Here is a 55,271-nt window from a genome sequence, read left to right as displayed (position 1 = left end):
GGGTGGACACCAGCACGTGCCGGTCGTCGCCCGCCGGGTTGATCCGGTTGAAGCCGTCGAGCGGGATGTCCGCCGCGACCTCGAACGTCTCGCCGTCGATGACCTGGAGACCGCCGTCGTAGGTGACCACCAGCGGGTCGGCGACGGTCACGGTCGGCGTCTCCTCGGCCGCCGCGTCGGACGACGACGGCGTCTCGTCGGTCGAGCCGCCGCAGGCGGTCAGCGAGGCCGCCGCCACGGCGGCCGTGAACCCCACGCCGGCCTTCCTCAGCCGGTGCCAGGCATGTCTGGCCATGGTTCGAACTCCTTCTCAGTCGATGGGGGTTGGGAAACCTGGGGGGCTACGTCGCGCCGGACAGGCCGTCGGCGATGGCGTCCGCGTTGGCGCGCATCAGCGCGAGATACGTGCCGGCCGGTCCTTCCGGCTCGGTCAGGGACTCGGAGAACAGCTCGACCACCTCGACCCGCAGGCCGGCCTCCTCGGCCAGCACCCGGGCCAGCCGGTCCGGTTGCGAGGAGTCCGCGAAGACCGCCGGCACCCCCGCCTCCTCGACCGCCGTCGCCAACGACTCCAGGTCGGAGGCGCTGGGCGAGGCGAGCGTCGTGCCGCTGGGCACCACGGCCCCGATCACCGTGAAGTCGTAGCGGTCGGCGAGGTAGCCGAAGACGTGGTGGTTGGTGACCAGTTGGCGCCGCCCGTCCGGGATCGCCGCGAACCGATCCGTCATCCAGGCGTCGAGCTCGTCCAACTCGGCGGCGTACGCGGCGGCGTTGGCTCGCACCGCCGCCTCGTCCACGCCGGCGACCTCGGCGACGACCCGGTCCGCGATGGCGTCGGCCGCCGCCCGCACCCGCAGCGGGTCGGTCCAGAAGTGCGGATCGGGCTCGCCCTCCTCGGCACCCGCGTCCGCGCCGAACGACAGCGGGTCGACCTCCTCGGCCACCGCCAGCGTCGGCACGCCCGCCTCGTCGGCCGCCGCGACGTTGCGGGCCACCCCCTCCTCCAGGCCGAGCCCGTTGTGCACCAGCAGTTCGGCGTCCTCCAGCGTGGCCGCCTGCCGGGCCGAGACGCCGAACGAGTGCGGGTCGGCGCCCGGCGCCATCAGCACGGTGACCTCGGCCTCGTCCCCGACCACCCGGCGGGTGATGTCGCCCAGGATGTTGGTGGTGACCACCACGCCCGAGCCGCCGTCCCCGCCGCCCGGCGCGCACCCGGCCAGCGGCAGCAGTGCGAGCGCCGCGGCCACGGCCGGCCGGGCCCTCATCGGCCCGTCTCCACGAGGAGTTCGGGCGCCACGCCCGGGTCGAGGGTGCGGGAGACCCGGAGGTCGTCGGCGTAGTCGATCTCGTGGACGACGCCGGCCGTCGGGTCGTTGACGTAGGCGCGGCTGGTGTCCACCTCGATGACGGCGCCGGCGCCGGGATCGGTCAACGGCTCGGTCGCCGCCGTCTCCGCGCCGTCCCCGAGGGCGTACGCGCGCAGCGCGCCGTCCGGCGTCAGCGCGAGCAGCGTCGCCCCGTCGCCCGGCGCCGCCGCCGCGAGCACCGGACCGGTCTCCGTCAAGGTCCAGGCGCGGTCCGCGAGTTCGAGGGTCCACACGCCGCGCTCGCCGGCCGGCGCGACCAACGTGCCGCTGCCCGGCCGCTGTCCGAACGCCCGGGCCCGCTCGTCCGCCTCCGTGCCCTCCGGGTAGGGGATCGGCTCGCCGGTCAACTCCGCCTCGTCCGCGTCCCCTTCGGCGCGGACGAGCAGCGCGCCGTCCGCGCAGCCGAACACCACGCCGTAGCCGGTGGCGGCCGCGCCGGCCGGCTCGGGACAGGGCTCCGCGACCGCTCCGACCCGGGCGCCCGCCCGGTCGTACACCGCGACCTCCTCGGCACCCGGCACCAGCACCCGGCCCTCGAACGGGACGGCGGCGGCCGGTGCGTCCGCGTCGACCCTGGCCGCCTCGGCGATCTCGCCCGCGTCCAGCGCCTCCCGGTCGAGCAGCACCACCGTGCCGTCCGCGTAGGTCAGCGCGGTGACGGCGAGATCGGCGTGGGCGCCGAGGAGTTGGCCCGCGCCGCCCGGCACCGCGCCCACCACGGTGGGCGGGGTCCGGTAGTGGTGCGCGTGGTCGCCGTGGTCCACGGTCCACGCGCCGCCGTCCAGCACCGTCACGGTGCCGTCGTCCGCGGTCAGGTAGCCGTAACGCCCGTCGCCGGCGAGGCCGTTCAGGCCGTCGGCCGCGGCGTCGAGCGGCGTCACCTCCTCGGTGGTCAGGTCGAGCACCCGCGCCTCGCCGCCGCCGGCCTCGGCCAGCACCAGCCTGGGCTGCGGCTCCGCCAGCTCCTCGGCGCCCGCCACATAGCCGTGCGGCGTCGCCTCGTCGGTGGACGCCCCGGCTCCGGCCGGCGAACCGTCGCCCTCGCCGCCGCCGCACGCCGCGAGCAGCAGCGGAACCGCTGCCAGCGGCAGCCTCCGTCGTCTCCGTATCACGTGGTGAGCCCTGCCTGTTCCCTGCGTGTCGTCCGGATGGTCCGGGTGGTGGTCCTGGTGGTTCGGGTGGCGACGGCCGAGCCGAGCGCCGAGAGGAAGAAGCAGCCGACCGCGACCGCGGCGACGGTGGCGCCGGCTGCCGTGCCGGCGTGCCACGAGATCAGCAGCCCGAGGAAGGTGGCCGCGCTGCCCAGCAGCGCGGCGCCCAGCATGATCAGCGGGATCCGCCGCACCCACAGCGCGGCCGCGGCCGGCGGCGCGATCAGCAGCCCGAACACCAGCAGCGTGCCGACCACGTGGAAGGAGGCGGTGATCGCCAGCGTCACCAGGCCGAGCAGCGCCGCCCGCGCGACGCCGGGCCGCAGCCCGAGGGTCCGCGCCTTGCGCTCGTCGAAGGCGAGCGCGGTGAACGACCGGTGACCGGCCGCCGCGATCACCGAGGCGACCGCCAACGCGACCGCCAGGTAGCCGAGTTCGCGGTCCCTGACCGCCAGCACGTCGCCGAAGAGCAGCCCGGTCAGGTCCACCGCGAACGACTGGGAGCGCGAGACGATGATCACGCCGACGGCCAGCATCCCGGCGAACAGCAGCCCGATCGCCGTGTCCGTCGAGAGCCGGCGCGATCGGCCGAGCGCCGTCACGCCGAACGCCATCGCGCCCGCGCTGAGCGCGGCCCCCAGCAGCGGGCTGCCGCCGAGCAGCGAGGCCAACGCCACGCCGGGCAGCATCCCGTGCGACATCGCGTCGCCGAGGAACGCCATCCCGCGCAGCACCACCCAGGTGCCGGCGAGCGCGCAGATCAGCGAGACGAGGATCCCGCCCCAGAGCGCCCGTTGCACGAAGGACACCTGGAACGGATCGGACAACCACTCCATGGCGTATGACCATACAATGAAAATGAAAATGATTGTCAAACAGCGTGAAGTGAGGTCCGTCATGCCACCCACGAGCCGCGACGCGGTCACCCTGCGCGGCGTCACCGCCGGCTACCCGCGCCGCCCGCCCGCGCTGCGTGACGTCACCGCCCGCGTGCCGCGCGCCGGCCGCACCGCCGTCGTCGGCCCCAACGGCGCGGGCAAGTCCACGCTGCTCGGCGTCGTCGCCGGCGTGCCGCGCCCCACCACCGGGTCCGTCACCCGTCACGAGGACGCCGGCCGCCGGCCGGCCCTCGTGGTGCAACGCAGCGCCGCCGCCGACGCGTTGCCGCTCACCGTCCGCGACGCCGTCGCCATGGGGCGCTGGGCGCACCGCGGCCCCTGGCGGCCCCTCACCCGCCAGGACCGCGCCGTCGTCCGCGACTGCCTCGACCGGCTCGACCTGCTCGACCTGGCCGGGCGGCAGTTGGGCGAGCTCTCCGGCGGCCAGCGGCAACGGGCCCTGGTCGCCCAGGGCCTGGCCCAGGACTCCCGGCTGCTGCTCCTCGACGAGCCGGCCGCCGGCGTCGATCTGGCCGCCACCCGTCGGATATCGGCCGTCCTCGCCGACGCCGCCGAGCGGGGCGTCACGGTCGTCCAGGCCACCCACGACCTCGACGAGGCGCTGCGCGCCGACCACTGCCTGCTGCTCGCCGACGGCCGGCTGCTGGCCGAGGGCCCGCCCGCCGCCGTCCTCACCCCTGAGGCACTGGCCCACGCCGTTGGCCTGCGGCGCTGAGCAGGTCGGGCGAAGCCGGCTTCGGTTCGACGCTGCCCCGAAGGGGCGCGGGTCCTTGACGGCGCCGTGGACGAAAGACGGCCCGTCGTGGCGCTTCCAGCGGAGCGCTCACGCTTGTCAGCGACCCGAGTTGCCCCTAGAGTCCGGCGCGGCATCGCCTTGGGAGCGCTCCCCGAACCCGTACCCCCACTCGATCGAGGGAGCAGCACGACATGAGGAACCGTCTGCGCTGGACGCTGGCCACCATGGGCACGCTCGCCGCCCTGCTGACGACGGCGCCCGCCGCGCACGCCGACGTCCAGATCTGCGACCAGTACGGCTCCACCACCATCCAGGGGCGCTACACCGTCCAGAACAACCGCTGGGGCACCGGCGCCACCCAGTGCGTCAACGTCACCGGCTCCGGCTTCCAGATCACCCGGGCCGACGGCTCCGTGCCCACGGACGGGCCGCCGAAGTCCTACCCGTCGATCTACGTCGGCTGCCACTACGCCAACTGCTCGCCCGGCACCAACCTGCCGCGCCAGCTCTCCACCATCGGCAGCGCGCCGAGCAGCATCTCGTACGGCTACGTCGGCGGCGCCACCTACAACGCCTCCTACGACATCTGGCTCGACCCGACGCCCCGCACCAACGGCGTCAACCAGACCGAGATCATGATCTGGTTCAACCGGGTCGGCCCCATCCAGCCCATCGGCTCGCAGAGCGGCACCGCCACCGTGGGCGGCCGGAGCTGGGAGGTGTGGACCGGCAGCAACGGCTCCAACCGGGTGATCTCCTTCGTCGCCCCGTCCGCGATCAGCAGCTGGAGCTTCGACGTCATGGACTTCGTCGACGTGGCCGTCGCGCGCGGGATGGCCACCAACTCCTGGTACCTGACCAGCATCCAGGCCGGCTTCGAACCCTGGCAGGGCGGCGCGGGTCTCGCCGTGAACTCGTTCTCGGCCTCCGTCAACTAGCCCCTGACCGGGCGGGCGTCGCGGAGCCGCACCGCGCCGCGGCGAGGCGCTGTGGTCGGTGGCGCCAGCCCGCAGTAGGCCGCGGGGAAGGGCCCGGTCGTGCGTCCCCACGGGGCCGCCGGCCGGGCCGCCCGGGCGAGCCCCCGCACCGGGCGGGCGGGACCGCGACGCGCGCGGGACCGCGACGCGCGCGGGGAGCGCCGACCGCGTGGCGCGGAATTCGGATGCCGACGCCGCCTCCGCCGCCCCACAATGCGGTGGCATGCACAGCACCCTCACCGACTACTGGCCGCTCGCCGGCCTCCGGGTCACCACGCCCCGGCTCGAACTGCGACTGCCCACCACGGACGAGCTGGTCCAGCTGGCCGAGCTCGCCTGCGAGGGCGTCCACCCGCCCGAGGAGATGCCGTTCCTCTTCCCCTGGACCGACCTCCCGCCGCCCGAGCGCGGTCGCTCCGTCATCCAGTACCACTGGCGGATGGTGGGCCAGTGGGTCCCGGAGAACTGGGCGCTGGAACTCGCCGTCCTCCACGAGGGCCGGCCGGTCGGCGTCCAGGCCATCGCCGCGAAGAACTACGCCACGCTCCGCCAGGTCGAGAGCGGCTCCTGGCTGGGCCGGGCCCACCAGGGCAAGGGCATCGGCACCGAGATGCGGCAGGCCGTCGTCCACCTGGCTTTCGCCGGCCTCGACGCCACCGACGTCGTCTCCGGCGCGCTCAGCCACAACGCCACCTCGCAGGCCGTCTCCCGCAAGGTCGGCTACCGGCCGGACGGCATCGCCCGCCATGTGGTCCGGGACGTCGCCGTCACCGAGCACCGGTACCGCCTCACCCGTGACGAGTGGGCGGCCGGCGCCGCCGAGCGGCCGCCGGTCACCGTCACCGGGCTCGAACCGTGCCGACCGCTCTTCGGGCTCTGACCCCGGGCGCCGGGAGAGCCGTGCCAGCCTCCTCGGCTGCGCCGCGGCCGCACGCGCGGCGAGGTGTCCCGAGCCCCGTTCGGTGGCAGGGAGTTGAGAGGACGCACACGAAGGGGGAGGGCCTGTGGATCCGGAGATCGCCGCGTTGGCCGGCTCGGCGGGGACGACGATCGTGACGTTGGCGGCCACCGACGCGTGGGAGCGGGCCAGGGACGGCCTCGTCGCCCTCTGGCGCCGGGCGCGCCCCACGGGGGCCGACGCCGTGGGGAACGAACTGTCGACCACCCGCGACGAGTTGGCCACGGCGGGGCCCGAGGACACCGAGACCGAGCGCGAACTGGTGGCCCAGTGGCGCGGCCGGGTCCGACGGCTGCTGGCCGCGCACCCGGAGCTTGCGAACGAACTGCGGGCGCTGCTGGCGGAGTTGACCGAGGAGCAGGGGCGGCCGCCCGCCGCCCCGACCATCACCCAGCACGCCACCGCCTCCGGCAACGCCCGGGTCTACCAGGCCGGCGGCGACCTGCACATCGGCTGAGCGCCGCCGGCCGGCGGCGGCGGACAGCGGCGGCTACGCGCCGCCGGCCTCGGCGTCGGGGCGCTCCACGATGCCCCGCAGGTGGGCGATCGCGGTCATGCTGTTGGGCCAGCCCGCGTAGAACGCCAGGTGGGTGATGACCTCGGCCAACTCCTCCTTGGTCAGCCCGTTGTCCAGCGCCTTGCGCAGGTGGAAGTCGAGCTGGTCGGTGCGGTAGAGGGCGATCAGGGTGGTCACCGTGATCAGGCTCCGGTCGCGCGGCGACAGCTCGGGCCGCTCCCAGATGTCGCCGAACACGAGGTCGTCCGTCAGCTCCACCAACTTCGGCGCGAGATCGCCGATGATCCGCTGTGCCGCGGTCTGGTCCTCCGGCATGCGTCGCTCCCAACGGTGTGACGTCCGTTTCAGGCTAGCCATGGCGCGTGGGAGCCGCCCGCGGGGCGCCGGGACGCGGGGGTCAGCTCCCGTACTGCTTGGTGTCCGGGTGCTCGACCAGCAGGACGTGGGCGTACTCCTCCGCCACCGGCCGGTGCCGCACGCCGCGCCGCACGACGAACAGCTCGCCGGCCCGCAGTGGGACCGGGTCCTGGCCTTCCAGCTCGATGCGGAGGCTGCCGTCCCAGCACAGGAACATCTCGTCCTCGTCGTGGTGGTGCCAGGGGAACGCGCCCTCGACCCGGGCCAGCCGGACCACGGTGGTGTCGTTCACCCGGGCCAGCTCGTGCTGCTGGAAGGGGCCGGGGAGCGCGGCGATCGCCTCGGGCACGGATCGCGCGGCGGTGCCGGTCGTGATGTCTGTCGTCATGACCCGATCCTCACCCTCGTCTGGAGCGCCGCCCAGGGCCAATGCCACAGAATTGGTTCGCCAACCGAGCCAATTCGACCGTCGCGGAGGATCCGGACCATGCCCCTGACCCCGGCCGAGCTGGCCGACCGCCTGGGCCGCTGGTCCTCGGGGCGCGGTCCGCTCCACCTGCTGCTCGCCGCGCGGCTGCGGCGCCTCGTCGACGAGGGCGAGCTGCCGCCGGGCGCCGCCCTGCCGCCCGACCGCGCCCTGGCCGCCGCGCTCGTGGTCGGGCGCGGCACCGTCGTCGCCGCCTACGAGCACCTGCGCGTCGAGGGGCGCATCGTCCGCCGTCAGGGCAGCGGCACCCGGGTGGCGGGGCCGGCCGGGCCCGGGCCGCGCGAGACCACCGGCGCGCCCGTCTTCCTCCACCTGCTCGAACCCGACGACGACGTGATCCAGCTGGCCTGCGCCGCGCCCGTCGCGCCCCCGCCGGTGCTGCTGGCCGCCTACGAGCGGGCGCTGCCCCACCTGGCCACCGTCACCGACGACATCGGCTACCGCCCGACCGGCCACCCGCGGCTGCGGCGTGCCGTCGCCGAGTACTACGCGCGGCGCGGCCTGCCGACCGAGCCCGAGCAGATCGTGGTCACCAACGGCGGCCAGCAGGCGCTCTCGCTGCTGGCCCGCGCCTTCGTGGAGCCGGGCGGCCGGGTGCTGGTCGAGGCGCCCACCTACCCGGGCGCGCTGGAGGCGTTCGGTGAGCGGGCGGCGCACCTCCGAGCGCTGCCGATCGGCCTCGACGGCTTCGAGTCGGCGGTCGCCGCCCCGGCCCGCCGGCCCGACCTCGCCTACCTGGTGTCCACCCACCACAACCCGACCGGGGCCGTCCTGCCGCCGCTCGTCCGCCGTCGACTGGCCCGGGCCGCGGCCGCCGCCGACGTGCCGCTCGTCGACGACGAGGTCCTCGCCCACCTGACCTTCCCGGGACAGGAGACGCCACCCCCGCTGGCCGTGTACGCCGAGACCGGGATCGTCACCGTCGGCTCGCTGAGCAAGAGCGTGTGGGGCGGGCTGCGCATCGGCTGGATCCGCGCCGCCCGGCCGGTCGTCGACCGACTGGCCCGGCTCCGTGCTGTCCACGACCTGGGCGGCAACGTGCCCGCGCAGCTCGCCGCCGCCGAACTGCTGCCGGACCTCGAGGAGCACTGCGCCCGGCTGGCCGCCGAGCGCCGCGACCGGCACGACCACCTGCGGGCGGAGCTGGCGCGGCTGCTGCCCGGGTGGGAGGTTCCGCCCGCCACCGGCGGCCAGACGCTGTGGGTGCGGCTGCCGCACGGCGACGGCGACTCCTTCGCCCAGCTGGCGCTGCGGCACGGCGTGGCCGTGGTCCCCGGCGCCGGCCTCGACGCCTCCGGCGGCAGCCGGCGGCAGCTGCGCCTGCACTCCTTCGCCCCGCCGGAGACCCTGACCGAGGCGGTCCGCCGGCTGGCCACGGCCTGGCGGGTCTATGGCGGCGACCGGGACGACGCCCCCTCCCCGCGGGCGCTGGCCGTGTGACGCGGCCCGGTGGCCCCGTCAGTTTCCGGTGAGGCTCCCGGCGAGTGCCCGGCCGGCGTCGCGGGCGGCGGCGAGCGCCCGGGAGCGCTCCTCCTCGGCGAGGTCCCGCAGGTCCGCCATGGCGGGGGTGACGGCGGCGAGGGTGAGCTCCCGCTTGATGACGGTGAGCTCGGCCTCCCAGATGTCGGCGAGTACGCGCTCCAGGTACGGGGTGGAGTGGTCCCAGCCCGCGCGCGGCGTCCCGGGGCCGTAGCCGCCGCCGAGGGTGGTGACCAGCACGGTGGGGGTGCCCTTCAGCACCGGGGTGGTGGCGCCGGCACCCGCGATGACGAGGTCCACCCAGGTCTTGAAGTGCTGCGAGACGCCGTAGTTGTAGAGCGGCACGGCCAGGATCGCGGCGTCCGCGTCCTGGAGCTCCTGGGCCAGGGTCCCGCCCAGGGCGAGGGCGTCGCGCTGCTCCTGGGTGCGCTCCGCCTCGGCGGCGAAGGCCCCGACGGTGGCGGCCGCCCAGGCGTCGGCGGGCAGCGAGTCGACGCCGAGGTGGCGGCGGGTCACCGTGGCGTCCGGGTGCGCCGCGAGCCACTCGGCCTCGGCTACATCGGCGATCTCGGCGCTGGCGGAGGTGCCGGGCAGGATGCTGGCGTCGAGGCGGAACAGGTTCATGGTCGGGTGTCTCCTCGCAGGGTGAAAGGGGCCGTGGCGGCGCGGGACGGCCGCACGTTCGGCATAAGCGGACTTTACCCCGCTTTCATTCCCGGGGGTAGGTTGAGCCTCGTGGACCGGTCACTCGTGCCCCTGGGAAAGCCGCGCGGCGAACGCGCCGACGCCGCGCGCAACCGTGAGCACCTGCTGAGCACGGCCCGCGCGATGATCGCGGAGCACGGCGTGGAGAAGGTGACGATGGACGGCCTGGCCGAGCGCGCCGGCCTCGGCAAGGGCACCGTCTTCCGCCGCTTCGGCACCCGGGCCGGCATCTTCCGGGCGCTGCTCGACGACGACGAGCGGCGCTTCCAGGAACAGGTACTCTCCGGCCCCCCGCCACTCGGACCCGGCGCCGACCCGGCGCAGCGGCTGATCGCCTACGGCCGCGCCCGCGTGCCCTTCCTCCTGGACCACCTCGCCATCGCGCGGGCCGCCATGGAGCGGAACGGGGGCGCCCCGGAGGACGCGATCAGCATGACCCGACTGCACTTCCGCGTGCTGCTCGGCGAGGCCCGCGTCGAGTCGCCCAGCCTGGACGGCCTCGCGCTCCAGCTCACCGCCGCCCTGGAGGGCCCGCCGCTGCTGTACCTGAACCTGCCGGAGCTGAGCGCGCCCCCGGGACCGGGGGTCGGCCGCTCCCTCGTCGACAGCTGGCAGGCGCTGATCGAACGCGTCGTCTCGCCCTAGGGTCTGTCTGATAATTCCCGGTGGATCAGCGAGCGGCGGATGGCTCCCCCAGACTTCGTCCGGGAGGTGCCCCCACAAGCTGGCAAGGCGCCGGATCGCAGCTCGTACTTGGCCGTACTCGCGCGATTCGGCAACGCAGCCAGGCGGGATGCCAGCCGTCGCGAGCCCGCCGGGGATTGTCAGACAGGCCCTAGCGGCCGGGCACGCGATCGCCTGACGCCGAGGGAGCGTGGCGGCCTGACGTCTCCGGCGGGAACCAGGCCGTCAGGGTCCCCGGGGCGATCGGCAGCGAGACGTGCTCGTGCGCGATCAGCCACCTGTCGCCCGACCGCCGGCAGCCGAGCTCGACCGCGCTGGCGGTGTGACGCCGCGACCCGGCGCCGACGAAGTGGCGCGGGACGCCGGGCGGCCGGCTATCGAGGGGCGACGCCGTCCCGGAACTCGGTGAGCCAGGCCCTGAAGTCCGCCTCACCGTGGAGGAACGTCCCGGTTCCGGTCTTGAGATCGGCGCCGCCCAGGCGGTCCAGTGCGTTCCAGACCGTCTCGTCCTCCAACTCGGGGGCGTCGCCCTCCATGGTCGCCATCGCCCAGTCGGCCGTGTCGCCCGCCGACTCGGGGTCGGCGAGCAGTCGACGCAGTCGGTGTTCGATCTCGGCGCGCAGGTCCGTCACCCGTCGATGGTAGCGCCCGAGCCCGGGCCGTTCCCTCGCGCGGTGTTCAGAACCTGCCGGTGAAGTTCCCGTCGACGTCGAAGGTGTAGTGCACCTTCTCCCCGCCCGTGACATTGACATCCGGCCGGACGATCCGCACGTTGCCCTGTTGGTCCAGGGTCTCGTGCCAGATCCGTTTGGCTCCGGTGGCCGGGTCCCACTCCCTGACCATCCGGCGGCCCACCATCTCACCCGGGTTGCGGGCCTCGGCGATCCGCCCGTAGAAGCGGATGCGGCCGTTCTCCAGTTCCCGGTACCCGCCCTTCCCGTACTTCTTCGACTGCTTGTTGAACTCCCCCATCAGGGACGGGTCGAGTCCGTGCGGAGCAAGGCCCAGGGGGTCGCTCCACGTGTGGGGGTTGTGCGGGTAGGTGTAGTGGTTCGCCGCCGGACCGAGGCCGAGGGGGTCGGGGGAGGTGAACCGGGCGGTGCGCGGGTCGTAGTGCCGGAACAGGCTGTAGTGCCAACCGGTCTCGTCGTCCGCGTACTGGCCGGGGAAACGCAGCGGCGTGGCCGGCCGCTCGCCCCCGCCGCCCGGCACGTCGACACCCCAGACGGTGCGCCTGGCCCGCCACGCCGTGACACCGCCCTCTCCGACCAACTCCACCGGCCCGCCCACGAGGTCGGTGACGATGGCGTAGAAACGACGATCGACCTCGTGGTCGGTGAGGGACTCGGTCTGGGTGATCGGGTGGAGCCCCAGGTAGTCCCACGTCATCGTCGTCTCGGCGGTCGTCTGTTCGACGAGGCTCTCCTCGAGCCAGGAGAAGACGACCCGCTGAGGGACCGTCCCGTCCTCGCGGCGCCGCGCCTTCTCGATCCGGCGACCCAACGGATCGTAGGCGTACTCCCAGCGGGCACCGTCGGGTGTGGTGACCGCCACCAGGTGGTCCTCGGCGTCCCACTCGTAACGCCAGGTGTCGGGCCTGCGTGACAGCCTGGTGCGTTGGCGCAGCACCACGCGGCCGGCGGCGTCGTACTCGTAGCGGGTGTGTCCGGCCCGGGCGACGCGGGAGCCGTCGTAGGCGCGCTCGCCGAGGGAGTCGGAGGGGGCCTCCTCGGGCCAGGTCCCCGCGACCTGGTTGCCGGCCGCGTCGTAGGCGTACCGCTCGGACCAGGCCGGGCCGTCGACGCCGGTGACGCGGCCCAGCGGGTCCAGCGCGTAGGAGACCCCGGCGGCCTCGTCCCGTGTCTCCCGGCGGACGCCCACCAGGTAGGCGTCGGGCCGGTACCGGTAGGTCGTGCGGTGGGGGCCGGTGGCGTCCGGGCCGACGGTTCGCTGTTCGGTCAGCCGGCCGGCCAGGTCCCAGGAACGGCTCATCGTCACGCAGTCGGAGACGTGCCGCGTGATCTCACGCCCCACGGCGTCGTGTTGGAAGGTCAGCAACCGGTCACCGCTGCTCAGCGACTCGGGACGGCCGGCGGCGTCATAGCTCCACCGGCTCGACTGACCTGACGGGGTGGTGCGGGTCAGCACCCGCCCGAGGGGATCGAAGGTCTGGGTCACGGTGCGGTCGTCGACGGTCTCCGACACCAGACGGCCCAGGACGTCCCACTGCCGTTCGAGCCGGCTGCCGGGGCCGGCCGCGTGCGTCAGCCGACCCTCGGGGTCGTGGGTGTAGCTGGTGACGGCCCCGTCGAGTGTCTTGGTCACGATGCGCCCCATCGGGTCGCGCACGTAACCGACCTGCTGCCCCAGGCTGTTGGTGCGGCCGACCAACTGTCCGGCGGCGTCCAGCGTGTAGTGGACGACGCGCCCGTCGAAGTCGGACTCGCCGACCAGCCGACCGGCCGCGTCGTAGGTGTAGTCCCAGCTTCTGTCCAGCGCGTTGACCACCGTGACCAAGCGGAGTTCCGTGTCGCGGTGGAGCTCGAAACGCGAGCCGTCCGGATCCGTCTGGGCGCTCGGCAGGTCGAAGGGGCCGTACTCGAAGCGGGTGGTGTTCCCGTTCTCGTCGGTGTGGGCGAGGCAGTTGCCCTCACCGTCCCAGACCCAACTCCGGGTGTTCCCGAGCGCGTCGACGCTGCGTGCCGGGTGACCCTCCGGTGTCCACTCCATCCGTACCGTGCCGCCCAACGGGTCCGTGACGGCCGTCACGCGGCCCATCGGGTCGTACTCGTAGCTGGTGACCTGGCCCAGCGGATCGACCACGGCGGTCGGCAGGCCGGCCGCGTTGCGGCGGAACTCGGTGCGTCGGCCCAACGCGTCGGTCAGCGCGACGACCGCGCCGTGTTCGTCGTAGCCGTAGCGGGTGCGCTGACCGGCCGGGTCGAGCAGCACCGTCCGGTTGCCGGCCGCGTCATAGGCCTGGCGCCACACCGAGCCATCGGGCCCGACCACCTCGGTCGGCAGGTGCAGCTCGTTGTACTCGGCGCGGATCTCACCGCCGTCGGGACGCACGATCAGGCCGAGATCACCGGCTTCGTCCCACACGTGGCGGGTGGTGCGCCCGAGTGCGTCGGTGACGGTCAGGGAGCGGTCGTAGCGGTCCCACACCTGGCCGGTGGTGTGGCCCAGCGGGTCGGTCCTGGAAACGAGTTGGAAGCTGTCGTTGAACTGGTAGAGCGTCTCGTGACCAAGGGAGTCGGTGACGACCGTGCGATGGTTCTCGAGGTCGTAGGCGTACCCGTACTCCAGGGCGCGGTCGGTGCCGGTGGTGAAGACACAGCGACCCGCCGGGTCGTACTCGTAGGAGTACCAGTAGCCGTTTCGGTCCTCCCAGCGAGACATCCGGAACTGGTCGTCGTAGAAGAACCTGACGGGTTGACCGGAGGAGTTGGTGATCTCGGCGAGGAGGCCGGAGGCGTCGTAGCCGTACGACAGGAGGGTGGGCTGGTCGGGGTCGTTGAGCAGCCGCAGTGCCGTGATCCGGCCGTTCTCGGTGGTGATTCCGACGTGGTAGCCGCCGGAGTGGTGGAGGTCGGTGGGGGCGCCCTGGGCGTCGTAGGCGAGTTGGACGCGGTTGTCGTTGCGGTCGGTGATCGCGATGAGGGGCAGCTCGCCGCCGGGACGGCCCGGAGTGGGAGCGAAGTGGAGAACCTGCCCCGTCTCCCCCTGGCGGACGCTCAGGGGCGCCTGCGGGTGGCCGTCCCATTCCAGGGGCCATCGAGGACCCTCGACGGGGAGGACGGGCTGGCCCGGGATGGGCCTGGGGTAGAGCAGCGTCATGCCGTCGGCGGTCAGCAGCCGGGCGCCGTACTCGTCGAGGACGATGCGTTGATCGAGGGTGGAGGCCCACGACGTGCCGAACCAACCGCCGTCCCGGTAGGAGGAGATGTGGTGACGCTCGACGACCAGCGGCAGCACGCCGGGGAGTTCGATGTCGACGGCGGACATCAGCAGCTCGCCGGTGGCGACGTCCACGGGGTCGCCGCAGGCGGTGCGGCCGTTCATCGGGATGCCCTCGCCCCGGGTACGGCGGCCCAGACGGAGCGCGCCCTGGCGCAGACCGCGCAGTCCGGTGGAGGCGAGGGAGCGTGCGCCGCGGGCGAGGCCGCCGAGGGTGGTGAGGCCCTTCATGCCGGGGATGCAGTCAAGCGCCGCGAAGGCGACGTCCCACAGGGAGGCGCGGCCGTTGGCGTAGTCGTAGAGGGTGTCGGCGAGGACGACGAGCGCGGCGGCCAGCACCACCAAGGCGATCGGCCCGCCGATGATCATGGCGACGATGCCGAGGACGGCGACGACGACCTTGCAGATCTCGACGATGGTGTCCCAGTTCTCCGACACCCAGTGGATCGCGTCCTCCCACCAGGAACGGTTCTGGATGCCGGCGTCGGACGCCTCGTCGATCTCGTCGGCGCAGGCCCGGGCCGCCTCCTCGCGCATCTCCTTCGCATCCAGGGCGAGTTGACGTGCCGCCGACAGCGCCTCCTCGGCGCTGTCGACCCGCGACTGGGCGGAACTGGCCGCGCTCCGGGCGGCGTTCGCGTCCCGGGTCGCGGCCCGCACCTCCGCTTCCGACGGCGGCTCGACGCCCTCCCGCTCGCCCTCACGCTCGATCCGATCGGCCTCGTCCCCGGCCCTGGACACCCAGTCCTGCGCGTCGGACAACGCCGCCTGAGCGGTGGAGAGGTCGGCCTGGGCGCTGATCGCCCGATCCAGGGCCCGGTCGGCCATGCCCTGCGCGGTCTCCAGCTTCGGCCAGTACGTCTGGAGGGCCTGGGCCGCCATGTCGTACGACGTCTGGAGCTTCTGGAGATTGCCCGGCACGCCGTCGAACTCGCTGCGGAACGCCTCGGCCGACAGACCGGCCCAGTCCATCACCGCCCGGTCCTCCGCCATCCCCCTGATGCGGCCGAGCGCCTCGCCGACGTCGTCCGCGAAGGTTTGCAGCGAGTCGGCGAGGGTCCGCACCTCGTCCGGGTCGCCAGGCGTCGGATCCGACTCCATGTCCACCGGTGACCAGTCGGACGGTCGCGCCATGTTTCCCCCAAGTTCCCCGTTCCACAGTGCGCTTGAACGCTACAGAGGGGCCGGGTGGGCCGGCAACGCGCTGCGCGGATCGTCGGTCTCCGGGGTAGGTCCATGAGGCGAGTGCCCGGAGCGCCCTGTCACCGTTCGCCAGTTGATCTTTTGCCCTTCCATGCCTGTTCAGGGTTGCGAACGTCGAACCCGACGCACTTGCTGCGGAGGAGTCGAGCGCGGCGCGGGACATCGCGGAGCTGGCGGCGGAACTCACGGAGATGGCCACGGCCGATCACCGGCTGGCGGTCGCGGCGGGCTCGGCCAGCCCCCGTGACCTGGCGTTCCTCCGGGACCGCACGCTGGTCAACGAGGGCCGCGAGCAGATCTACGGCACAGGGATCGCCGGCGTGCGGGACGGGGCGCCGCGGCCGAGGCCCGCCGCCATCGCCTCGAAGTCCGGTCCCGGACCGCCCAGTTCGGCCGCCGTCCGCTCGACCACGGCCCGCGGCACGTGCACCTGGACGGTGCGCAGCGCCGACGCCGCGCGGTAGCTCCGCACGCTCGACCGGCCCGGCACCCTGAGCTCCAACCGCCCCGGCACCCAACGCCGTTTGGCCGCCCTGCCGCCGCCGTGCGTCGTCCGCATCACCGCCTCCCCGCCCGTGCAGAGCACGGGATGCAGATCGGCCACCCCGGGCAGCGGCAACGCCTCGGCCTCGGGCGCGTGCGCGAAACACTGCACGAGCACCGACCGCCAGCCCGCGTCGCTCCAACTGCAGTAGGTGCGCCGCACGACCCCCGCCATGTCGAAACCGGCGTACGGCCGCAGGTCGAAGTCGGACGAGTCGAACACGCCACAACCCTACGGTCGGCGAGGCCCGCCCGGACGAACACGCAGGCGATCCGGCTTCTCGCCTATGGGCTCGTCCGAGCCGGCCGTGTTCAATCGGACTTCTCGGAACGATTCCCCTCACCTGACGGAAGGACCTGATGAGCACCGACGCCGGTTCGCTGACCTCCCAGGACCTCGATTTCCTGCGCCGCCCCCTGCACGGGTTCCTCTCCGTGGCCGGGGGGCCGACCCCGCCACAGCCCCGGCCAGTGTGGTTCGAGGCCACTGCCGAGGGCACGATCCAGCTGTTCACGGCCCCGGACTCGCCCAAGATCCGGCGCCTGCGCCACGACCCCCGCGCCTCGCTCGTCGTCGCCGCCCCGGTCGGCGAACGCGAGCGCTGGATCTCGATCGCCGGCCGCACGACGGTGGAACCCGACGGGGCGCACGAGCTGTGCACCCGCCTGGCCGCCCGCTACTGGGACCTCGACGACCCGGCCCGCGCCGCCGAACTCACCGAGATGCTGGCCGGCGACTGGGTGCGTCTCGTCATCCACCCGGAGAGCGTGAGCCGCTACACCAACTGACCACCGCAGATTGCCGCTCCCGGGGTGCGGGGGCAACCACGCGGCCGCCCGTGCCGTCTCACCTGCCGACACGCGGGCGTGCGTACTGTCGTTCGTCCACCGGGCACCGTCGCTGGAGGCACTCATGGCCGTGGTCGGCCTGTTCTGGATCACCGAGGACTCCGTGTGCCTGGGCGCCGCGCCCGTCGGCACGGCATCCGGGGTACGGCTGACGGAGGACGGTGTCGAAGTCCTGGGCGACGACCGCGGCGCGGCGTGGAGTTGGGGCGAGGTGCGGCGGATCGAGGTCCGTGACGTGCCCGTGCGGTCCGCCGCCCGCCGCCTGGTGTCCATGGCCTTCGACACGCTGTACACGGCGGTGACCGGCGACGGTGAACTCCCGCCCGCCTACACGGTGGACGTGGAGACCGCCGACGGCACCGTCGAGGTGAGTGTCGTCTCTGCCGTCACCGGCGGGATCTACACCCCCGATGAGTACGAACTCTCCCGCACGCTCCTCGGCCGGCTCGTCGACGGCGGCGCGAAGGTGGGTGACCTGCTGGCGTGGCGCCGTGACCACGCGGCGGACGACACCCCGCCCCGCGAGGAGCGCGAAGCGCTGCTCCGTAAGTGGGCCGAAAGCGCCTAGGGATTCACCGCGTTGGGCATCCACGCCCGCAACGGCCGCTGGATCAGCTCCCGGTAGGAGTGGTGGGACGGGTGCCGCCCAGCGTGGTCACGCACCCAGTGCGCGACCTGTTCCTCGTCGGCGAGGACGTCGGAGGCGTTGAGGCAGACGGCGCACTGGGCGCCGAAGACGGTCGGCTCGGCGTCGGGCTCGTCGTCGAGGGCGACGATCCACTCCTCGAACCGGTAGACGGAGCGGGTCACTTGGGGTCCCCGCCGTTCCTGCTCAAACGGTTCGCCTCACTCCGGGCGTTGACCTCACGAAGCCGTTCACGCAGCCGATCGGCGGTGCTTTCATCCGGCTCAGGGGGTGTTGGCGTGTCGTTCATGGATGCGCTCCCCTCCACCTCGGCGCGATGGCAGACGGCAACCGTATTGCTGCGGAGAGGAGCGTCACAACTGTGTGTCGCGATGGAGTTGGGGAGATCCTGGGGCGGTTTGCACCGCAGGTCAGCTCAGGCGTGCGAACCGGTTGGTCTTGATGCTGTGAAGAAGCGCGTGGAGACGTGGCGGGTCGGTCGCTGCTATCACATCCGGCGCATCACTCTCTCGCACTTCCAGGAGGCCGCCGGAGCGGGCCAACTCCAGGCAGTTCCCGGCTTCTGACGAATACGACGACTTCTGCCAATGGGTGTCCGGCATTTCCGCCTTCCTAGAGGTTGCGCACGATATCCAGAATGAGATCGAGCGTCTTCTCGGGGCTGACGGCCAATTCTTGCACGCGCTCAATGATGGCTCGGTAGTTCTTCAGATGCGTCTCGGCGTCGAGCAGGACGGACGCGTGGCCGGAGTCCAGTTGGACCGTGTCCAGCGCGGGCACCGCTCCGTCGGCGTAGAGCATGGTGGTGCCCGAGCCCGGGAAGGCGCCTGCGGTGAACGGAACAACGCGCACGGTGGCGTTGTCTCGGTCTGCGGCCTCGAGCAGGTACTCCAGCTGACTCCGGATAACCTTGCGGCCGCCGTTCTGAATCCGCAGAGCTGCTTCGTGGATGATGAAAGTGCAGTGGGGTGCGTCTGCCCTGTCCAGAAGGTCTCGGCGTCTCATCCGATGTGAAAGTCTGCGGCGAAGTTCGACGGGGGTCAGGGTCGGAACGGCCGTCGCGAACACCGTCCTGGCGTATTCCTCGGTCTGTAGCAACCCGGGGATGTGGGTGACCTGCATGGAACGGAGCGCCCTCGCGTGATGCTCCAGCTCCGCGAGGTCCAGCCAACTGGGCGGGAGCGTCCCGCGGTACTCCTCCCACCAGCCCTTGACGCGCTCGTCGGCCATCATCGCCAGCGCGTCCACGTACGTCTTGTCGGGACAGGCGTAGGCGCGCGCGAAGGTGCGCACGCGCTCCGCGCTCACACCGAAGCGACCTGACTCCGTGTTGCTGATCCGGGCGCGGTCCATGTTCAGGAGGGCTGCCGCATCACCGCCGTTGAGGCCGGCTCGCTCCCGCATTTTGCGCAGCTCAGCGCCAAGGCGGCGCTGTCGGGCGGTAGGTGCTGACCTGGGCGGCATCCGTTCCCCTTCCTGTGTTCGGTCACGTGCTCTCCGTACTCTTCCACGAGTCGGAGGGGTCGGCAAAGCTATGACAGACAGCGTAGAAATTGTCTTCCCTGGTGCCGTATAGTCACGGCAGTCTCACGTTGGGTAAGTAGACGAACCCGCTCCGCACCCAACCGCGTTGGGAGGGAACCGCAACCATGTCGACCGCCGTCGCCCGCTCCTACCACCTCACCGCGCCGAACGTCGTGGACACCCCGCGGCTCGCGCGGAACCACGTCGCCGGACTGCTCACCCTCGCCGGGCACGGAGAGCTCGTGGAGACGGCGCGACTACTTGTCAGTGAGGCGGTAACGAACGTGTACCAACACACCGCCGTCGCGCGGCTCTCGATCCGTACCGACATCGGTTCCGCGCGGGTTCGGGTGGCCGTGAGGGACGCCGCGCCGCGCCGTTGGCCGGCTGTCAACGGTCTTGAGCCCGACGCCGAATGCGGCCGTGGCCTGGCCCTTCTCGACATGCTCGCCGCCGCGTGGGGCGTGACGTACCACGGCGCTCCGCGGCCGGAGGCGAAGTCCGTCTGGTTCGAACTCCGGTCCGGCGGCGGTTGCTAGCCTGCTGTCCTGTTCAGGACACACGGGGGAACGACATGAGTGGCATGCAGGGTTGGCCGGGCGCGGGTTACCCCCCGGCGCCCGGTCCTGGTGGTGGGCCGGGCAACACCGCCGACAACAGCGGTAAGCGGTTCGGGATATGGGCCGGCGTCATCGTGCTGACCGTGCTCGCCTCGTTCGGGCTGGCCGCGGCGACCGGCGCGGACGCCCGTGGCGGTGGGGCGAGCGCCGCGGGGCCTTCGGACCTGCCGACGTTCGACGGCGCGGGCGGCACGGACGGGCTTGAGGACCTGGAGGACTTCGAGATGCCGGACGACACCGGCCTCGGGGACGACACGAGCGGCGGCGGCCTCGACAGCGGCAGCGGCGGTCTGGACACCACGGAGCCCACGCCCGAGCAGCCGAGCGACCCCACGCTCGACGCCTTCCTGGCGGTGAGCCAGGGCGACTGCCTCGCCAACTGGATGACCGACGAGACCACGTGGACCTCCGACGTCCCCGAGGTGGTGAGCTGCGACGACGAGGCCGCCGCGCTCTGGGTCTCGCAGACCACCGAGTTCGCCAGCGACTGCCCGGCGGGGGCCGGTCAGTCCTACTTCAGCTACACGTCCTACAGCGCCGACGCGCAGAGCGTCTATCTGTGCGTCACCCGGCAGTTCGACGTCGGCCAGTGCTTCCTCGGCATGGCGGACGGCAGCGCCAACCTCCTGAGCTGGGTGGACTGCGAGGGAAGCATCGCGCCGCCCTACAGCCAGCTCTACAACGTCACCGCCGTCTACTCCGCGCCGGCCAACACCGATGGCGAGGAGTGCCGTTCGGCGTCCGGTGACGACTTCTGGTGGTGGACGCTCGACAACGACTCGGTGCTGTTGTGCGCCGTGATCTACCGCTGAGTTCGGGGGAGACGCAGTGAGCAATCCATACCAGCAACCGCAGCCGCAACCGCGGCCCAACCCGTACCAGCCGACCCAGCCGGCGATGCAGCCGATGCAACCGCCGCAGCCGCAGCCGGGTTACGGCTACCCGCAACCGCCCCAGCCCGGCTACGGGTACCCGCAGCCGGCCCCGGCGCCCGGCATGCCCGGCGGGTGGCCGGTGCCCGCGCCGCGCAACGGCAACCCGGGGCTCGCGGTCTTCCTGACGCTCGGCGCCACCCTGGCGCTGATCCTCGTCTACGGCTTCATCACCGGCGCCGTCGTCGACTTCGACGCGCTGATCGAGGAGGCGATGCGCGACGGCACCGACCCCGACGTCGCCCAACTCACCTGGCTCGCCGCGCTGCTCGGCGGCGTGATCGGGCTGCCGGCCGGCAGGTTCGCGCCGGGCCAACAGGGGTTCTACTGGCTCGCCGGGGTGGCCGCGCTGGGCGCCGTGTTGGTGGGGGAGACCTTCGCCACCGCCGTCCTCGCCTCCGAGAGCACGGACGGGGCCAAGAGCGCCTTCGAGTTCTTCTTCGAGGACTTCGGCGACTGCTGGGACGGCTGGACCACCGACGCGCACGGGCTGACCTGGCTCTTCGTGGCCCTGGCGCCCGCCGCCGCGGTGTTCACCGGTTATCTGCTGGGGCAGACCAGGCGCCCCGCGTAGCCTGACCGCCATGAGTGCGAACGTGGGTACGAGTGAGGCCACCCGGCAGGCCGTTCAGGAACTGTTGGGGCGGATGGGGGAGGGCGACCCGGCGCGGATCGCCGAGCTGTTCGCGGAGCCGGTCGACTGGCGGGTCGACTGGCCGGCGGACGAGCACGGCCGGGCCGCCACCCCGTGGATCCGCGACCGCTCCACCCAGGACGACGTCGCCGACCACTTCCGTCAGCTCGGCGAGCACCATGTGCCGGGCGAGGCCGGCACGGTGATCGAGCGGATCCTGGTGGACGGCGCGGACGCCGTCGTCACCGGCGAGATCCGGCTGACGGCCAAGCCCACGGGCCGCCCCTACCGCTCCCGGTTCGCCCTCCACCTCACCGTCGAGGACGGCCTGGTCACCCGCTACCACGTCTACGAGGACAGCCTGGCCGTCGCCCGGGCCTTCCAGGCGTAGCCGTCAGGCGAGGACCGCCGTGGCCTCGATCTCCACCAGGTGCTCGGGCACGTCCAGCGCCGCGATGCCGAAGAGGGAGGCGGGCGGCACCGGGTCCACGCCCAGCTTCGCGACCGCCCGGGCCCGGCCCTCCAGGAAGAGCGGCATCTTGTCGGGGGTCCAGTCGACGACGTACACGGTCAGCTTCGCCACGTCGTCGAAGGAGGCCCCGACCGCGGCCAGAACGGTGGCCACGTTGAGGTAGCACCGCTCGACCTGGGCGGCGAGGTCGCCCTCGCCGATCGTCGTCGCGTCGGCGTCCCAGGACACCTGCCCGGCGATGAAGACCAGCCTCGATCCGCTCGCGATCGACACCTGCCGGTAGACGTCGATCTCCGGCAGTCCCTTCGGGTTCACCAGCGTGATGGCCATGGTGCGCTCCTGTTTCCTTCGCTCTCTTGTGGTTACTGGGAAACCGTAGGAGAGTGGCGGCTGACATGGAAGAACGCACTTTTCGGTGACTGGGGAACCGCATGGTGACCAAGCAGTACACGGGCTCGGCCGACGACGCCGACCTGCGGCGCGCCGACTCGCTGGCGCGCGAGATCTTCTCGGACGTCGCCAACAAGTGGGCGCTGCTGATCATCGAGGCCCTCGGCCAGCGGACGCTGCGCTTCAGCGAGCTGCGGAACGAGGTCGAGGGCGTCAGCCACAAGATGCTCACCCAGAACCTCCGCATGCTGGAGCGCAACGGGCTGGTGGAGCGGACCGTGCATCCCACCGTGCCGCCGCGGGTCGACTACCGGCTGACGGAGGCGGGCCAGGGGCTGCGGAAGACGGTCGACGCGATGTGCGACTGGACCCACCGCTACCTCGGCCACATCGACGAGGCCCGCCGCCGCTTCGGCAGCTGACGAGGGCGTCGGACGGCGGAGGAGAACCGGACCGGCTCACACCCCGGGCAGCGGGTCCTGCTCGACGGGGCGCTCCGGCGGGCGCGGCGCCTGGCGGAGGGCGAGCTTGGCGCGGCAGTCCGGGCCGAGCCCCCACAGCCGCGCCTCTCGGTCGTGCAGCGGCCGGCCGCAGAGCCGGCAGGTGACGCGGGGCCGGCCGCCCTCGCCGGCCATGGCCGACGGTTCGTCCGCGCCGGGCAGTTCCAGGTCCACCGCTTCCATGGGCACCGGTCTATCACTCGTCCCGCGGGGCGACCAGCGGGAAGAGGCGGGCGATCGCGGCGACCGGCGCGGCCGCCGCCGGCCGGCCGCGCCGGTCGGCGTAGGGCGCGAGGAGGGCGCGGATCTGCTCGCCGAGCCGGGCGAGCTCGTCCGGAGTGAGGTGGACCACGGCGGAGAACGCCTCGTCCCGCCGCCACTCCTCGGGCGCCGCCTCCCGATGGGCGAGCCAGCGCTGGTAGCTCTCGTCCTCCAGGCCCCTGGCCAGCACGGCGAAGTCCTCGTCGGCCGGCTCCGCCGGAGCGCGCAGCCGCCACGGGCGGACCCGGCCGCCGCCCGGGTGCGGGGCCTCCTCGATCAGGCCGTGCCTGGCGAGCTGCCGCAGGTGGAAGGAGCAGAGGCCTGAGCTGTGGCCCAGCCGGCGCGCCGCCTCGGTCGAGGTGACGGTGCCGAGCTCGGCCAGCAGGTCGAGCAGTGCCCGCCGCACGGGGTGCGCCGCGAGGGAGCCCTCGGCCGGGCCCGCGGGGAACTCGTCTTCTTCGGTCACTTTGCAAAGTCTGGTACTTTGCAAAGCGCAGGGTCAAGTCCCGGGTCAAGTCCCGGAGCCCAGGAAGGAGTTGGCGCCATGGCCGCCGTGCTGGTCCAGGGGCAGCCCGTCGACGCGTACCCCACGCCCCCGCCCGAGGCGGCGCGCGGGTCGCTGCGCCGGATCACGGTGATCGGCGAGGAGGTGCTGCACCGGCCCTGCCGCGAGGTCACGGAGTTCGGCTCACCCGAGCTGGTCACGCTGGTGGACGACATGTTCGCCACCCTCGACGTCGCCGAGGGCGCCGGGCTCGCCGCCAACCAGGTGGGTGTCGACCTGCGGCTCTTCGTCTGGGACATGACGGACGAGTGGGGGGTGCGGCACGTCGGGCACCTCGCCAATCCGGTGCTCGACGAGGTCCCGGCCGAGCGGCGAACGCTGCTGGAGGAGCCCGAGGGGTGCCTCTCGGTGCCCGGGCCCTATGTGCCGCTGGCCCGCCCCGACCACGCCGTCGTGCGCGGCGTCGACCTCGCGGGCCGGCCGTTGGTGATCGAGGGTCGCGGCTACTTCGCGCGCTGCCTCCAGCACGAGACCGACCACCTGAACGGGCGGCTCTACGTGGACCGGCTCGCCGCCCGCGAGCGGAAGGCCGCGCTGCGGGAGATGGGGTCCCTGCGGGACCAGGTCATCGCCCGCCGCGCGGCCCGGGCCGAACAGCGTGGAAAGAAGGAGCAGGAGAGGGGGTGAGCCAGCCGGTCACTCCTGGCCGACCGTGACCTCCTCGTCGTTGCGCAGCTGGTTCATCAGCGCCTCGGTCTGCTCCATGTCCCACTGCACCGCCGACTGCCCGTCGGGGGTCTGGAACCCGGGGTCGGCGACCGGGATGTTCATCCGGTTGGCGCCGCGCATGCCCCAGAACATGGAGCGCAGGTCCCACAGCGACATGTCCTCGTCGACGATCAGCGAGTCGAGCGACGCGTTGGCCACCGGGAAGAGGCGGAACGGGTTGAACAGCGTCGACGGCGAGGCGGCCTGGTCGGCGAGGGTGCCGAGGAACTCCTGCTGGTTCTGGGTGCGGCCCAGGTCGCCCTCGGCCTCCTGGTACCGCTGCCGGTTGAAGGCCAGGGCCTCGGCGCCGTTCATCTGCTGGCAGCCGGCCTCGAAGTTCGCGCCGGAGTTCTCGTCCTGTATCGCCTCGTCCAGGCACATCTCGACGCCGCCGAGAGCGTCCACCACGTTGGCGAAGCCGGCGAAGCCGATCTCCACGTAGTGGTCGATGCGGATGTCCAGGTTGTACTCGATGGTGCGGGTCAGCAGCCAGGGGCCCTCGATGGAGTAGGACGCGTTGAGCTTCTGCTGCTGCTCGGGGATGCGGTTGCCGGACTCGGAACCGGTGAACTCGGGGATGGTCACCCAGGAGTCGCGGGGCAGGCTGACCATGGTGCTGCCGTTGCTGCCGACGTGCAGCAGCATCATCGTGTCGGTGCGCTTGCCCTCCACGCTGCCGGTGTGCAGGTCCTGCTGCTGCTCCTCGGAGAGGCCCTCGCGGCTGTCGGAGCCGACGATCAGGTAGTTGGTGCCCTCGCCGGCGGCCGGCCGGTCCTCGACCACCGAGAGGTCGACCTCGCGGCGGAGCTTGCCGTCCGCCCAGAAGTAGGTGGCGGTGGCGACCGTCACCAGCGCCAACACCAGGGCGAGCGCCGTGTAGCCGATGCGGCGGCCCCAGCGGGGGCGGCCAGGCGGGCGCGAACCGTAGTCGTCGCCCGGCGGCGGGGGCGGGGGACCCTGACGGCCGGCGCCCCGGTAGATCTGGCCGTCGTTGTATCCGGAGTCGTAGCCCGGGTCGTACCCGCCGGCGTAGCCGGGGCCCTGGGCGGGCCCGGGGCCGGCCGGCTGGTACGCGTCGTGTTCGGGGGAGCGCTGGCGCGGGGGTCTCTGGACGTGCGGCATGACCCGCGCGCCCTCGGGCGTGGGGCGCCGGTTCCGGTTCTGGTCGTCGTCGGTCCATCCGTCGGGCCAGTCGCTCATAACACAGCAGTGTGCCTGGGTGAAGACGACCCGCGGGAGGTGGGGTGCGGACTGTGGCCGACCTGACACAAATGGTCGCCCTGGGTGTCCGCGCCGGTGCTGTCTAGTCTGAGAAGATGACCGATCTCCCCGGGAAGCCCACCGCGGCCTCGCGCACCACGCTCTCCCACATCATGTCGCCGAACGACGTCAACCTGCTGGGCACCGTGCACGGCGGCGTGATCATGAAGCTGGTGGACGACGCGGCCGGCGCCGTCGCGGGGCGGCACTCGGGCGGGCCGGCCGTCACGGCCTCGATGGACGAGATGGTCTTCCTCGAACCGGTCAGGGTCGGCGACCTGGTCCACGTGCACGCCCAGGTCAACTGGACAGGACGCACCTCGATGGAGATCGGCGTGAAGGTGCTCGCCGAGCGGTGGAACGAGTCGCGGCCCGCGAGCCGGGTGGCCACCGCCTACCTGGTGTTCACGGCCGTCGACGAGAACGGCAAGCCGCGACCGGTGCCGCCGGTGATCCCGGAGAACGACCGGGACCGTGGCCGCTACCAGGAGGCGCAGATCCGCCGCACCCACCGGCTGGCGCGGCGCCGGGAGATCCAGGAGCTCCGCGACCGGGCGCGCGAGCGGCCGTAGGAGAACGGCCCTTTCCGCCGGTCAGAGCCGGGCGATGCGGGCGTGCCGCTGGCGCGGGGCGCGGCGCGGCGGGACCACGCCGGCGAGCAGGATCAGACGGGTGGCGCGGTACCGCTGGCCCGCGTAGGGGGCGAGCAGCTCCAGCATCCGCTCGTCGTCCGCGTCCCGCTCGCCGGCCAGCGCGTGGCCGACGACGCCGGGCAGGTGCAGGTCGCCGACGGTGACGGCGTCCGGCGCGCCGTTGCTGCGCTGTAGCGTCTCCGCCGCCGTCCACGGGCCGATGCCGGGCACGGCCTGGAGCCGGGCCAGCGCCTCGGGCAGCGGCATCGCGGCGGCCTCCTCCATCCGGCGCGCCAGCCGCGCGGCGCGCACCACGGCCGCCGAGCGCTTGCCGTCCACGCCGGCCAGGTGCCACTCCCAGGACGGCAGCAGCACCCAGGTCCGCGGCTCGGGCGGCACGTAGAGGCCGAGCTCGGCGCCGGGGCCGGGGGCCGGCTCGCCGAAGCGGCGCAGCAGCAGCCGCCAGGCGCGGTAGGCCTCCTCGGTGGTGACCCGCTGTTCGAGGACCGAGGGGATCAGCGACTCCAGCACCAGGCCGGTGCGGACGAGCCGCAGCCCGCGGTGGCGGCGCAGCGACTCCGCGACCAGCGGGTGGTGGGCGACGAACGCGGCGGGGTCGTCGTCCGCGCCGAGCAGCGCGGGCAGCGTGTCGAGCGCCCAGTCGGCGCCGGGGCCCCAGGCGGTGGCGGCAAGGGCGCCGCCCGTGCCCTGAGTCAGCCGCAGGGTGACCGGGCCGAGCGGGGTGCGGCTGGCGCGCCACAGCGTGCCGTCGGCGGCGGCCTGGAACGCCGGGTCGTAGGGACCGCGCCGCAGCACCATCAGGCTGCGGCGCGGGTCGTACGGGCCCTGCGGGGTCCAGTCACGGTGCGGCACGACCGGCAGGCTACCTGGCCGCTGGCCGCTGGCCGCTGGCCGCTGGGGCTCAGCCGTGTGTCGGTCCTGCCGGTCCGGCGGTCGGCTGTCTGTCGGGGGGCTGGGGTGCTGCGCACCGGCGGGTCGCCGGCGATCGGCGAGATGCCGACACCGGCACCCCGCTTCGGCAGGCGGCCGCCGGCTGACGGCCCCCGTAGTTCGGCGGCCGTGGTGCGGGTCCGCTGGCCGCTTGGGCTCAGCTGCGTGTCGGTTGCGCCGGTCCGGCGGTCGGCCACCTGCCGGTTCGCTGGCCGCTTCGGGAGCCCGCCGGCTGGCTACCGGCCCTGGAGTTCGGCGGCCGTGGTTCGGATGGTGGGGAGCTGGTCGTAGAGCTTGGCGCCGGGGCAGTCCGTGGCGTACGCGTCCTGGTGCCCCGACACGTTGTCGAGCTTGACGGTGGTTCCGGACGGCCACTGGCCGCCGCTGCTCGTGCGGTTGCTGGCGCCGCTCGGGTCGCCGTCGTGCAGGCCGAGCTTCCAGGCGACGAGCCGGGAGAGCGCGTCGCGGGCCTCGGCGCTCACTCCGGTGTCGCTGTAGGTGCCGAGGACGGCCACGCCCGCGCTGTTGTGGTTGAAGCCGAGGGTGTGGGCGCCCTGCACGGGCTCGGCGACGCCGCCGGCGCGGCCCTCGTAGACGGTGCCGCACTTGTCGACGAAGAAGTTGTAGCCGACGTCCCGCCAGCCCTGGCTCTCCACGTGGTAGCGGTAGATGCTCCGGATGAGGGAGGGGGCCTCGGAGCAGGAGTAGTCGTTGCCGCTGTCCGTGTGGTGCACGAAGACGGTCGTGACGGTGTCCGTGTAGGCGTAGCCGCTCTCCCGCAGGCTCTCGTCGGCGCCCCAGCCGGCGCGGGTCACGATCGGCGGTCGCGCCGCCCCCTGGGCGCCGGCGCCGGCGCTGGCGGCGGTGGCGGCGCGCGGCATCAGGTCCTCGGCCCTGAGCCGGGCCCCGGAGCCGGGGACGTCGTCGGCGCCTTCGGCGCCTGGGTCGACCAGTTCGAGGCGCAGCCCGGCGGGCAGCTCGTCGGCCGGCGCCTCGTCGTCGCCGGCGGCCGGCAGTACCCGGACCTGGACGCCGTCCGACGGGCCGACCCACAGCGGCGCGGTGCCGCCCCGCAGCGTGCCGCCGGTCGCCTCGGCCGAGTCGGGGTCGGGGGCGTGGTCCGGCCCGACGGCGAGCCGCTGCCACTCGGACCAGTCGCCGTTGCCGGCGTCCCTGGTGCGCACCCGCACCTCGCCGTTCAGCGCGGCCCCGGCGTCCGTCCAGACCACGCCGAGCAGCGAGAACGGTTCGGTGCCGGTGGCCGGCAGGCCCTGGACGGGCGGTCGCTCGGGCCGCTCGGTCTGCTCGACGCCGCCCTCGGGTTTCGGGCGGGCGTCGGGCGGCCGGGCGGGGCCGATCGCGGCCAGGGGCTCCAGGGCGAGCGACTGGCGGCCGCCGGCCGGCGGCGGCGCCGGGGCCGTGGCCGGCTGTCCGGTGGCGAGGGCGGGCGCGGTGAGCAGGGCGGCCGAGCAGGTGGTTCCGATGATGGAGGCAAGCAGTGCACGCATGGCAACGATCTTGGGCATACCCGGGCAGATCTGTCCATTCATGGAGTAATCGGGTGAGCGCGAAGCGTGCTCACGCCCACCCCTCGCGACGGCCGCCACCGCCCGCCGCGGCGCGCCGCCCCGGGGCTACCCTGGCGGCGTGAACACCGCCGACCGCACCCCCGCCGACCTGCTGCGTTCCGCCCTCGCCGCCGACCCGGGTCGGCCGCTGCTCACCTACTACGACGACGCCACGGGGGAGCGCGTCGAGCTGTCGGCCGCCACCCTCGCCAACTGGGTGGCCAAGACCGGCGGCCTGCTCCAGGACCAGCTCGGCATGGCGCGCGGCGAGCGGCTCGCCCTGCTGCTGCCCGCCCACTGGCAGACCGCCGTCTGGCTGCTGGCCGCCGCCGCCACCGGCGTCGTCGTCGAGATGGACGGCGACCCGGCCGAGGCCGACCTGGTGGTCGCAGGGCCCGACCGGCTCGACGAGGCCCGCGCCTGCACGGGCGAGCGGATCGCGCTGGCGCTGCGCCCGCTCGGCGGCCGCTTCCCGCAGCCGCCGGCCGGCTTCGCCGACTACGCCGTCGAGGTCCCGGCCCACCCCGACACCTTCGCCGCCTATGACCCGCCGGGGCCCGACGACCCCGCCCTCGTGGTGGCCGGCCGCGCCCTCACCGGCGGCGAGCTGCTCGCCGCCGCCCGCGCCGACGCGGCCGAGCGCGGCCTCGGGCCCGGCGCCCGGCTGATGTCGCTGGCCGGCTACGACAGCTGGGCCGGGCTCTCGGCCGGCCTCTACGCGCCGCTCGCCGCCGGCGGCTCCGTGGTGCTGTGCCGGAACGCCGACCGGCTCGACGCCGGGGCGCTCGCCGCGCGCCGGGAGAGTGAGCGCGTCACCCACTTCGCCGACTGACGGTGGCCGGGGCGCTCCGGCGCCCCCAGGATCGACACCATGAGGGTGCCGAGACAGCCCGCCTACCACGCGCCGGACCGCGCCGCGGAGCCCGAGTCCGCCTGCCGGGTGCCGCCCGCCGGTTGGCGCCGCCGGTGGTGGCGCCGGTCCTGGCGCCGCGTCAGGTTGCGCTGGGTCGCCGCGGCGCTCGCGCTGGTGGTGCTCGGCTCGGCCACCGCCGGCTGGTGCTACCTGCGCGGCCTCGACGGCAACATCGTCACCGACGTCACCACCGCCGACGAACTGGAGCGGCACCGCGCCGAGCGCCCGGCCCGCACCCCCGGCGAGGCGAAGAACATCCTGGTGATCGGCGTCGGCGACCGTAGCCCGGACACCGTCCTCCTCTTCCACCTCGCCGGCGACCGGCGCAGCGCCACCGCCGTCGCCCTGCCCCGCGCGCTCGCCGTCGACGTGCCGCGCTGCACCGGCGTCGACGGCACCGGCCTCGCCGCCCGCCGCGCCACGCTCGACGCCGCCTACGCCTCCGGCGGCGCCGCCTGCCTCATCCGCACCCTGGAGGGGGTCTCCGGCATCCGGGTCGACCACCACCTGATCGTCGACTACGCGGTGCTCGGCCAGCTCGCCGACGCCGTCGGCGGAGTCGAGCCCTGCACCCTGGACGCGCTGGCCAGAAAGATCGCCAGCAGCGGGGTGCTGCTCAACCCCGCCAAACTTTTGCCACTGCTTGACGACCTCACCTCATCCATCACATCCGACACGGAGCTCAACTCCCTCCGCGAGCTCTACGACCTGATGCGCGAGGTCCGCGCCGTGCCCCGCGACGAGCTGCGTTTCCTCACCGTTCCCACGGAGCGGCGTGATCCCTCGGTCCTCGCCGAGGCCGAGGCCGACGCCCTGTTCGCGCGGCTGCGCGAGGACCGGCCGGTGTCGAAGGAGGACGGCGGACCGCCGCTTGTGACCTCCGGCGACGCCGCGGCGAACACCATGTGCGAGTAAAGAGCAAGGCGATAAAACCGCAGAAAGGGGGAGTAGCAGGAGGTTTGGCGTCGCTGGCGCGGGTGGAATGCGTCACCGTCATCGCTGCCCACGGAACCTGGGGGCTAGTGTGTGCCGTCTGATCCTTGAGCAGGCACACGGAGGGCGCACGGAAACGTGGACGCGCAGGGACGTGGGGGAGCGGGCGATATCGACCCCGCGGATCAGTGGGTACTCAACCCGGAGACCGGCAACTACGAGCTGCGTCTCCCGGGCGCCCGGCAGCCCGGGCAGACCGGGAGGAGCGCCGGGTCGGCGGCCGACAGCGGCGCGCGCCCCCCGCGTAACGCTCCGCCACGGCAGCGTCGCGCCCCGTCCGCGCCCGGCGACCGTGCCCGGCCAGAGACGGGCGACAAGCCGGTGCCCGGCCAGCGGGACCGCCGCGCCCCCGTCAACCGCCGCAGGGGCAAGGGGGCCAAGAAGAAGCGCAGCCGCGGCAGGCGGATCCTGACCTGGGCGGGCGGCGCGCTCGCCATGGTCGTGCTGGTCGCGGCGCTCGGCGCCTGGTACTGGTGGGAGCGGCTGAACGGCAACCTGACCCGCGTCGACGCGGGCGTCAGCGCCGACTACGGCTCCGACGACCCGGTCAACATCCTCTTCATCGGCACCGACAGCCGCTCAGGCGAGGGCAACGACTCGTACGGCGGCGAGGCCAGCGAGGGCAACGACACCACGATCCTGATGCACTTCTCGGCCAACCGCGAGCACGCGACCGGGCTGAGCATCCCGCGCGACATGATCACCGACATCCCCGAGTGCGAGGTCACCAACGAGGACGGGACCACGGAGACCATCCCCGCCTCCGAGGGCGTGCGGTTCAACCAGTCGATGGGCGCCATGGGCCGCGACCCGAGCTGCGTGGTGAACAGCGTCCAGGAGATGACCGGCGTCACGATCAACCACCTGATCATGGCCGACTTCAACGCGGTCAAGGACATCTCGACCGCCGTCGGCGGGGTGCCGATCTGCCTCGAGGAGCCCATCGACGACCCCAAGTCCGGGCTGAGCCTGCCGGAGGGCGAGCACGTCGTGGAGGGCGAGGACGCGCTGTCCTTCGTCCGCACCCGCTACGGCGTCGGCAACGGCGGCGACCTGGACCGGATCAAGCTCCAGCAGCAGTTCGTCGCCTCGATGGCCCGGCAGATCACCGACGGCGGGATCCTCTCCAGCCCGACCCGGCTGCTCGACCTGGCCGAGGTCGCCACCAGCGCGCTCACCGTCGACGACGAGATCGAGAACGTCAACGACCTGCGGCTGCTCGCCCAGGACCTGGGCCAGGTCTCGATGTCCGAGATGAACTTCGTGACCGTGCCCGTCGTCGACAACCCCGACGAGCCGGAGGACGCCCGCGCCACCGTCGTGCTCGACGAGGCCCGCGCCGCGCCGATCTTCCGGATGATCCAGGAGGACATCGACCCGAACCAGGCCGAGGAGGACGCCGCGGCCGAGGAGGAGCAGGCCGAGGCCGTCGAGCCGGCGCCGGCCGCCGAGGTCCGGGTCGACGTCTACAACGGCGGCGACGTGATGGGCGCGGCCCAACAGACCCTGGAGTGGCTGCAGAACGTCCAGGGCATGCCGCTGACCACCAACAAGAGCAACGCCCCGGAGTCGCAGGAGACGACGACTCTGGAGTACGGTGCCGACCAGGCCGACCAGGCCGCCACGCTCGCCGAGGTCATGGGCCTCCCGGACTCGGCGCTCCAGCAGGTCGACGAGGACCGGGGCGAGGAGCCCATGGTGCTCGTCCTGGGGAACGACTTCCGTGGCGCGGGCCAGCCCATCGAGGTTCCGGCGGAGCTGCCGGAGGACGTCGACAGCATCACGGCGGACGACGAGAGCGTCTGCGCCAGTTGAACCGGGCCAGCCGGCCTGGGCGGCCTGACCTCCGCCCGGCCGGGTGGAGCCGATGACAGTGGAAGTGGGGGATCCCGTGCGGAGGAGTGGGATACGCGACGGGGGTGACGGTCAGGCCGCGGAGGGCGGCCGTGACGAGGGCACGGTCCCGCTGCCGCGCGCCGAGCCGGCCGCGACGACCGAGGCCGCGGCCGACGCCGGGCCGGGTTCGCCGGCCGGCGGCGGGCGCGCCGAGACACGCCGCGCCCGCAAGAAGGCCAAGCCGCGCTGGCGCCGCGTCCTGCTGTGGACCTCGGGGTCGCTCGCCTTCCTGGTGCTGGCGGCCGCGGCCGCCGTCTACTTCTACATCGAGCACCTCAACGGCAACATCGACTCCGACGAGCTGAACCTCGGCAACAACCGGCTCGAACGCTCCCAGCCCAACGCCGACGGCCAGGTCCCGCTGAACATCCTGCTGCTCGGCTCGGACTCCAGGGAGGGCGCCAACCAGGAGCTCGGCGGCGGCAGCGAGGGCGGCGAGCGCGCCGACGTGCAGCTGCTGATGCACGCCTCGGCCGACCGCAGCAACGTCACGCTGATCAGCGTGCCGCGCGACACCGTGGTCGACATCCCCGAGTGCACCGACCCGGAGACCGGCGAGGTCTACCCGGAGACCAGGGACCGGATCAACTCCTCGCTCGGCCACGGCGGGCCCGGCTGCGTGGTCGCCACCTGGGAGGAGATGACCGGCATCCCGATCGACCACTTCATGATGCTGGACTTCCAGGGCGTCGTCAGCATGGCCGACGCGGTGGGCGGCGTGCCGGTCTGCGTGCAGCAGAACATCCAGGACCCCGAGTCGCACCTGCGGCTGCCGGCCGGCGAGAACGTCGTGGAGGGCGAGGACGCCCTCAGGTGGCTCCGCACCCGGCACGCCTTCGGCGACGGCAGCGATGTCGGCCGCACCAGGGCCCAGCAGATGTACCTGAGCAACATGGCCGACGAGCTGCAGAACAGCACCTCGCTGACCAACCCGACCGAGCTGATGGACCTGGCCGAGGCCGCCACCAACGCGCTCACCGTGGACAACGGCCTGGCCAGCGTCCAGGACCTCTACGGCCTGGGCGAGGACCTCCGCTCGGTGCCCGGCGACCGGATCAACTCCATCACCATGCCGTGGCTGCCCGACCCGGCGAACCCGGACGTCACGGTGGTCCCCGACCCGGCCGAGTCCGAGGAGCTGTTCGCCTTGGTCAGGGACGACATCGCGCTGGACGACCAGGACGCCGCGCCTGCCGAGGGGGACGAGGGCGAGTCCGCCTCGCCCGAGGCCACCGCGGACCCGCCGGCGGAGGTCCCCGTCACGGTGCGCAATGGCACCGGGGACGTCGCCACGGGCGAGCCGCCCGTGGACGGCAGGGCCAGCGACATCACGGAGGCCCTGGTGGCCCAGGGGTACACCGGCGCCACCACCGACCCCGTCCCCGAGCCGCAGGCGAGCTCGCAGCTGCTGTACCAGGAGGAGGCCGACCGGGCCAACGCGGAGGCGCTCGCCGAGGCGCTCGGCCTGCCCCACTCGGTGGTCCGGATCTCCCCGAGCGCCGAGGGGATCACCCTGATCGTCGGCAACGACTGGCGGGAGGGCACCGGCTACCAGGAGCCGACGCCCGACGAGAGCGCGGAGAGCGGCTCGGACTCGGGTTCCGACGCGGGCTCCGACGCCGGTGGCGAGGAGCAGGCCGTCGACGACGAGGCCATCCTCTTCGGCGACCAGGAGGACTGCATGGAGGTCAACCCGCTCCCGCAGTACACCTGGTAGGGCGACGACCGGGGTTCCGTCGCGCCGCCGTCCCGGCAGGGCGGACGGGGGCGGCCGTCGCGTGCGCCGCCTGCGGCGCACGACGGCCCCGGTCCGCCAGGACCGCGGTCAGTGCCGCTCCGCGGCAACGGGCTCGCGGCGCGACGCGATGACGTGCCGGGCCAGCTTCCTGGGGCTGGTGAGGAAGCCCCAGCCCCAGGAAAGGTGCATGGTGGCGAGCGCCAGCGGGATCCTGATCCGCGCGCCGAGGCCGAGGCCCCTGCCCGCCGGCACCGAGCCCAGCGTGATCGCCGCCAGGTAGCCGCCGGGGACCAGCAGCGCCCACGGCGTCAGCACCGCGCCGGCCACCAGGCCGGCCGCGATCGCCACCAGCGCCACCGGCGGCGCCAGGTACCGCGGGTTGATCGATCCGGCGTGGTAGCGGGCGACCACGTGCCGCCAGCGGCCGTAGTTGCGGTACTGCTTGGCGAGCGCCGCGACCGAGGGCCGGGGCCGGTAGGAGACCAGCAGCTCGGGCGAGAACCAGATCAGCCCGCCGGCCTGCCGGATGCGGTAGTTGAGCTCCCAGTCCTGGGCCCTGATGAACTCCTCGTTGTAGCCGCCCTGCCGCTCCAGCACCTCGCGCCGGAACACCCCCAGGTACACGGTCTCCGCCTCACCGGCCACGCCGCCCGTGTGGAACGCCGCGTTGCCGACGCCGATCTTCGAGGTCATCGCGGCGGCCACCGCGCGCTCCCAGTCGTTCTCGCCCTCGGCGTGCATGATGCCGCCGACGTTGGCCGCGCCCGTCTCGTGTAGCAGCCGCACGGCGGTGGCGATGTAGCCGGGCGAGAGCATGCCGTGCCCGTCCACCCTGACCACCACTGGGTGCGAGGACGCCCGGATCGCGGCGTTGAGGCCGGCCGGCGTCCGTCCGGTCGGGTTGGGGACGGTACGCACCCGGTCGTCCTGCGCGACCAGCTCGGCGGCGATCTCGTCCGTCCGGTCGGTCGACGGGCCGAGCGCGATCACGACCTCGATCTCGCCCGGGTACTCCTGCTCGAGAATGTGCCGGACCGAACTGCGCAGGTGCCGCTCCTCGTTGAGCACCGGCATGATCACGGACACGGCGGGGGTCGGAATGCTGGTCACCGGCTCACGTTACCGCGAACGGGGGACCCCGGAGCGCGCCGGGCCCAGGTCGAAGATCGTATGGACATACGGTGAGCTCGGGAGGTGCCCAGGATGCCCGCGACCACGCCACGCCCCGCACGCCACCGAGGATTCGTCAGCCGCTGGGTCCTGCGACTCGCGGCCGCACTCGCCGCCATGGTGCTGCTGACCAGCGGCGTCGGCCACGCGATGGTCGACTCCGTGGCCGGCGCCGTGCGGCGGGTCGACCCGTTCCAGGGACTCAGGGACCGCCCGGACGCCGGGCGCGGCCTCAACATCCTGCTGATCGGGACTGACTCCCGGGAGGGACTGACCGAGGAGCAGCGCCGCCGCTACCACGTCGGCGACGTCGGCTGCCACTGCGCCGACGCCGTCATGCTGCTCCACCTCTCCGAGTCACGCGACCGGATGACCGTGGTCAGCCTGCCACGCGACACGTACGCCAAGCTGCCCGCCCACGACCTGGTGCTCTCCGAGGGCCACCACGAGGGGCACGCCGACAAGCTCAACGCCGCCCTCTCGCACGGCGGCCCGCCGCTGATGGTGCGCACCGTGGAGTCGCTGACCGGGCTGCGCGTCGACCACTACCTGGAGGTCGACTTCGGCAGCTTCGTGCGGGCGGTGGACGAGGTGGGCGGCGTCGAGGTGTGCAGCACCGAGCCGCTGAAGGACGACCACTCGGGACTCGACATCCCGGCCGGACGCACCATGCTCGACGGCGTCGGCGCGCTCTCCTACGTCCGCGCCCGCCACCTGGACGGCGGCTCCGACGTCCACCGGATGGAGCGGCAGCAGGAGTTCCTCGCCGCCTTCCTCGACCGGGCCATCAACGACCGGGTGCTGTTCAACCCGGCCCGGCTCGGCGGCACCGTCGACGCGCTCGTCGACTCGGTCGCCGCCGACCCGGGGTTCGGGGCCGAGGAGATGCTGGAACTGGCCAGCCTGCTGCGGGAGTTCGACCCGGCCAACGTCGAGTTCGGCTCGGTGCCGCTCGCCGACGACGCCCGCGAGGTCGAGGGGCTCGGCTCCACGGTCATCTGGGACCGCCCCGAGTCCGACCGTCTCTTCGGCGCGCTGCGACTCGACGAACCGCCGCCGGCCCTCACCGACGCCGGCCCTGCCGGGGCCGCCCCGGCCCCGAGCCGGTCCCAGGCGGACTGCTGACTTCACGTCCGCTGGTCAGCGGCGATGCCGCAGGCGCGGCGCCGTGCGCCGGCAGCCCGCCGGCACGGCGATCGGGCCGGCTCCGCGGACCTACCCGCGTCAGCCGGGTGCGGCGCGGCCCCGGCCGCACGGCCGGGCCCCTGCCCCGCCGCGCCCCCGACCGCGCCGGCCTATCGAACCTCGATGAACGCGTCGGCATCCCGCGGTTGCCGGGCCCGCGGCGGAGCCGCCGGGTGGCCGACGGCGACGGCGCCCATCGGGTCCCAGTCGTCCGGCAGCGACAGCTCGGCGCGGACCACGTCGCGACAGAACATCGTGGAGGAGACCCACGCCGAGCCGAGCCCCTCGCCGGCCAGCGCGACCAGCAGGTTCTGCACGCCGGCGCCCGCCGCCACCACGAACATCTCGCGCTCGGCCGCCGAGCGTCGCTCGTCCGGGTAGTCGTGCGAGCCGTCCATCACCAGGCACGGCACCACCAGGTAGGGCGCGCCCCGCAGCACCTCGCCGCGCCGCACCCGGCGCGCGATCGACTCCTCCGACCTGCCGTCCCGCCGCAGGTCCGCGATCCACGCCTCGCGCATCGCGTCGAGCAGCCGGGTCCGGCTCCCGGCCGACTCGAGCAGTACGAACCGCCAGGGCGTGGTGTGGTGCGGGGCCGGCGCCGTCACCGCGGCCGCCACGGCCCGCCGCACCGCCGCCGGGTCCACGGGCTCCGCCGTGAACTCCCGCACCGTGCGCCGCAGCGTCACCGCCTCCCGCACCGCCTCTGACGTGCCGAGCCGGAACATGTCGGAGGCCGCGTCGCGCAGCAGGTCCCGCGCCGTGGCCGGCCCCTCGCCCACCAGCCGGCCGAGGCCGCGGACGACGGCCACCGGCAGCCCGGCCGTCTTGCCCTTCACCAGCTCGGTCGCGGCGGCCAGCTCGTCCCCGACCGCGGTGACCGTGGCGCCCAGCGCGTTGCCGTGCGGGTCGACCGTGCCGCGCAGGTCGTCCAGGACGGCGAGCCCCGCGGCGCCGATGGCCACGTCGGTCTGCCCCTCGCGCCACGGCCGGCCGAAGGTGTCCGTGACCAGCACCCCGACGTCGACGCCGAGCAGCTCCCGCAGCCCGCGCCTGACCCCGGCCGCCGAGGCGTCCGGGTCCTCCGGCAGCAACAGCACCGTGCCGGCCGGAGTGTTGGAGGCGTCCACGCCGGCCGCCGCCATCACGAAGCCGTGCCGCGACTCGACGATCCTGGTGCCGCCGCGCCTGGCCACCACCCGGACGGCCTCCTCGTCGATGGCCGCCTCCCGGTCGTCCGCCCGGCGGACCCGGCCCTCGGCCTTGCTGACGATCTTGGAGGTGACGACGACCACGTCGCCGTCCAGCAGCCCGGACGCGCCGGCCGTCGACGCGGCCGTGGCGATCAGCTTGGCCAGGTCGTCGCCCGCGGCCACCTCGGGCATGCCCGGCAGGGCCCACACGTGGAACGAGGGGAGTTCGGCACCGGTGCTCACGCCGCCCTGACCTCCTCGGCGAGGTCGAGCGCCGCGGTGGCCATGGCCGCCGCCGCGTCGACGTCCGTCATCATCAGCGGCACCGCCCGGCAGCGGATGCCGTCGTCCTCCACCGCCTTGACCACATGCGCGTCGACGGTGTCCACCAGCCAGCCGTCGAGCAGCCCCGAGCCGTAGTGCCGGGCGACCGCCGCCGCGGTGGCCTCGACGCCGACGGCCGCGAGCACCTTGTCCGCCATGCCGCGCACCGGCGCGTCGCCGACGATCGGCGAGAGGCCGACGACCGGCACCCCGGCCTCCGCGATGCCCTCCCGCATGCCCGGCACGGCCAGGATGGTGCCCACGCTGACCACCGGGTTGGACGGCGGGAAGAGGATGACGTCCGCGGCCTCGATGGACCGCAGCACGCCGGGCGCGGGCTTGGCCTGCTCGGCCCCGACCGGCACCACCGCGTGCGCGGGGACGGCGGCCCGCAGCCGCACCCAGTACTCCTGGAAGTGCACCGCCTTGCGGCCGCCGACCCCGTCGTCGATCAGCACGTGGGTCTCGACCCGGTCGTCCGTCATCGGCAGCAGCCGGACGCCGGGCCGCCACCGCTGGCACAGCGCCTCGGTGACCGCGCTGAGCGGGTAGCCGGCCTCCATCATCTGGGTGCGCACGATGTGGGTCGCGAAGTCCCGGTCGCCAAGACCGAACCACTCGGGTCCGACGCCGTAGGCGGCCAACTCCTCCTTGACCGTGAACGTCTCGTCCGCGCGGCCCCAGCCCTGCCCCTCGTGGATGCCGCCGCCCAGCGTGTACATCACGGTGTCGAGGTCGGGGCAGACCTTGAGGCCGAACAGGTGGATGTCGTCTCCGGTGTTGCCGATGACGGTGATGTCCGCGTCGGGGGCGGCCCGCTTCAGCCCGCGCAGGAAGCGGGCGCCGCCGATGCCGCCGGACAGAACCACGATGCGTCGCATGCCCGCCAGTCTGTCAGCAGGCCAGGACGTCGCGCGGCACGGGTGCGGAACGGGCCCGCGGGTGCATCCGCATCTGGGTGAGACCCGGGAAGTAGACGTGCAGGCTGACGGCCGGTTCGAGCGAGGCGTTGACGACCTCGTGCACGAAGCCGGGCGCGAGCACCCGCAGGGAGCCGGGGGTGAGCACCCGGCCGGTGGACCCGGCGGGCCCCTCCGTCGTCTCGGTCAACGCGCCGGCCAGCACGCCGTAGACGCCGCTCGACCCGCCGTGGTCGTGTCGCCCACTGCCCTGGCCAGGCACCCAGCTCAGCAGCCACACCTCGTACCCGGGACCGGTGCGCAGCCGGTGGTACCAGCGGCTGCTCGGGTCGTACCGCACCAGGGGCGCCCAACACTCCCGGTCCCCGGCCAGCGCGGTGGCCAGGGCGGCGAACTCCGCCACGGTGGCGGGGTGCTCGGGGGCGGGCGGCAGCAGATGCGGGATCGCCAGCGGATCGCCGGCGATTGCGTTGTCGTTGTCCATGGGGTCTGGGATGTGCCTCGGAGAGCTCGGTTGGTCGAAGTCGGACTCGAAGGATGCCCTACTGGAACGGTCCGGCCGCGCCGACGTCAACTGAACGCGCGACCGGGGCCATTGTTTCATCACTTCCGGTCGCCGAGGACGCGGAATGGTTTATGGACGGTGTCGGCCGGACAGGTGCCGCGTTGCCCATCCGTGATCCCGCTGTGATCTCCGTCGCTGGCGTCCGCCGGTCGCAACAAATGAGGTGGCTCGTTCGTCCTACCCCGTACACGCGACGTGCAGCGGAGGGAGAGCGGGGGATACGGCCGGTGCGGGCGGGTGAACGCGCATAATTTGTGGCGATTTGAACACTTTCCGTATGGCTGTGGTGCCACAGGGTGAATCATCGGGTGAATGGCAGATCGTGGCTTGTCCACGCGGAGCCCGCGCTTGTAATTTCACTCATGTCGTTCGAGCGGTATCGATAACGACGGCATCACGGGGACGCAAAGAAGACGAGGGGCGCGCATATGACCGAGCTGTTCCAGCAACTGCTGGTCGACGAGGCGGACGAAGAACTCGGCTGGCAGGAGCGCGCGCTGTGCGCCCAGACCGACCCGGAGTCCTTCTTCCCCGAGAAGGGCGGATCCACACGTGAGGCCAAGAAGGTCTGCCTCGCCTGCGAGGTCCGCTCCGAATGTCTCGAATACGCCCTGGCCAACGACGAACGCTTCGGAATCTGGGGCGGATTGTCCGAGCGTGAACGCCGCCGCCTGAAGAAGGCCGCCGTCTGACAACCGGTTGACGACCGTTCGACGGGCCTCCGGCGGACCGAGGGGCCAGGACACTCCCAGCCGCTAGTGTGGTGCGACGTCCACCACCGTCCAGCGAACCGGGGTCCGCACCTCGATGTCCGTGCAAAGTCATCCTGAATTCCCCCAGCACGTCGTCACGGCGGTGCTCGTCTCGCACGACGGCGAACGCTGGCTCCCCGAGGTGCTTGCGGGCCTGCTCGGCCAGGACCGCCCGGTCCAGGACGTCATCGCCGCCGACACCGGCAGCGCCGACTCCTCGGCCACCCTGGTCAGCGATGCCTTCGGCCCCGAGCGCGTGCTCCACCTCGCCCGCCGCACCGGCTTCGGTGCCGCCGTCGCCGAGGCGGTGCGCACGGCGCCCGTGCTCACCCCGGACGACCTGCCCTACCTGAAGCGGCCGAACGCCTGGGACCCCACCACCCGGACGTGGAACAACGACGTCTACGACCTGCCCGAACTCCCGCACGGGGAACCGGTGCACTGGCTGTGGCTGCTCCACGACGACGCGGCCCCCGCGCCCGACGCGCTCCTCGAACTGCTGCGCCAGGCCGACGCCAGCCCGTCCGCCGCCGTGATCGGCGCCAAGCTCCGCGGCTGGTACGACCGCAGGCAGCTGCTCGAGATCGGCGTCTCCATCGCCAACAGCGGCCGCCGCTGGACCGGACTCGACCGCCGCGAGCAGGACCAGGGCCAACACGACCAGGTCAGGCCGGTCCTCTCGGTCTCCACCGCCGGCATGCTCATCAGGCGCGACGTCTTCGACCGGCTCGGCGGCTTCGACAGGCGCCTGCCGCTGATGCGTGACGACGTCGACCTCTGCTGGCGCGCCCAGGCCGCGGGGCACCGGGTGCTGATCGCCCCCGGCGCCGTCCTGCGGCACGCCGAGGCCGCCTCCCGCGAGCGCCGCACCATCGACTGCGGCGGCCGGCTCGGCGGCAGCCCGCACCGCGTCGACAAGGCCGCCGCCGCCTACACGCTGCTCGTCAACGCCCGCACCGCGGTGCTGCCCTGGGTCCTCTTCAGGCTCGTCCTCGGCACCCTGCTGCGGGTCCTCGGCTACCTCGTCGGCAAGCTCCCGGGCCGCGCCCTCGACGAGGCCGCCGGCCTGCTCTCCACCCTGCTGGTGCCGGGACGCGTCCTCGGCGCCAGGCGCCGCCGCCGCGGCATCGTCGACCCGGGCAGCGACCCCAAGGAGCTCCGCCCCTACTTCCCGCCGGCCGGCGCCACCGTCCGCGCCACCGTCGAACAGGTCGTCAGCAACTTCTCGGGCCGCTCGGAGCCCGCCGCCTCCTCCGGCGGTCGGCACGGCGCCGTCGAGTCCGGGCCGACCGACGACGAGGCGGACTCCCTGGACATCGAGCAGTTCGCCCGGGTCAAGCGGCTCGCCCGCCGCCCGGGCCCCATGCTCTTCCTGGTCCTCTTCCTCGCCTCGCTGCTCGCCTGCCGCGAACTGCTCGGCTCCGGCGCCCTCACCGGCGGCGCCCTGCTGCCCGCGCCCGGCGAGGCCGGCGCCCTGTGGGACCGCTACCTGGAGACCTGGCAGCCCGTCGGCACCGGCGGCGACGCCTCGGCCCCGCCCTACCTCGGCCTGCTCGCGCTCCTCTCCAGCCTGCTGTTCGGCAGCCCCGGGCTCGCCCTGTCGCTGCTGCTGGTCGCCTCCGTGCCGCTCGCCGGCCTCAGCGCCTACCTCAGCTCGACGCCGCTGGTGATGTCCCGGCTGCTGCGCGCCTGGGCCAGCGTCGCCTACGCCTTCCTGCCCGCCGTCACCGGCGCCCTGGCCGCCGGCCGGGTCGGCACCGCCGTGCTCGCCGTGCTGCTGCCGCCGCTCGCCCGCACCGCCGTCGCCGCCGCCGGGCTCGCCAGCCCCACCGGCCGCGGCTCCTGGCGGGCCGCCTGGGCCTGCGCCCTGCTGCTGACCTTCGCCACCGCCTTCACCCCCGTCGTGTGGCCGATGGCCGTGCTGCTCGCCGTGCTCGCCCTCGCCCTGCCGCTCCGTCAGGAGCCGGGGCTGCGCCGCGCCCGCGCCCCGCGCCTCGCCGCCGCGCTGCTCACCCCCGCCGTGCTGCTCGGCCCCTGGTCCTGGTCGGTGCTGCTGAGCCCGTCCGACTTCCTGCGCGAGGTCGGGCTGCCGTTCACCACCTCCCAGGCCGGCGCCTTCCAACTGCTCAACATCAACCCCGGCGGCCCCGGCACGCCAGGGACCTGGCTGCTCACCGGCCTGGTGCTCGCCGCGCTCGCGGCGCTGCTGCGCGCCGAGCGGCGGCTCGCCATCCTCAGCGCCTGGGCCTTCGCCCTGGTCGGCCTCGTCTTCGCCGTCTGGTCGGACGGCGAGGGGTGGGCGGGCCCCGCCACCCTGGTCTACGGCCTCGCGCTGCTGGCCGCCGCGGTGCTCGGCGCCGACGGCGCCCGCTACCGGGTCGCCGCGCAGAGCTTCGGCTGGCGCCAGCCGGTCGCCGTCGCCATCGCCGGCGCCTCGGCCGCGGGCCCGCTGCTGGTCGCCGCCGGCTGGATCCTCTCCGGCGCCGCCGGGCCGCTTGAGCGCGCCAACCCCGTGCAGGTGCCGGCGTTCGTCGCCGAGGAGAGCTCGACCCGCGACCAGGCCCGCACCCTGGTGCTGGCCGGCGGCTCCGGCGCGGACGGCGGCGCGCCGGGCCGCGTCGACTACACCCTGACCCGCGGCTCCGGCGCCCGCCTCGGCGACGCGGAGCTCGCCGAACTCGTGGGCGACGACACCGACCTGGGCATCGCGGTGGGCAACCTCGCCGCCGGCTCCGGCGCCGACCAGACCGCCGTGCTCGCCGAGTACGCCATCCGCTACGTGCTGGTCAAGGACGGCTCGCCGCGCGGCCTCCAGCGCGTCCTCGACACCACCCCCGGCCTCCAGCGCCTCAGCCAGGAGGACGGCAGCGCCCTGTGGCGGGTCGACAGCGAGGTCTCCCGCGTCACCGTGCTCCCGCCCGAGGAGGGCGAGGGCGCCGACGCCGAGCCCGTGCCGATCTCGGCCGACGCCGTCGAGGTGCACGCCGACCTGCCGGAAGGACCGGCCGGCCGGGTCCTGCGGCTGGCCGACGCCGCCTCGCCCGACTGGCGGGCCACGCTGGACGGCACGCCGCTGACCCCCGTCACCCTCGGCTGGGCGCAGGGCTTCGAGCTGCCGGAGGGCGGCGGCCGGCTCGACATCGTCCACGAGACGCCCACCGGGCACACCCTGTGGGTGTGGACCCAGGGCTTCGCGCTGCTGGTGCTGACCGTGCTCGCGCTGCCCGGCCGGCGCCGCGAGCTCGACGACGACCTGCCGGAGGAGGAGGCGCCGCCCGCCGAGGCCCCCCAGGGCCGCCGGGCCCGCCGCATCGCGGCCGCCGAGGCCGAGGCCGAGTCGGCCGCCGCCCCGCCGGCTGAGGAGCCGCGGCTTCCGGAGCCCGAACCCGCCTACGTCCCGCAGCAGGCGGCCCAGGCCCAGGACCAGTGGGCCGACACCGGCTACCAGGACCACGCCGCCTACCAGGACCAGTACCAGCAGGCCCCGTACCAGCCCGGCTACCAGCCCGAGTACCAGGACCCGGCGGCCTACCCGCAGACCGGCCAGCCGATCCCACGGCAGCCGGGCCACGACGGCTGGGGCGACCAGGGCTACGACCAGAGGTATGTCGCGCCGTATGACTATCCGGGCGACCACGGCGACGGGAGCGACCAGCGGTGAACCGCGCGACCATGTCCCTGCTGGCCGGCGTCGCCGCGCTGGCCGCCATCACCGGTGTGGCCGCGCTGCGCCCGGCCGACGGCACCGAGCTGCGGACCCTTGAGTCGCGGTCGCCCCGCCCGGTCGAGCGCAGCGCGCTCACCTGCCCGCGGCCCAGCTCCTCCGAGTTCGCCACCACCTGGTACACCGCGTTCACCCCGCCCGCGTCGGCACCCGAGGCCGCCGCGGATGAGGGGGGCACCGCCGAGCTGCTGCCCGCCCCCGAGTACTCGCCCGGCTCCGCCGACGAGGACGAGAACGCCGAGAACGGCGGGACCGGCGAGGAGACCGAGGCCGAGCCCGTGGCGCCGCTCGCCGAGCCGGGCGCGCCGGTCACCGTCACCGTCTCCGACGCGGGCGCCCCCGCGCTCACCGGCACCGCCGAGGCCGGCCTGGCCCCCGGCTGGACCGTCCAGCAGACCACCCGCGTCGACGCCGGCACCGGCCGCGGCCTGCTCGGCACCGCCTGCCAGACCCCCGACACGGAGTTCTGGTTCGCCGGCGCCAGCACCGCGGAGAGCCGCCACGACTACGTCCACATCACCAACCCGGACGCCGCCGCCACCGTCGTCGACATCGAGCTGTACGGCCCCGAGGGCCGCGTCGAGACCGACACCCCCGAGGGCTTCACCGTCCCCGGCGGCACCACCGTCCCGGTCCGGCTCTCCACCCTGACCGACGAGCCGATCGGCGACCTGGCCGTGCACGTCACCGCCCGCACCGGCCGGATCGGCGCCCAGATCGAGGCCGTCGACGACCAGCGCGGCGCCGACTGGCTGCCGCCCGCCACCGCGCCGGCCGGCGGCCCCGTCGTGCTGCCCGGCATCCCGGCCGAGGCCACCGGCGTCCGGCTGGTCGCGTTCGCGCCGGGCGACGAGGACGTCACCCTGGAGGTGGGCCTGGCGGGCCCCGGCGGCACCATCACCCCGGCCGGCTTCGAGACCGTGTCACTGCGCTCGGGCGAGCTCACCGCCCTCGACCTGGGCAACCTCACCCAGGGCGAGGCCAGTTCGCTGGTGCTGACGCCCGCCGGCGGTTCGGACTCAGGACGTGTGGTCGCCGCGCTCCAGGTCGTCGGGGGCGAGGAGGGCGCCGCCGAGATGGCGTTCATCCCCGCCACCTCCCCCGTCGAGGAGCGGGCCACCGTCTCCGGCAACACCGGCTCCGGCACCACCCTGGCGCTGGTCGCCCCGGGCGACGCGGTCGAGGTTTCCGTCACCATCTCCGCCGGCACCGAGGGCGGCGAGCCGGTCACCGAGACCTACACCGTCGACGGCGCGACCACCCTCACCGTCGGCCCGGAGATCCCCGACGGCACCCAGGGCAGCTACGCGATTACCGTGCAGCCGAGCGGCGCCCCGCTGTACGCAGCCCGGACCCTCACCATGGGCGACTCGGACGCCCGCGTCTTCACCGTCCAGACCCTTCCCGACGACCGCTCCGCCGTCGAGGTCCCCGACACCGACCAGGACCTGTCGATCATGCTCGACTGACCCGCCGCGGCCGCACTCCCGCCCGGCCCCTCACTCCCGCCCGGCCCCTCACTCCTGTCCGTACCTGGGGTCGACCGACTCGGGCGCGAGCCCGAGCAGGTCGGCCGCCTGCTCCACACACACCTCGTGCACCAGCTGCGCCCGCTCCTCGCGGTCCCGGCTGCGCAACTCCACCGGCCTGCGGTAGACCACGATCCGGTCCGGGCGGCCGCGCCGGCCCCGCACCACCCCGCCGAGCGGCACCGCGTCGACGGGTTCGGGCGTCTGGCCACCGCCCAACCAGGGCACCTCCTGCACCGCGAAGTCCACCGAGGCGAGCTGCGGCAGCCGCCGCCGCAGCCGCTCGGCGGAGTCGTGCACGAGGGAGTCGAAGGTCTCGGCGCGGCTGGCCGCGAGCGGCACCTGCGGAGGCGCCACGGGACCGCGCATGCCACGGCCGTGCCGGTCCCGGTGCCGGTGGCCGGCCGGTCCTGAAGGAGCCGGGGGGACGCTGCTGGATTTGTCCATCAACCATCGACCATAGAGGACGGAACGCCCGGAGGTCAGAACGCGCGGCACCCGGCCGCACGGGACAACGCGGGACCTCCCAGGCGAATCCCCACAGCGCGGACGCCCCAGGGACGACACGGCGGGGTGACGCCGCCCCGAGTCGTCGCGGCCCGCTCAGGAGTGCGGTACGGTCCAACATCGTGAGCCCCGTCCGTCGCTGTTCGCGCACCGCGTGCGCCCGCCCCGCCGTGGCGACGCTGACATATGTCTACGCGGACTCCACCGCCGTCCTCGGCCCCCTCGCGACCTACGCCGAGCCCCACTGTTACGACCTGTGCGCCGAGCACTCGGAGCGGCTGACCGCCCCCCGCGGCTGGGAGGTCGTCAGGCTCGCCATCGACTCCGCCGCCGCCCGGCCCAGCGGGGACGACCTCGAGGCGCTGGCCGACGCGGTCCGCGAGGCCGCCCGCACCCCGTCGCGCCCGAGCCCCCCGCCGCCGGGACCGCCGCCGCGGGGCGCCGACCCGATGGAAGTGGCCCGCCGCGGCCACCTGCGCATCCTCCGGTCCCCTGACTCGTAACAGCCGCCCGGTACATTGGCGATGGAGCGCTCACCTCACACCAGCCACCATCGCCACCTCCTCGACTCAGACAAGGGGTCAGCTGTGCCGGACCTGTCCCAGATCGTCAAGGCGTACGACGTCCGCGGCGTGGTTCCCGACCAGTGGGACGAGCGCCTCGCGAACCTGTTCGGCGCCGCGTTCGTCGAGATCACCGGCGCCGACGCCATCGTCGTCGGCCACGACATGCGGCCCTCGTCCCCCGGCCTCGCCGCCGCCTTCGGCCGCGGCGCCGCCGCCCGCGGCGCGAACGTCACCGAGATCGGCCTGTGCTCGACCGACCAGCTCTACTACGCGAGCGGTGCCCTCGACCGGCCGGGCGCCATGTTCACCGCGAGCCACAACCCGGCCCGCTACAACGGCATCAAGATGTGCCGCGCCGGCGCCGCGCCCGTCGGCCAGGACAGCGGCCTCGCCGACATCAGGGCCCTCGTCGAGCGGTGGGCCGAGGAGGGCGCGCCCGAGTCCGTCGCCGAGCCTGGCACCGTCGAACAGCGGAACGTGCTCGCCGACTACGCGGCCCACCTGCGCTCCCTGGTCGACCTCAGCGGCATCCGCACCCTGAAGGTGGTCGTCGACGCGGGCAACGGCATGGGCGGCCACACCGTGCCCACCGTTCTCGGCGGACTGCCCCTGGAGGTCGACCCGCTCTACTTCGAGCTCGACGGCACCTTCCCCAACCACGAGGCCAACCCGCTCGACCCGGCCAACATCGTCGACCTCCAGGCCCGGGTCAGGGAGACCGGCGCCGACATCGGCCTCGCCTTCGACGGCGACGCCGACCGCTGCTTCGTGGTCGACGAGCGCGGCGAGCCCGTGTCGCCCTCCGCCATCACCGCCCTCGTCGCGGCGCGCGAGCTGGCCAAGTCCCCGGGCGGCACCGTGATCCACAACCTGATCACCTCCTGGTCGGTGCCCGAAGTGGTGCGGGAGAACGGCGGCACCCCGGTCCGCACCCGCGTCGGCCACTCGTTCATCAAGGCCGAGATGGCCCGCACCGGCGCCATCTTCGGCGGCGAGCACTCCGCCCACTACTACTTCCGCGACTTCTGGAACGCCGACACCGGCATGCTCGCCGCGCTCCACGTGCTGGCCGCGCTCGGCGAGCAGGACCGGCCGCTGTCCGAGCTCGTCGCCGCCTACGACCGCTACCCGGCGTCCGGCGAGATCAACAGCACCGTCGACGACCAGGCCGGCCGCGCCGCCGCCGTCCGCGCCGCCTACGCCGACCGCTCCGACGTCACCCTCGACGAGCTCGACGGCCTCACCGTCACCGCCGCCGACTGGTGGTTCAACCTCAGGCCGTCCAACACCGAGCCGCTGCTCCGGCTGAACATCGAGGCCCGCGACGCCGCCACCGTCGACAAGGTCCGCGACGAGGTCCTGGCCATCGTCCGCGGCTGAGCCACCGCACCGCCTCGGCGTGCCGCCCCCGACGGCCCGGTTCCGGTGCCGGGGCGGCACGCCTGCGGGTAGGGTGATCAGCGGAGAAGAACCGCAGGAGGACGCCATGTCACTCGTCGAAGCCGCCCTGCTCGACATCCTCGCCTGCCCGGTCTGCCACGCGCCGCTGCGCGAGGCGGACCAGGAGCTCGTCTGCACCGGCGACGGCTGCGGTCTGGCCTACCCCGTGGAGGACGGCATCCCGGTCCTCCTGGAGGACGAGGCCCGCAGGGCCGACTGAGCCCGGCCCGCGGCCCGCGGCCGGCGCCCCTCGAGCACGCAGCGCACGCATCGGAGAGCCCCGCATGATCGACGAATCGCTGCTCGACGCCACCGAGGAGCTGCTGCGCGCCGACCCGCGCGGCCTGCTGCGCGCGGTCGCCGCGGCCGGCGCCCACGTCCGCACCGCGGTCCGCGGCGCCGAGGAGTCCGAGCTGACCAGGCTCCGCCCCGAGGGCCGCCCCGGCACCGTGCTGGTCGCCGGCTCGGGACCCGAAGCCCGGCTCGTGGCCGACCTGTACGACGCCCTCGCCGAGGACGGCCTGCGCGCCGCCCGGCTCCGCCCGACCGGGGCCCTCGCCGCGCCGGGCGCGCTCACCTGGCCGCTGCCCCGCTGGGCCGGCCCTCTCGACCTGCTGCTCATCACGTCGGCCGAGGGCACCGAGCCCGGGCTCTCCCTGCTCGTCGAGGCCGCCCACCGGCGCGGCTGCGCCATCGTCACCGTCACCCCGGCCGGCTCCCCGCTCGCCGACGCCACGCGCAACCGCCGCAACCTCGTCATCCCGCACAGCCCCTCGCCCCACCACGAGCCGGCCGCGCACCCCGGCGCCCCGGGCCCGGGCTGGGCGCTCGTCGCCCCGCTCCTGCTGCTCGGCGACCGGCTCGACCTCTTCGAGGCGGACCGCGAGTCGCTGCTCGCCATGGCCGACGCCCTGGACGCCGTCGCCGAGCGTTGCGGCCCCACCAGCCGCACCCACGGCAACCCGGCCAAGACCCTGGCCGCCGAGTTCGCCGCCGCGCTGCCGCTGCTGTGGAGCGAGGGCCCGGTCGCCCGCGCCGCCGCCCGGCACGCCGCCGCCACCCTCACCGGGCTCGCCGGCCGCCCCACCCTCACCGCCCCGCTCCCCGAGGCGCTCACCGCGCACGGCGCGCTGCTCGGCGGCGACCTGGCCCCGGGCGCCGGCGACCCGGACGACTTCTTCCGCGACCGCGTCGACGAGCCGGCCCCGCTGCACGCCCGCGTACTGCTGCTGCGCGGCCCGCTCCCGGAGACCGAGGGCGAGACCGCGGGCGCCGCCGCGGCCGCCCGCCAACTCGCGTTCGAACAGGGCACGGCCTTCGGCGAGTTGGAAACCTCGGCCACCGCCGGCCCCGACCCCGCGCCCAACCCGCTGGTCGTCGCCGCCGAACTGATCGCCCAACTCGACTTCGCCGCCGTCTACCTGGCCCTCGCCGCCGGCCCCCGCACCTGACCCGGGCCGCCCCGGACCAAGCAGAAGGAACCACCCCCGATGGACCGCCTCACCAACACCGTCCGCCCCTACGCCTGGGGTTCGCCCACCGCCATACCGCGACTGCTCGGTGTCGAGCCCACCGGGGAGCCGCAGGCCGAACTGTGGATGGGCGCCCACCCCGGCGCCCCCTCCCGCCTCGACCGGGGCGCCGGTCCCGTCTCGCTCGCCGACGTGATCGCCGCCGACCCGGCCGGCGAGCTCGGCGACGCCACCCTGACCGCCTACGGCCCCCGGCTGCCGTTCCTGCTCAAGCTGCTCGCCGCCGAGACGCCGCTCTCCCTCCAGGTCCACCCCGACCTGGCCCAGGCCGCGGCCGGCTTCGCCGACGAGGAGGCGCGCGGCGTCCCCGTCGACGCCGCGCACCGCAACTACAAGGACGCCAACCACAAGCCCGAGCTCATCTGCGCCCTCACCCCCTTCGACGGCCTCTGTGGCTTCCGCCCGGCCGCCGAGACCGCCGAACTCCTCGACGGCCTCGGCGTCGACGAGCTCAAGCCCTACGCCGACCTGCTGCGGGCCCGGCCCGAGGGCGACGCGCTGCGCGAGGTCCTCACGGCCGTCCTCACCGCCGACCCGGTCGCCATGGCGGACACCGTCCACAAGACCACCGAGGCGCTCGCCGCCGGCACAGGACCTGATCACGCCGCCTACGCCGAGGCGGCCCGCCACTACCCCGGCGACCCCGGCGTCGTCGCCGCCCTGCTCCTGAACCGCGTCCGACTCCAGCCGGGCGAGGCCCTCTACCTCGGCGCCGGCGTCCCGCACGCCTACCTCAGCGGCTTCGGCGTCGAGATCATGGCCAACTCCGACAACGTGCTGCGCTGCGGCCTCACCCCCAAGCACGTCGACGTCCCCGAACTGCTGCGCGTCGTCCGCTTCGAGGCCACCGAGCCCGGCGTGCTGCGGGCCGGCGGCGACCCCGACCAGGAGTACCCCACGCCCATCGGCGAGTTCCGGCTCAGCCGGCACGTCCTGGACGGGCGCGCGCCCACCCGCACCCTGCCCGCCGGCACCCCCGGCATCCTGCTGTGCACCGCCGGCCGGATCGCGCTGCGCGACCGCGACGGCGCCCGACTCGACCTGGCCGCGGGGGAGTCGGCGTACGTGTCGGCCACCGAGACCGTCGACGTCGGAGGCGAGGGCACCCTCTTCCGCGCCACCACCGCACCCACCCCGGCGGCCGCCTGACACGGCCGGGATCTTCCGGTGCCGCTGGGGCGCCGCCGCCATCCGGTGTAGATTCGGCAGAGTCATTACGTCGCTGCTGATGGCAGTCGGGCGCCCCGAGCGGGCCGCCCGGCCGAGGGGAAAGAAGGCCCTCCGACGGACCGTGAAGCCCGGGCGAGCGCACACGTGTGCCCGTCCGCCGCCGCACCCTGTCCGTGAACACTCACCGCTGTGAGGAGCAAGCCGTCATGACGACGAGCGCCAACGACGCTCAGACCCCCCTGGACGCCAAGGACTTCAAGGTCGCCGACCTCTCGCTGGCCGCGTTCGGGCGCAAGGAGATCACCCTCGCCGAGCACGAGATGCCGGGCCTGATGGCGATCCGCGAGGAGTACGCCGCCGCCCAGCCGCTCGCCGGCGCCCGGATCACCGGCTCCCTGCACATGACCGTGCAGACCGCCGTCCTCATCGAGACCCTGGTGGCCCTCGGCGCCCGCGTGCGCTGGGCCTCCTGCAACATCTTCTCCACCCAGGACCACGCGGCCGCCGCCATCGCCGCCGCCGGCATCCCCGTCTTCGCCTGGAAGGGCGAGACGCTCGAAGAGTACTGGTGGTGCACCGAGCAGGCGCTCACCTGGGACGACGCCCCCTCCGGCGGCCCCAACATGATCCTGGACGACGGCGGCGACGCCACCCTGCTCGTGCACGACGGCGTCGAGTACGAGAAGGCCGGCAGGGTGCCGGACCCGGCCACCGAGGCCTCCAACGAGGAGCACCGCGTCATCCTCGAACTGCTCACCAGGACCCTGGCCGAGAACCCGCAGAAGTGGACCCAGGCCGCCGCCGACATCCGCGGCGTCACCGAGGAGACCACCACCGGCGTGCACCGGCTCTACGCGATGTTCAAGGAAGGCACCCTGCTCTTCCCGGCCATCAACGTCAACGACGCCGTCACCAAGTCGAAGTTCGACAACAAGTACGGGGTCCGCCACTCGCTGGTCGACGGCATCAACCGCGGCACCGACGTCCTCATCGGTGGCAAGACCGCCGTCGTCTGCGGCTACGGCGACGTCGGCAAGGGCTGCGCCGAGTCCCTCCGCGGCCAGGGCGCCCGCGTCGTGGTCACCGAGGTCGACCCGATCTGCGCCCTCCAGGCCGCCATGGACGGCTACCAGGTCGTCCGCCTCGAGGACGTGGTGGAGACCGCCGACATCTTCATCACCACCACCGGCAACAAGGACATCATCCTCGCCTCCGACATGGCCCGGATGAAGCACCAGGCGATCGTCGGCAACATCGGCCACTTCGACAACGAGATCGACATGGCCGGCCTCGCCAAGATCCCCGGCATCGTCAAGGACGAGATCAAGCCCCAGGTCCACACCTGGACCTTCCCCGACGGGCACAACATCATCGTGCTCTCCGAGGGCCGCCTGCTGAACCTGGGCAACGCGACCGGCCACCCGTCGTTCGTCATGTCCAACAGCTTCGCCAACCAGACGATCGCCCAGATCGAGCTCTTCACCAAGACCAGCGAGTACCCCACGGGCGTCTACACGCTGCCCAAGCTGCTCGACGAGAAGGTGGCCCGCCTCCACCTGGACGCCCTCGGCGCCCGGCTCACCGAGCTGCGCCCCGAGCAGGCCGAGTACATCGGCGTCCCGGTCGAGGGCCCCTACAAGCCCGACCACTACCGGTACTGAGCCACCACCGACCCGGAAGGCAGGCGCCCGGCCGACCACCGGCCGGGCGCCACGCCCCACCACCTCCCCATGCCACGCGGCCGCTACCTGCTGCACGATCCCGCCGACGGGACCCCCCTCGGCGAGGAGCACTTCCAGTGCGCCCCCGGGCCCACCGGCTGGCGCTACGTCTCCCGCCTCGACGACCCCGCCGGCCGACCCACGGGCGCCGTCGACCTCACCCTCGACCACCTCGGCCGCCCCGTCCGCCTCGAACTCCGCTCCGCCGACTGGCAGGTGCGCGGCGCCGCCCTCGACGGCGTGACCTGGGTGCGGATGGCCACCACCGGCGAGCGGGCCACCGAGGGCAACGCCGCGGCCCGCGCCTTCACCGGCGCCTCACCGGCCTTCGCCGTCGCCACCGCCCACCTGCTGCGCCTCACCCCCGAGGAGCCGAGGGCCCGGATCCGCCTGGTCGCCCTGACGCCGCCCGTGCTCGCCCCGCGCACCCACGACGAGGCCTGGACCCTGCTGGGCACCGAGACCCACCCCACCGACAGCGGCCCGCTGACCGTGCGCGCCTACCAGGTCGACGACCAGGAGACCGGCGAACGCCACACCGTCCACCTGGCCGGCGACGTCGTGCTCGCCGCCCCCGGCATCGAGCTCGCCGACCTGGACTCCCCGCCGTCCCCCACCATCGCCGCTACGCCGGGGGAGTGAACCCACCCGCCCGGGGCGCCTCCCCGGGCCGCTCGGGTATCTCCCGCCGGTGGACCGCCTCGACCGGCGCCGCCTGAACCGGCGGCCACGGCGCCTGGACCGCGGGCGGCGCCGGCTGAACCGGCTGCCCCCCGAAGACCCGCGCCGCCTCCCGCCGCTGCCGCTCGGCCACCAGCGCCGCCAGATAGGCCGCCGGCGGCATCCCCTGCGGAGCCGGGACCCCGACCGAAGCCATCACGTCGTTCGCCAGCCGCGCCGACATCGACCAGGCCACCCCCTGGTCCAACTGCCCCAGCCGACCGAGCAACTGCCGCGCCGCCAACCACAGCTGGTCGGGCACCCGGGACAGGTCGAGCTGCGCGAACTCCCCGGCGATCCACGGCGGCGGCGGAGGCAACGGCGCCGCGGCCGTGACCGGCAGCCGCTCCCTGACCACCAGCGTCCCCCCGAACACGTCGCCGAGCCGCCGCCCCTCGGCGGACACCAGCGAGGCGATGCACGCCACCGAGCCCGCCGTCAGCAGGATCTCGACGAAGCCCACGGCCCCCCGCACCAGCGCGTGCCGGAACCGGACCGGCCCGCCGTCCACCCGCACCACCCGCAGCCCGAACACCAGCTTCCCGAGCGACCGGCCCTTGCTCAGCGTCTCCACCGCGATGGGCACCCCCACCAGCACCAGCAACAGCAGCGCCACACCGACCGCGTCCGCCGTGGCCGTGCCGAGCGAGAGCACCGTGCTCAGCAACACCACCGACAGCAGCAGATAGCCGCCGACGACCACCACCAGGTCGATCACGAGCGCCATCAGCCGACTCGGCAGCCGCGCGGGCTGCAGCCCCAGCACCACCGCGTCGCCCGTCACCAGCTGGCTCATCCGGCATCCCCCTTCCACTGGACAGTCTGACATCGGCGTCTGACAAGCTTCAGGACATGGACCTCGACGTGTTCACCGCGGCCCACCGCGCCGAGTGGGACCGGCTCGAAGCCCTGCTGCGTCGCCGGCGCGCCCGGCTCAGCGGCGCCGAGGTGGACGAGCTGGTCACGCTCTACCAACGCACGGCCACCCACCTCTCCCAGCTCCGCTCCTCCGCACCCGACCCCGCGCTGGTCAGCCGCCTCACCACCCTGGTGGCCAGGGCCCGCAGCGCCGTGGTCGGCAGCAGGAAGGCCACCTGGCGCGACGCCCTGCACTTCTTCACCGCGGGCTTCCCCGCCGCCTGCTACCGCACCCGCCACTGGTGGGTGCCGACCGCCCTGGTGTTCACGCTGCTGGTGGCGGCCTTCGGCTGGTGGATCGCCGCCAACCCGGAGGTGCGCCTCGCGATGGCAGCCCCCGCGGAGCTCCGCGAGATGACCCGCCCGGGCGGCTCGTACGAGACCTACTACTCCAGCAGCCCGGCCGCCGCCTTCTCCGCCCAGGTGTGGACGAACAACGCGCAGGTCGCCGGTCTCTGCCTGGCCTTCGGCGCGCTGCTCGGGCTGCCCGTGCTCTGGGTCATGCTGCAGAACGTGGTCAACGTGGCCGCCGGGGTCGGCCTGATGGCGTCCGCCGACCGTCTCGACGTCTTCCTCGGCCTGATCCTCCCGCACGGGCTGCTGGAGCTGACGGCCGTCTTCGTCGCCGCCGGCGTGGGGCTGCGCCTCGGCTGGACGGTGATCGACCCAGGGCCGCGCACCCGTGGCACCGCCCTGGCCCAGGAGGGCCGGGCGGCCATCGGCATGGCCATCGGACTCGCCGCCGTGCTGCTGGTGTCGGGCCTGATCGAGGGCTTCGTCACCCCCTCGGGGCTGCCCACCTGGGCCCGCATCGCCATCGGCGTGGTGGCCGAACTTGCCTTCCTCACCTACGTCTTCGTCCTCGGCCGGCGGGCCGCGGCCGCCGGTGAGACGGGCGACCTGGCGGCGGCCGACCGGGCCGCGGAGGCCCCGGTCGCCGCCTGACCGCCGCCGTGGCTTGACGTCGCTCCTTCCGAGGCGTAATGTTCTCCGAGCTGCCACAAAGCCGCCGGTCACTCCGGAGCGCGAGTGGAAGCAATCCCGCCACCACGTGTGGCACTCACTGCGTCTGAACGCTCTGCCCGCGAGGGTTTGTTTTGGGTTCCCTGAAACAGCTTCTCCGGGGCCGGATTTGGAATCCGGCGGGAGATGGTTCTAAAGTAGTGAACACCGAAGGGAAGCCCGGAGGGGCCCGAAAGGGAACCGAAGGTAGCGTCCGTTCCTTGAGAACTCAACAGTGTGCCAAGAAGTCAATGCCAG

At 73.7% G+C, this 55,271-nt stretch carries 55 protein-coding genes and 1 pseudogene (1 of these 56 running past the window's edge); 31 read left to right on the top strand and 25 right to left on the bottom strand.

The window, feature by feature from the left end; translation table 11 throughout:
* The 4 genes in view from aztD to aztB are tightly spaced (at most 46 nt apart) and all read right to left on the bottom strand, a layout consistent with a single transcriptional unit that may run on beyond the window.
* Positions 1-295: the start of a zinc metallochaperone AztD gene (aztD, locus tag ACFWI8_RS15970; RefSeq protein WP_387091025.1), read on the bottom strand. It extends 914 nt beyond the left edge of the window; only the first 295 of its 1,209 coding nucleotides appear in the window; its start codon is at positions 293-295; its stop codon lies off the left edge, out of view.
* 46 nt (positions 296-341) lie between these two features.
* A complete protein-coding gene (aztC, locus tag ACFWI8_RS15965; protein ID WP_387091021.1) occupies positions 342-1,265 on the bottom strand; it encodes a zinc ABC transporter substrate-binding protein AztC in 924 nt (307 codons plus the stop codon).
* Entirely contained in the window at positions 1,262-2,479 is a 1,218-nt protein-coding gene (locus tag ACFWI8_RS15960) for a hypothetical protein (RefSeq protein ID WP_387091018.1), read from the bottom strand. The genes aztC and ACFWI8_RS15960 overlap by 4 nt, the downstream gene beginning before the upstream one ends.
* Positions 2,476-3,354, bottom strand: a complete 879-nt coding sequence (aztB, locus tag ACFWI8_RS15955) for a zinc ABC transporter permease AztB (RefSeq protein ID WP_387091016.1) — start codon at positions 3,352-3,354, stop codon at positions 2,476-2,478. Before aztB ends, ACFWI8_RS15960 begins: the two co-directional genes overlap by 4 nt.
* Before the next feature lie 61 nt (positions 3,355-3,415).
* On the opposite strand from aztB, the gene aztA reads away from it, so the two are divergent.
* The 4 genes and pseudogenes from aztA to ACFWI8_RS15935 all read left to right on the top strand — a co-directional run bounded on the left by aztA (position 3,416) and on the right by ACFWI8_RS15935 (position 6,545).
* Positions 3,416-4,132, top strand: coding sequence for a zinc ABC transporter ATP-binding protein AztA (aztA, locus tag ACFWI8_RS15950; RefSeq protein WP_387091013.1), 717 nt, complete (start codon positions 3,416-3,418; stop codon positions 4,130-4,132).
* Between the two features lie 212 nt (positions 4,133-4,344).
* Positions 4,345-5,088 (top strand): annotated as a pseudogene (locus tag ACFWI8_RS15945) (glycosyl hydrolase family 5); the annotation flags it as partial.
* A 265-nt stretch (positions 5,089-5,353) separates the two neighbouring features.
* Entirely contained in the window at positions 5,354-6,010 is a 657-nt protein-coding gene (locus ACFWI8_RS15940) for a GNAT family N-acetyltransferase (RefSeq protein WP_387091010.1), read from the top strand.
* Positions 6,011-6,134: 124 nt separating this feature from the next.
* A complete protein-coding gene (locus tag ACFWI8_RS15935) occupies positions 6,135-6,545 on the top strand; it encodes a hypothetical protein (protein ID WP_387091007.1) in 411 nt (136 codons plus the stop codon).
* A gap of 33 nt (positions 6,546-6,578) precedes the next feature.
* On the opposite strand, the gene ACFWI8_RS15930 is transcribed toward ACFWI8_RS15935, so the two are convergent.
* Positions 6,579-6,920 (bottom strand): carboxymuconolactone decarboxylase family protein, encoded by a 342-nt coding sequence (locus ACFWI8_RS15930; RefSeq protein ID WP_387091004.1) that lies wholly within the window; start codon positions 6,918-6,920, stop codon positions 6,579-6,581.
* Between the two features lie 82 nt (positions 6,921-7,002).
* Positions 7,003-7,350, bottom strand: coding sequence for a cupin domain-containing protein (locus ACFWI8_RS15925; RefSeq protein ID WP_387091002.1), 348 nt, complete (start codon positions 7,348-7,350; stop codon positions 7,003-7,005).
* 99 nt (positions 7,351-7,449) lie between these two features.
* On the opposite strand from ACFWI8_RS15925, the gene ACFWI8_RS15920 reads away from it, so the two are divergent.
* Positions 7,450-8,889, top strand: coding sequence for a PLP-dependent aminotransferase family protein (locus tag ACFWI8_RS15920; protein WP_387090999.1), 1,440 nt, complete (start codon positions 7,450-7,452; stop codon positions 8,887-8,889).
* Between the two features lie 18 nt (positions 8,890-8,907).
* Here ACFWI8_RS15920 and ACFWI8_RS15915 read toward each other — a convergent pair whose 3' ends face one another.
* Positions 8,908-9,552 (bottom strand): FMN-dependent NADH-azoreductase, encoded by a 645-nt coding sequence (locus tag ACFWI8_RS15915; protein ID WP_387090996.1) that lies wholly within the window; start codon positions 9,550-9,552, stop codon positions 8,908-8,910.
* A gap of 111 nt (positions 9,553-9,663) precedes the next feature.
* On the opposite strand from ACFWI8_RS15915, the gene ACFWI8_RS15910 reads away from it, so the two are divergent.
* Complete coding sequence (locus ACFWI8_RS15910; RefSeq protein WP_387090993.1) at positions 9,664-10,278, top strand: TetR/AcrR family transcriptional regulator; 615 nt, start codon at positions 9,664-9,666, stop codon at positions 10,276-10,278.
* Between the two features lie 413 nt (positions 10,279-10,691).
* Here ACFWI8_RS15910 and ACFWI8_RS15905 read toward each other — a convergent pair whose 3' ends face one another.
* The 3 genes from ACFWI8_RS15905 to ACFWI8_RS15895 form a co-directional block, all read right to left on the bottom strand.
* Complete coding sequence (locus ACFWI8_RS15905) at positions 10,692-10,949, bottom strand: DNA-binding protein (protein WP_387090991.1); 258 nt, start codon at positions 10,947-10,949, stop codon at positions 10,692-10,694.
* A 46-nt stretch (positions 10,950-10,995) separates the two neighbouring features.
* The gene (locus tag ACFWI8_RS15900; RefSeq protein ID WP_387090988.1) at positions 10,996-15,411 is read right to left on the bottom strand and encodes a DUF6531 domain-containing protein; all 4,416 of its coding nucleotides are present in this window, start codon (positions 15,409-15,411) and stop codon (positions 10,996-10,998) included.
* A gap of 367 nt (positions 15,412-15,778) precedes the next feature.
* On the bottom strand, positions 15,779-16,246 hold the full coding sequence (locus ACFWI8_RS15895; RefSeq protein ID WP_387091161.1) for a hypothetical protein: 468 nt from the start codon (positions 16,244-16,246) through the stop codon (positions 15,779-15,781).
* A gap of 137 nt (positions 16,247-16,383) precedes the next feature.
* Between ACFWI8_RS15895 and ACFWI8_RS15890 the strand changes: the two genes are divergently transcribed.
* Together ACFWI8_RS15890 and ACFWI8_RS15885 are read left to right on the top strand one after the other, a co-directional pair.
* A complete protein-coding gene (locus tag ACFWI8_RS15890) occupies positions 16,384-16,812 on the top strand; it encodes a pyridoxamine 5'-phosphate oxidase family protein (RefSeq protein ID WP_387090985.1) in 429 nt (142 codons plus the stop codon).
* Between the two features lie 124 nt (positions 16,813-16,936).
* Complete coding sequence (locus tag ACFWI8_RS15885) at positions 16,937-17,440, top strand: hypothetical protein (protein ID WP_387090982.1); 504 nt, start codon at positions 16,937-16,939, stop codon at positions 17,438-17,440.
* Here the strand turns inward: ACFWI8_RS15885 and ACFWI8_RS15880 are convergent.
* The 3 genes from ACFWI8_RS15880 to ACFWI8_RS15870 form a co-directional block, all read right to left on the bottom strand.
* Entirely contained in the window at positions 17,437-17,682 is a 246-nt protein-coding gene (locus ACFWI8_RS15880; RefSeq protein WP_311601997.1) for a hypothetical protein, read from the bottom strand. The two genes, ACFWI8_RS15885 and ACFWI8_RS15880, sit on opposite strands and share 4 nt — an antisense overlap.
* Positions 17,683-17,928: 246 nt before the next feature.
* The gene (locus ACFWI8_RS15875) at positions 17,929-18,120 is read right to left on the bottom strand and encodes a DUF397 domain-containing protein (protein ID WP_387090979.1); all 192 of its coding nucleotides are present in this window, start codon (positions 18,118-18,120) and stop codon (positions 17,929-17,931) included.
* Between the two features lie 10 nt (positions 18,121-18,130).
* Positions 18,131-18,982, bottom strand: coding sequence for a helix-turn-helix domain-containing protein (locus ACFWI8_RS15870; protein ID WP_387090976.1), 852 nt, complete (start codon positions 18,980-18,982; stop codon positions 18,131-18,133).
* Positions 18,983-19,167: 185 nt separating this feature from the next.
* Here ACFWI8_RS15870 and ACFWI8_RS15865 point away from each other — a divergent pair, with 185 nt between their 5' ends.
* From ACFWI8_RS15865 to ACFWI8_RS15850, 4 genes are read left to right on the top strand one after another with little or no spacing between them, the layout of a single operon-like run.
* Positions 19,168-19,581, top strand: coding sequence for an ATP-binding protein (locus ACFWI8_RS15865; RefSeq protein WP_387090973.1), 414 nt, complete (start codon positions 19,168-19,170; stop codon positions 19,579-19,581).
* Positions 19,582-19,616: 35 nt separating this feature from the next.
* Complete coding sequence (locus ACFWI8_RS15860; protein ID WP_387090970.1) at positions 19,617-20,474, top strand: hypothetical protein; 858 nt, start codon at positions 19,617-19,619, stop codon at positions 20,472-20,474.
* A gap of 16 nt (positions 20,475-20,490) precedes the next feature.
* Entirely contained in the window at positions 20,491-21,168 is a 678-nt protein-coding gene (locus ACFWI8_RS15855) for a hypothetical protein (RefSeq protein ID WP_387090967.1), read from the top strand.
* Positions 21,169-21,178: 10 nt separating this feature from the next.
* Positions 21,179-21,619 (top strand): nuclear transport factor 2 family protein, encoded by a 441-nt coding sequence (locus tag ACFWI8_RS15850; RefSeq protein WP_387090964.1) that lies wholly within the window; start codon positions 21,179-21,181, stop codon positions 21,617-21,619.
* 3 nt (positions 21,620-21,622) lie between these two features.
* Here ACFWI8_RS15850 and ACFWI8_RS15845 read toward each other — a convergent pair whose 3' ends face one another.
* Positions 21,623-22,030: a RidA family protein gene (locus ACFWI8_RS15845; RefSeq protein WP_387090961.1), complete on the bottom strand. Its 408-nt coding sequence runs from the start codon at positions 22,028-22,030 to the stop codon at positions 21,623-21,625.
* 101 nt (positions 22,031-22,131) lie between these two features.
* Here ACFWI8_RS15845 and ACFWI8_RS15840 point away from each other — a divergent pair, with 101 nt between their 5' ends.
* Complete coding sequence (locus ACFWI8_RS15840) at positions 22,132-22,512, top strand: winged helix-turn-helix transcriptional regulator (protein ID WP_387090958.1); 381 nt, start codon at positions 22,132-22,134, stop codon at positions 22,510-22,512.
* A 36-nt stretch (positions 22,513-22,548) separates the two neighbouring features.
* Here the strand turns inward: ACFWI8_RS15840 and ACFWI8_RS15835 are convergent, their stop codons facing one another.
* Both ACFWI8_RS15835 and ACFWI8_RS15830 read right to left on the bottom strand, forming a co-directional pair.
* Positions 22,549-22,773 carry a DUF6011 domain-containing protein gene (locus tag ACFWI8_RS15835; protein ID WP_387090955.1) on the bottom strand — a complete coding sequence of 75 codons (225 nt, stop codon included), beginning with the start codon at positions 22,771-22,773 and terminating at the stop codon, positions 22,549-22,551.
* A gap of 13 nt (positions 22,774-22,786) precedes the next feature.
* The gene (locus tag ACFWI8_RS15830) at positions 22,787-23,317 is read right to left on the bottom strand and encodes a winged helix-turn-helix domain-containing protein (RefSeq protein ID WP_387090953.1); all 531 of its coding nucleotides are present in this window, start codon (positions 23,315-23,317) and stop codon (positions 22,787-22,789) included.
* Between the two features lie 78 nt (positions 23,318-23,395).
* Between ACFWI8_RS15830 and def the strand changes: the two genes are divergently transcribed.
* Entirely contained in the window at positions 23,396-24,043 is a 648-nt protein-coding gene (def, locus tag ACFWI8_RS15825; protein WP_387090950.1) for a peptide deformylase, read from the top strand.
* Positions 24,044-24,052: 9 nt separating this feature from the next.
* Here def and ACFWI8_RS15820 read toward each other — a convergent pair whose 3' ends face one another.
* Positions 24,053-25,324, bottom strand: a complete 1,272-nt coding sequence (locus tag ACFWI8_RS15820) for an LCP family protein (protein ID WP_387090947.1) — start codon at positions 25,322-25,324, stop codon at positions 24,053-24,055.
* Positions 25,325-25,440: 116 nt separating this feature from the next.
* On the opposite strand from ACFWI8_RS15820, the gene ACFWI8_RS15815 reads away from it, so the two are divergent.
* Positions 25,441-25,956 (top strand): acyl-CoA thioesterase, encoded by a 516-nt coding sequence (locus tag ACFWI8_RS15815; RefSeq protein WP_311601977.1) that lies wholly within the window; start codon positions 25,441-25,443, stop codon positions 25,954-25,956.
* Between the two features lie 21 nt (positions 25,957-25,977).
* Here ACFWI8_RS15815 and ACFWI8_RS15810 read toward each other — a convergent pair whose 3' ends face one another.
* Complete coding sequence (locus ACFWI8_RS15810) at positions 25,978-26,889, bottom strand: DNA-3-methyladenine glycosylase family protein (RefSeq protein ID WP_387090945.1); 912 nt, start codon at positions 26,887-26,889, stop codon at positions 25,978-25,980.
* Between the two features lie 314 nt (positions 26,890-27,203).
* On the bottom strand, positions 27,204-28,475 hold the full coding sequence (locus ACFWI8_RS15805) for a peptidoglycan recognition protein (protein ID WP_387090943.1): 1,272 nt from the start codon (positions 28,473-28,475) through the stop codon (positions 27,204-27,206).
* A gap of 139 nt (positions 28,476-28,614) precedes the next feature.
* Here ACFWI8_RS15805 and ACFWI8_RS15800 point away from each other — a divergent pair, with 139 nt between their 5' ends.
* From ACFWI8_RS15800 to ACFWI8_RS15785, 4 genes are all read left to right on the top strand, one after another.
* Positions 28,615-29,367, top strand: a complete 753-nt coding sequence (locus ACFWI8_RS15800; RefSeq protein WP_387090940.1) for a TIGR03089 family protein — start codon at positions 28,615-28,617, stop codon at positions 29,365-29,367.
* A 39-nt stretch (positions 29,368-29,406) separates the two neighbouring features.
* A complete protein-coding gene (locus tag ACFWI8_RS15795) occupies positions 29,407-30,363 on the top strand; it encodes an LCP family protein (RefSeq protein WP_387090938.1) in 957 nt (318 codons plus the stop codon).
* Between the two features lie 156 nt (positions 30,364-30,519).
* Complete coding sequence (locus ACFWI8_RS15790; RefSeq protein WP_387090935.1) at positions 30,520-32,256, top strand: LCP family protein; 1,737 nt, start codon at positions 30,520-30,522, stop codon at positions 32,254-32,256.
* A 52-nt stretch (positions 32,257-32,308) separates the two neighbouring features.
* On the top strand, positions 32,309-34,054 hold the full coding sequence (locus ACFWI8_RS15785; protein WP_387090933.1) for an LCP family protein: 1,746 nt from the start codon (positions 32,309-32,311) through the stop codon (positions 34,052-34,054).
* A 108-nt stretch (positions 34,055-34,162) separates the two neighbouring features.
* Here ACFWI8_RS15785 and ACFWI8_RS15780 read toward each other — a convergent pair whose 3' ends face one another.
* Entirely contained in the window at positions 34,163-35,176 is a 1,014-nt protein-coding gene (locus ACFWI8_RS15780; RefSeq protein ID WP_387091152.1) for a glycosyltransferase family 2 protein, read from the bottom strand.
* A gap of 102 nt (positions 35,177-35,278) precedes the next feature.
* On the opposite strand from ACFWI8_RS15780, the gene ACFWI8_RS15775 reads away from it, so the two are divergent.
* Positions 35,279-36,370, top strand: a complete 1,092-nt coding sequence (locus ACFWI8_RS15775; RefSeq protein WP_387090931.1) for an LCP family protein — start codon at positions 35,279-35,281, stop codon at positions 36,368-36,370.
* A 170-nt stretch (positions 36,371-36,540) separates the two neighbouring features.
* On the opposite strand, the gene ACFWI8_RS15770 is transcribed toward ACFWI8_RS15775, so the two are convergent.
* From ACFWI8_RS15770 to ACFWI8_RS15760, 3 genes are read right to left on the bottom strand one after another with little or no spacing between them, the layout of a single operon-like run.
* Complete coding sequence (locus tag ACFWI8_RS15770) at positions 36,541-37,866, bottom strand: coenzyme F420-0:L-glutamate ligase (protein ID WP_387090929.1); 1,326 nt, start codon at positions 37,864-37,866, stop codon at positions 36,541-36,543.
* Positions 37,863-38,828 carry a 2-phospho-L-lactate transferase gene (gene cofD, locus ACFWI8_RS15765; RefSeq protein ID WP_311601966.1) on the bottom strand — a complete coding sequence of 322 codons (966 nt, stop codon included), beginning with the start codon at positions 38,826-38,828 and terminating at the stop codon, positions 37,863-37,865. Before cofD ends, ACFWI8_RS15770 begins: the two co-directional genes overlap by 4 nt.
* A gap of 13 nt (positions 38,829-38,841) precedes the next feature.
* Complete coding sequence (locus ACFWI8_RS15760) at positions 38,842-39,351, bottom strand: cysteine dioxygenase family protein (protein WP_311601964.1); 510 nt, start codon at positions 39,349-39,351, stop codon at positions 38,842-38,844.
* Between the two features lie 509 nt (positions 39,352-39,860).
* On the opposite strand from ACFWI8_RS15760, the gene ACFWI8_RS15755 reads away from it, so the two are divergent.
* The 3 genes from ACFWI8_RS15755 (at position 39,861) to ACFWI8_RS15745 (ending at position 45,377) form a co-directional block, all read left to right on the top strand.
* On the top strand, positions 39,861-40,124 hold the full coding sequence (locus ACFWI8_RS15755; RefSeq protein WP_132820341.1) for a WhiB family transcriptional regulator: 264 nt from the start codon (positions 39,861-39,863) through the stop codon (positions 40,122-40,124).
* A gap of 115 nt (positions 40,125-40,239) precedes the next feature.
* Positions 40,240-43,845, top strand: a complete 3,606-nt coding sequence (locus ACFWI8_RS15750; protein WP_387090925.1) for a glycosyltransferase family 2 protein — start codon at positions 40,240-40,242, stop codon at positions 43,843-43,845.
* Positions 43,842-45,377: a DUF5719 family protein gene (locus ACFWI8_RS15745; RefSeq protein WP_387090922.1), complete on the top strand. Its 1,536-nt coding sequence runs from the start codon at positions 43,842-43,844 to the stop codon at positions 45,375-45,377. The genes ACFWI8_RS15750 and ACFWI8_RS15745 overlap by 4 nt, the downstream gene beginning before the upstream one ends.
* Positions 45,378-45,425: 48 nt before the next feature.
* On the opposite strand, the gene ACFWI8_RS15740 is transcribed toward ACFWI8_RS15745, so the two are convergent.
* Positions 45,426-45,884, bottom strand: coding sequence for a metallopeptidase family protein (locus ACFWI8_RS15740; protein ID WP_387090919.1), 459 nt, complete (start codon positions 45,882-45,884; stop codon positions 45,426-45,428).
* 179 nt (positions 45,885-46,063) lie between these two features.
* On the opposite strand from ACFWI8_RS15740, the gene ACFWI8_RS15735 reads away from it, so the two are divergent.
* The 7 genes from ACFWI8_RS15735 (at position 46,064) to ACFWI8_RS15705 (ending at position 53,015) form a co-directional block, all read left to right on the top strand.
* Positions 46,064-46,447 (top strand): DUF3499 domain-containing protein, encoded by a 384-nt coding sequence (locus ACFWI8_RS15735; RefSeq protein WP_311602023.1) that lies wholly within the window; start codon positions 46,064-46,066, stop codon positions 46,445-46,447.
* 84 nt (positions 46,448-46,531) lie between these two features.
* Positions 46,532-47,890 carry a phosphomannomutase/phosphoglucomutase gene (locus ACFWI8_RS15730; RefSeq protein ID WP_387090917.1) on the top strand — a complete coding sequence of 453 codons (1,359 nt, stop codon included), beginning with the start codon at positions 46,532-46,534 and terminating at the stop codon, positions 47,888-47,890.
* 106 nt (positions 47,891-47,996) lie between these two features.
* Positions 47,997-48,170, top strand: coding sequence for a Trm112 family protein (locus ACFWI8_RS15725; protein ID WP_311601955.1), 174 nt, complete (start codon positions 47,997-47,999; stop codon positions 48,168-48,170).
* A 64-nt stretch (positions 48,171-48,234) separates the two neighbouring features.
* Complete coding sequence (locus ACFWI8_RS15720) at positions 48,235-49,401, top strand: SIS domain-containing protein (protein WP_387090913.1); 1,167 nt, start codon at positions 48,235-48,237, stop codon at positions 49,399-49,401.
* Between the two features lie 39 nt (positions 49,402-49,440).
* Complete coding sequence (gene manA, locus ACFWI8_RS15715; RefSeq protein ID WP_387090910.1) at positions 49,441-50,631, top strand: mannose-6-phosphate isomerase, class I; 1,191 nt, start codon at positions 49,441-49,443, stop codon at positions 50,629-50,631.
* Between the two features lie 227 nt (positions 50,632-50,858).
* A complete protein-coding gene (gene ahcY, locus ACFWI8_RS15710) occupies positions 50,859-52,313 on the top strand; it encodes an adenosylhomocysteinase (RefSeq protein WP_387090908.1) in 1,455 nt (484 codons plus the stop codon).
* 69 nt (positions 52,314-52,382) lie between these two features.
* Positions 52,383-53,015: a hypothetical protein gene (locus ACFWI8_RS15705; RefSeq protein ID WP_387090906.1), complete on the top strand. Its 633-nt coding sequence runs from the start codon at positions 52,383-52,385 to the stop codon at positions 53,013-53,015.
* Here ACFWI8_RS15705 and ACFWI8_RS15700 read toward each other — a convergent pair.
* Positions 52,999-53,889, bottom strand: a complete 891-nt coding sequence (locus ACFWI8_RS15700) for an RDD family protein (RefSeq protein ID WP_387090904.1) — start codon at positions 53,887-53,889, stop codon at positions 52,999-53,001. The genes ACFWI8_RS15705 and ACFWI8_RS15700 overlap by 17 nt on opposite strands.
* Positions 53,890-53,945: 56 nt before the next feature.
* Here ACFWI8_RS15700 and ACFWI8_RS15695 point away from each other — a divergent pair, with 56 nt between their 5' ends.
* Positions 53,946-54,956, top strand: coding sequence for a stage II sporulation protein M (locus ACFWI8_RS15695; protein WP_387090902.1), 1,011 nt, complete (start codon positions 53,946-53,948; stop codon positions 54,954-54,956).
* The last annotated feature ends 315 nt before the right edge of the window (positions 54,957-55,271 follow it).

The organism is Streptomyces sp. NPDC127098 (genome assembly GCF_042722465.1).
Classification (GTDB): domain Bacteria; phylum Actinomycetota; class Actinomycetes; order Streptomycetales; family Streptomycetaceae; genus Streptomyces; species Streptomyces millisiae.
This window is presented reverse-complemented; position numbering and strand designations above follow the sequence as displayed.

Excerpts from the sequence above, each read along its gene's own strand:
- ACFWI8_RS15700 (WP_387090904.1), bottom strand. The coding sequence starts at position 53,889 with ATGAGCCAGCTGGTGACGGGCGACGCGGTGGTGCTGGGGCTGCAGCCC.
- ACFWI8_RS15705 (WP_387090906.1), top strand. The coding sequence starts at position 52,383 with ATGCCACGCGGCCGCTACCTGCTGCACGATCCCGCCGACGGGACCCCC.
- ACFWI8_RS15865 (WP_387090973.1), top strand. The coding sequence starts at position 19,168 with ATGTCGACCGCCGTCGCCCGCTCCTACCACCTCACCGCGCCGAACGTC.
- ACFWI8_RS15820 (WP_387090947.1), bottom strand. The coding sequence starts at position 25,324 with ATGAGCGACTGGCCCGACGGATGGACCGACGACGACCAGAACCGGAAC.
- ACFWI8_RS15900 (WP_387090988.1), bottom strand. The coding sequence starts at position 15,411 with ATGGCGCGACCGTCCGACTGGTCACCGGTGGACATGGAGTCGGATCCG.
- ACFWI8_RS15940 (WP_387091010.1), top strand. The coding sequence starts at position 5,354 with ATGCACAGCACCCTCACCGACTACTGGCCGCTCGCCGGCCTCCGGGTC.
- ACFWI8_RS15750 (WP_387090925.1), top strand. The coding sequence starts at position 40,240 with ATGTCCGTGCAAAGTCATCCTGAATTCCCCCAGCACGTCGTCACGGCG.
- ACFWI8_RS15815 (WP_311601977.1), top strand. The coding sequence starts at position 25,441 with ATGACCGATCTCCCCGGGAAGCCCACCGCGGCCTCGCGCACCACGCTC.
- ACFWI8_RS15890 (WP_387090985.1), top strand. The coding sequence starts at position 16,384 with ATGAGCACCGACGCCGGTTCGCTGACCTCCCAGGACCTCGATTTCCTG.
- ACFWI8_RS15740 (WP_387090919.1), bottom strand. The coding sequence starts at position 45,884 with ATGGACAAATCCAGCAGCGTCCCCCCGGCTCCTTCAGGACCGGCCGGC.
- ACFWI8_RS15875 (WP_387090979.1), bottom strand. The coding sequence starts at position 18,120 with ATGCCGGACACCCATTGGCAGAAGTCGTCGTATTCGTCAGAAGCCGGG.
- def (WP_387090950.1), top strand. The coding sequence starts at position 23,396 with ATGGCCGCCGTGCTGGTCCAGGGGCAGCCCGTCGACGCGTACCCCACG.
- ACFWI8_RS15840 (WP_387090958.1), top strand. The coding sequence starts at position 22,132 with ATGGTGACCAAGCAGTACACGGGCTCGGCCGACGACGCCGACCTGCGG.
- aztB (WP_387091016.1), bottom strand. The coding sequence starts at position 3,354 with ATGGAGTGGTTGTCCGATCCGTTCCAGGTGTCCTTCGTGCAACGGGCG.
- ACFWI8_RS15885 (WP_387090982.1), top strand. The coding sequence starts at position 16,937 with ATGGCCGTGGTCGGCCTGTTCTGGATCACCGAGGACTCCGTGTGCCTG.
- ACFWI8_RS15805 (WP_387090943.1), bottom strand. The coding sequence starts at position 28,475 with ATGCGTGCACTGCTTGCCTCCATCATCGGAACCACCTGCTCGGCCGCC.
- manA (WP_387090910.1), top strand. The coding sequence starts at position 49,441 with ATGGACCGCCTCACCAACACCGTCCGCCCCTACGCCTGGGGTTCGCCC.
- ACFWI8_RS15760 (WP_311601964.1), bottom strand. The coding sequence starts at position 39,351 with ATGGACAACGACAACGCAATCGCCGGCGATCCGCTGGCGATCCCGCAT.
- ACFWI8_RS15725 (WP_311601955.1), top strand. The coding sequence starts at position 47,997 with ATGTCACTCGTCGAAGCCGCCCTGCTCGACATCCTCGCCTGCCCGGTC.
- ahcY (WP_387090908.1), top strand. The coding sequence starts at position 50,859 with ATGACGACGAGCGCCAACGACGCTCAGACCCCCCTGGACGCCAAGGAC.
- ACFWI8_RS15870 (WP_387090976.1), bottom strand. The coding sequence starts at position 18,982 with ATGCCGCCCAGGTCAGCACCTACCGCCCGACAGCGCCGCCTTGGCGCT.
- cofD (WP_311601966.1), bottom strand. The coding sequence starts at position 38,828 with ATGCGACGCATCGTGGTTCTGTCCGGCGGCATCGGCGGCGCCCGCTTC.
- aztA (WP_387091013.1), top strand. The coding sequence starts at position 3,416 with ATGCCACCCACGAGCCGCGACGCGGTCACCCTGCGCGGCGTCACCGCC.
- ACFWI8_RS15835 (WP_387090955.1), bottom strand. The coding sequence starts at position 22,773 with ATGGAAGCGGTGGACCTGGAACTGCCCGGCGCGGACGAACCGTCGGCC.
- aztC (WP_387091021.1), bottom strand. The coding sequence starts at position 1,265 with ATGAGGGCCCGGCCGGCCGTGGCCGCGGCGCTCGCACTGCTGCCGCTG.
- ACFWI8_RS15845 (WP_387090961.1), bottom strand. The coding sequence starts at position 22,030 with ATGGCCATCACGCTGGTGAACCCGAAGGGACTGCCGGAGATCGACGTC.
- ACFWI8_RS15695 (WP_387090902.1), top strand. The coding sequence starts at position 53,946 with ATGGACCTCGACGTGTTCACCGCGGCCCACCGCGCCGAGTGGGACCGG.
- ACFWI8_RS15850 (WP_387090964.1), top strand. The coding sequence starts at position 21,179 with ATGAGTGCGAACGTGGGTACGAGTGAGGCCACCCGGCAGGCCGTTCAG.
- ACFWI8_RS15925 (WP_387091002.1), bottom strand. The coding sequence starts at position 7,350 with ATGACGACAGACATCACGACCGGCACCGCCGCGCGATCCGTGCCCGAG.
- ACFWI8_RS15795 (WP_387090938.1), top strand. The coding sequence starts at position 29,407 with ATGAGGGTGCCGAGACAGCCCGCCTACCACGCGCCGGACCGCGCCGCG.
- ACFWI8_RS15930 (WP_387091004.1), bottom strand. The coding sequence starts at position 6,920 with ATGCCGGAGGACCAGACCGCGGCACAGCGGATCATCGGCGATCTCGCG.
- ACFWI8_RS15785 (WP_387090933.1), top strand. The coding sequence starts at position 32,309 with ATGACAGTGGAAGTGGGGGATCCCGTGCGGAGGAGTGGGATACGCGAC.
- ACFWI8_RS15915 (WP_387090996.1), bottom strand. The coding sequence starts at position 9,552 with ATGAACCTGTTCCGCCTCGACGCCAGCATCCTGCCCGGCACCTCCGCC.
- ACFWI8_RS15720 (WP_387090913.1), top strand. The coding sequence starts at position 48,235 with ATGATCGACGAATCGCTGCTCGACGCCACCGAGGAGCTGCTGCGCGCC.
- ACFWI8_RS15775 (WP_387090931.1), top strand. The coding sequence starts at position 35,279 with ATGCCCGCGACCACGCCACGCCCCGCACGCCACCGAGGATTCGTCAGC.
- ACFWI8_RS15860 (WP_387090970.1), top strand. The coding sequence starts at position 19,617 with ATGAGTGGCATGCAGGGTTGGCCGGGCGCGGGTTACCCCCCGGCGCCC.
- ACFWI8_RS15920 (WP_387090999.1), top strand. The coding sequence starts at position 7,450 with ATGCCCCTGACCCCGGCCGAGCTGGCCGACCGCCTGGGCCGCTGGTCC.
- ACFWI8_RS15755 (WP_132820341.1), top strand. The coding sequence starts at position 39,861 with ATGACCGAGCTGTTCCAGCAACTGCTGGTCGACGAGGCGGACGAAGAA.